Origin of the sequence: Actinoallomurus liliacearum (assembly GCF_039542035.1) — a bacterium.
Lineage (GTDB): Bacteria > Actinomycetota > Actinomycetes > Streptosporangiales > Streptosporangiaceae > Actinoallomurus > Actinoallomurus liliacearum.
Genome location: NZ_BAABHJ010000039.1, coordinates 173,015 through 230,566, shown reverse-complemented (window position 1 = coordinate 230,566; position 57,552 = coordinate 173,015). Strand labels below are relative to the sequence as shown.

The window sequence follows — 57,552 nt, the reverse complement described above, 5'->3', positions numbered from 1 at the left end:
CCCGGCTCCGGACGGGACCGATCCGGCCACCGGCGGCCACCCCGCACCCGGCGGCCAGGACACCGGTCTCGACCCGCACGCGCTCCCGGGCGGAACCGACCCGGCCACCGGCGGTTACCCCACGCCCGTCGGCCAGGACACCGATCTCGACCCGCGCCCGGCCCCGGGCGGGACCGACCCGGCCACCGGCGGTTATCCCGCACCCGGCGGTCAGGACACCGGTCTCGACCTGCGCCCGATCCCGGACGGGACCGGCCCGGCCACCGGCGGTTACCCCGCGCCCGGCGGCCAGGACAGTGGTCTCGGCTCGCACGCGATCCCGGGCGGAAGCGGCCCGGCCACCGGCGCGCATGCCGCGCCGGGCGGCGACGAGGCCGGTTCCCAGCCGACCACGGCCTGGCCCGCGACGATCATCGACGTGCACACCGCGTCCGGCGTGTACGACGCACCCGGCTCGCAGCCCGCGCCGGCCGACCAGCACGCCGCCCCGCCGGCGCCACCCGCCGCGGAGACCGCCCCCGCGCCCGTACAACCGGCCGAGCCGCAGAGCCCGGATCCGAGCTTCGCTCCGAGACCGGCCGGAGACGTGCCGACGGTTTCGTGGCCGGACGTGCATCAGCCCGTACCCGGCGGAACGCCGCCCGCGCCGGACGCGCCCGACCCTGGCATTCCCTCGGCGCCGCCGGACGGTCCCGCGCCGGCGCCCGGTCCGGACACCTCGCCGCCGTCCGGGGACGGCACGCGGCCGTACCTCTCGTACGCCACGGCGAGCGCGGTTCCGCCCGCACCCGGCACGCCGCCCCTGGCCGAGACCGCGCCGCAACCGGTCATCTCCGGTGACGAGCCGATGCCCGCCGGCCCCGACGAGACGGCCGTCGCCGCCGAACCGCCCCCGGACGCGGCCGCCCGGGTGCCGTCCTCCGACGCGCCCCTCACTCCCCACTTCACGGCCGGCGCCGAGTTCGTCCCGCTGGACGAGGAAGAGCGCCTGCTGCACGACGCCGCCGCGCGCGACGACCGGGACGGGTTCCTCCGGACGCTCCTGGGCGTTCGCCAGATCTGGGTGCCCATGGTGGAGGGCGGCGACCTCATGCTGGGCCCCGGGCGGCCGGGCTTCCAGTGGTACACCCGCGAGTCCGGCGGGCGTACCGTCGTCCCGCTGTTCACCGGACCGAGCCGGATGCGCGAGGCGATGGGCGGCCACCCGTTCGTCCTGTCCGACCTCGCCAAGGTCCTGCGCTTCTGGCCGGACCCGGCGTGGGACCTCGTCATCAACGACGGCTCCCCCATCGGCGCCACGATCCCCGGCGAGCGCATCATCGCCCTGTCACGGCAGGTCGACGACGCGGCAGCGGAGCGGCTGACGAGCGACTTCCCGGCGCAGAACGACGCCGAGCGGCGGCTGTTCGAGGCCCGGAACGACCCGGCCATGCGTCTCACCGCGCTGCTCGAGGCATCGGTGTTCCTGCCCGTGTGGAGCCGTACGCCGCCGACGGTGCAGACTCCGCCGAACGACCCGGCGTTCCCGTGGTCGGCGGTCCCGGTCCGCGGCCGAACGTCTCTGCTCGTGTTCACCTCCTTCGACTGGATGAAGGAGGCGGTCGGCACGACGGGCTTCGTCATGCCGAAGTTCACCGACCTCATCGCCGCGTGGCCGGAGCCGAGCTGGGACGTGTCGGTGAACCCCGGCACCCCGATCGAGATCGCGCTGTCCGCCGAGGAGATCGCCGCGATCGCGGGCCGGTCCGCCGCGCCGCCGCCCGAGGCGGCGCCCGGCGGTGTCCCGCAGGACACGGCGGCAGAGGCACCCCAGGCCACGGTCACGCCGCAGCCGGAGCCCGCGGCGGTCGTTGAGGCGCCCAGCGCCCCGGCCGAGGTACCGCCGGCCGAACCACAGGCGGCACCGCTCCCGGAACCGGCACCGCAGCCCCCCGTGGCCGCGCCGCCCGTCGCGGAGAGCGGGTTCACGATCATGCAGAAGGTCGTGGCCCACGACCAGGTCCCCTGGTACCTCGAGAAGGCGTACGACCGGGTCGCCGGCTTCGTGTACCGCGTGCCGGACGTCATCGACCTCAACACGCCGCGTCGGCTGTACGAATGCCTCGGCCTGATCCGCGACGGGGCGCCCTTCACCGGCGACGACCCCGAGGTGCACGTCATCCGGTGGCCCGCGTACCGCGCGGGGCTCTACCGCACGCCCTTCGGCGGCACGTCCGAAGACGCGCTCAAGGAGTGGGGCGAGGACGGCTGGGTCGTCGAGGCCCCGCCGTTCACCGGAGACGGCTTCGCCTCCGGCAGCGCGGGCAGCATCCCCGAGTACAAGGTCGAGAGTTTCCGGCTGCCGCACGGCTCGGAGATGTACGCCATCAGCAGTGACGGGTCCGAGCGCTTCGTCGCGAGGTACGACGCGGACCGGCTCGTGTGGGAGAACGAGAAGTGAACAGAGACGGCTACGTCGCTCGATGGCAGGGCGGCGACTACGACGCCGTGCCCGGTGTCGACGGTGAGGTCCGGCTGTACTCCGCCGGCCCGGCGGAAGGCTTCACCGAGATAGGGCCCGGCCGGTTCCTGCGAATCGTCCGCGAGGACGAGGTCGAGAGCCTGCGCTACCTGCGGACCCGCTGCACCTGGCGCGGAGAGCCGTTCGTCGTCATCGGCGAACACGACGGCTGGGTACGCGTCGAGTACAGCGGCGGCCGCGCCCCCGTCGCCGCCGCTCTCGAATTGGAGCGGGTGGACATCGGCGTCTACCAGGCATGGGTCGCTCGCGACGAGATCACCGGGCTTCACCAAGAGCTCATCTAGGGGTTGCTGCGATATAACCTCGTTAGCACGGTTGATTGATCGGCTTTCACGTGATCGCATGATTCATAACCACCGAGCCGGGGTAAGCCGGGGTGGGCGTCTTTGCGGTGCGATGGGGAGGTTGTGAGCGGTGCTCGCACGATCGGCACGAAACCCGCTGGTCATCGTTCTCGGCGCAGGTATCGTCCTGATCGTCGGCAACGCCCCACCCGCCCTCGCGGCCGATACGACGACGCCGACACCGACGGACTCCTCACCTTCGGCATCGTCGACGCCGACGAAGAGCGCCAGTGACACCCCCACTCCGACACCGACCCCGACTCCCTCGCTGGCGAAGCTGGACGTGAAGTTCGCCGGGTCACGCCCGAATCCTGGACGCCCTGGCTCCACGTACTCGATGGACGTCTACGTCACGGCCTCCGTGATCACGGCGAAGGCGGTCGTCCTCACGGTCGGCGGCGACAGTCGCTCGAAGGTCGTCTGCGATAGCTCCGGTAACCGGACCTACAAGGTCGGCGATCTCAGCCTCAGTCGGCGAGTTGCGGTCACCGTCACCGTTCCTTCAAACGCCAAGGACGGTACGGCCACCATCTACGCGTATGTCGACGCCGACAACGCCAAGGCCATCCAGAAGACCCTGTCCTTCTCGGTGAAGAAGCCGAAGGCGTCGGCGAAGCCGTCGAACTCCAGCGGGTCGAGCAGCGGTAGTAGCGGGTCGTCCGGGTCGAGTAGTAGTGGGTCGAGCTCGACGACGACTCCGTCGGGGAACCTGAACTCCGGGACGACGTCCAGGGGGAACACCACGCCGCAGACGGCGCCGCAGAACAACGCGGTGCTGCCGAACGTCGGGCAGCAGAACCAGGCGCAGGGCCAGCCGAATCAGGTGCCGTCGACCGCGCCGCTCCTCGAGAACGCCGGCAACTCGCAGTCGATGCAGAACGCCGCCGACGGGGCGAACGAGCTGACGTTCGACAAGCTGGCCAGCACGCAGGCCGCGTGGCTCGCCGCGCTACTGGTGGCGTTCGGGCTGTTGCTCACCCAGGTGCGGCTCGGCAAGGCGACCAACCGGAACGCGAAGGCCGTTCCCAAGCCGAAGGGCACGCACCGCAAGCCTCGCGGTGGCACGCGCCGCGCCCACTGAACCGCGGCTCTCGACGCACGACCGGCCCGGCCCCCGACGACTCCGTCGGGGCCGGGCCGTTTCGCGTTGCCCGTACGGCGGGGTCGCGGGCGAAAGGCTCGGGAAAGGTGTACGGGCCGCCCGGCGGTTTCCCTCATTCCCGGTGAATCGCCGGGTCGGCGGCGGCTTTGCCGAGTCTTTCGCCCGGCCACTGGGCCGGCGCACCGGTCGGACGCGCTCGGCCCGCCGGGGATCGGCTCCCGTCCCTGGAGAGAACGGAGCCGTCAGTCCTCGAGCCAGCGGCCGTGGAAGCCCATCGGCACGCGGCGCGGCAGCCGTACGGAGGCGACGAACTCCAGGTCGGCGGCGTCGAGCACGAGCAGCTCCGAGCCGTCGCCGGAACGGTCGGTGACGATGGACAGCAGCCGGCCGTCGTCCTCGGCGCTCGCGTCGGGGGCGGGCACGTAGACCGCCTCGCCGGGCACGCCGCCCACGTCGCGGACGTGGGAGGTGCCGGTGCGGGCGTCGTACTTGACGACGGCGTCGTCCGTCACCGTGTACAGGAAGCGGCTGGACCGGCCCAGCCGGCTCTCGTCGAAGGTCGGGAACTCCACGTTACGGTCGTCCAGCGGCTCCTCTTTGAGTGCGCCGGTCGCGGGGTCCAGCGTCCATCGGTGCAGGTACGCGCCGCCGCTCGCGGCGGCCGAGGCGGCCGGGTCGGGGGTGCCGCCGATGCCCGGCCAGAGGGCGGCGAAGCCGCCGCGGGCGTACCGGACGGCGTCCAGGACGATCCGGCCGCGCGCGTCCTCGTACGCGTTGCCGACGTGGAAGACGTAACAGGGGTCGATGTCGTACCAGCGTGTGGCGCCGCCGTCCCGGGGCATCACGCCGAGCCGCGCGCCGTACGTCTCGTCCCAGCGGTACGGCATGCCGGAGCCGAGGAGCTCCAGGTCGAACACGACGGGCAGGTCGAGCCAGAGCACGTGCCGCTCGGTAACGGCGAAGTCGTGGATCATCGTCGGTCCGGGGACGTCGACGACCCGGCTCTCCACCAGCTCGCCGGTCGCGGAGAGCCGGTGGTAGGTGAGGTACGGCGGCACGAACCCGTACCCGAAGAAGTGCAGCTCCCCGGTGACCGGCTCCTCCTTGGGGTGGGCGGTCATGGCGGTCGTCAGCCGGCCGCCGAAGTCGCAGGGCCCGATCGTGTCCAGTTCGGGCGTCATCTCGTACGGCAGGCCGACCTCGACCAGCGCCATGATGCGGCCCGCGTGCCGGATGACGCTGGTGTTGGCCGGTGTCGCGGTCAGGTCGACCCCCTCCGGCCCGACGAAGCGCGCTCCCTCGAGTTTGCGGGTGCGGACCCAGCGGTTGCGGTACCACTCGGCGCGGCCGTCGCGCAGGCGTACGCCGTGCAGCATGCCGTCGCCGCCGAACCAGTGCCCCGGGTCGCGGCCGGGCAGCGGGTTGGGACCGTTGCGGAAGTAACGGCCGGTCAGGTCGGCGGGCAGCGCGCCGGTCACCGGCAGGTCGACGGCGTCGGTCTCGTCGGCGACCGGGGCCTTGAGCCCGCTGAGGTAGTCCGGAAGGTTCATCGTCGTCTCCGTCTCGGCCGGCCGTGCGGCCGGCGCGCTCGCCGGGTGATGGGGTACGGGCCGATCCGCTCACTGGGCGACGGGCCGGTGGCGGGCTGCGACGGCCGCGGGGTAGCGGGCGGTGAACAGCGCGGGCAGGACGAAGCCGGCGACCTTGACGAGGATGACGAGGGTCGTGGCGTGCGGGGCGACCTGGACCAGCAGCGCCAGCACGGCGCCCGTCACGGTGAACGCCGCCGCCCACACGGCCGTGATCACCGCGTTGACCCGGTAGAACAGCGGGCTGTCGTGCACTTCCGGCGGCGTCATCGTCCGCGCGATGCCCAGAGTGAAGGGCCGGTGCACGGCCAGGGAGCCCCACGCGACCAGGGCGAGCCACTCGTCGGAGACGGCCGATCCGTACGCGCCGAGCGGCGCCTTGGTGACGGTGAACGCCGCGATGGCCAGCGCGCCGAAGAACGCGACCGAGGTCGCCTCGATGATGAGCGCGTCCCAGGGCTTGCCGGCCCGGCGGTCGACTGCCAGGAGGACCGCCGCCAGGACCGCGCCGACGAGCGCGCCGTACCGCGAGTCGTGCGGCGTGCTGATCACGGCGAAGGCGATCCAGGGAAGGAAGGTGCGGAGGTAGCCGAGCACCGAAGGCTCCTTAGTAACGTTCCTGTTGTGACATGTCGAAAGTAGAACCTCCACTGGCGACATGTCAACAGTGGAATGTAGGCTCGAGACATGAGTCTCCGTCACGCCGTACTCGGCCTGCTGTCCTCAGGCCCCGCCAGCGGATACGACCTGCTGAAAATCTTCGAGATCTCGCTCGCCAACGTGTGGCCGGCCACCCAGAGCCAGCTCTACGCCGAGCTCGGCCGGCTCGCCGACGCCGGTTTCGTCGCCGTCGCCGCCGAGGGCCCGCGCGGTCGCAAGGAGTACGCGATCACCGATGCCGGCCGGGCCGAGCTGCACCACTGGATGACCGAGGTCGAGCCGGCGCAGGTGAACCGGAGCGACATGCTCCTGCGCGTCTTCTTCCTCGGCGTGCTCGACCCCGACGAGGCCCGGTCCTACCTCCACAGCCGGGCCGAGGTCGCGGACCAGCGGCACCGGGCCCTCGCCGAGCTGCGGGAGTTCGTGACGCAGGGCGATGATCCGCTGTCGGTCTACGGCCTGCTCGCCCTCGAATGGGGGCTGCGCTTCACCGCCACCCAGCGGGACTGGGCCGAGTGGGCCGAGCAGGAGATCGACCGAATCGGCGCACGGGAGGACCGCCGCGAGGTCTCGGACTGACGACTCCGCGTCCACCCCTCCCGGGTGAAACGCTCGGTGATGGGCGGGCGAACCGCCGGACGATCCCGGACGTCACGCGCCGAACCACCTGACCGTTGGGCACCTTCACCGAGCGTTTCGCCCGCCCCGAGGCTCAACGCCCGCGGTGTGGCGCCCGCGATGTCATGATCCCTGGCGTTCGCTGCCCTCTAGAAGCAGCGAACGCCAGGGATCATGACCGGGACTACCGGCCGCGCATGAGCTCGTGGCAGGCGATCGCCGTGGCGGCCACGACGTTCAGGGAATCGACGCCCAGATCCATCGCGCCGGCGCTCATCGGGATGCAGACCGGATGGTCGGCCTCCCGCAGCCAGCGGGAGGACAGCCCGTCGCCCTCCGTGCCGAGCAGCAGGGCGGCCCGCTCCCCCATCGGCGCCTTCTGCAGCGGGACGGCCGACTGGTCCGGGGTGAGCGCGAGCAACGTGAAGCCGGCGTCGCGCAACTCGGCGAGGCCGTCGTGCCAGTCCGTCATCCGGGCGTACGGGATGGCGAACACCGCGCCCATCGACACCTTCACCGACCGCCGGTACAGCGGGTCGGCGCACCGCGGGGACAGGATGATGGCATCGACGCCGAGAGCCGCCGCGCAGCGGAAGATGGCCCCGACGTTGCCGTGGTCGACCAGGTCCTCCAGCACGAGGATCCGCTGCGGCCGCCCGCCCCGACCGGGACGACCCCCCTCGCCGCCGCCCTCCGGCACGCCGTCGGAGGTACGCCCGCCCGGCCGGACACGCCCACCCTCCCGACCACCACCATCGGCAAGCCCGGCGCTCCCGAGACCCCCGACCTCCAGCACCTCGCCGCGCGCAACTCCGCCCGGCCGGCTACGCCCGCCGCCCTGACCGCCGTCACCTTGGCCGCCGCCCTGGCCGCCGCTGTCCTGCTCGCCACCGCCGCCGTCGTCGCCCTGACCGTCGTCGCGCTGACCACCGCCGTCCTGACCACCGCCGTCCTGACCACCGCCGTCCTGACCACCGCCGCCCTGGTCGGCGTAGCCGTGACCGGCGTAGCCGTGACCGGCGTCGTCGTTGTGTCGGCTGGCGGGCCGGGCGCCGGCCAGCACGGCGGCGACCGAGGGCAGGGGCAGGCGTTCCATCGAGGCCAGGGCGCCGCGGTGCACCGCGAACCCGGTGACCGCCTCGATCACTTCGTCGTCGGCGACATAGACGGGGGCGTCGCCGACCACGTCGGACAGCGGCTCCACCCAGCGCCGGGCCATCAGCAGGGACCGCACCGGGTAGCCGGTGGCGACGGCGCGCCGGATGACCTTCTCCCCCTCGGCCATGAACAGGCCGTGCTCGGCCTCCAGGCTCTTGCGCAGGTTCACGTCGCGCAGCCGCGTGTAGTCGGCGAGCCGCAGGTCGGCGGGGTCGGTGACGGGGATCAGGCGGGCCATGGCCTCAGTATCGCGGGCGCCCTCCGCCGGAACGGCGCGGGGCGGGTCGCCCGGCCCCGGCCGGTCAGGGCAGCCGCAGGACGGCGAACAGTGCCCGGTGGTCGCTGCGCGACCGCCCATAGATCTTGACCCGCAGCACCGCGCAGCGCCGGTCGGCCAGCACGTGGTCGATGGTGATGGGCGGCCACGGCCGGAACGTCGGCACCAGGCCCTGTCCTCTGGCGTCCGCGGCGTCGACGTACCCGCTGTGAATGATCTGCCGCAGCCGCGCGTGGTCGAGCGTGGCGTTGAAGTCGCCCGCGAGAATCCCGACCTGGCCGCCGGGGGTCGCGTCGGGCACCCGCGCGAGGTCGTGCGTCCAGGTCTTGATGTCCGACCCGAGCGGGGCCGGCGGGTGCACGGCCGTCATGCGCACGGGTGCGGTGCCGGGCACGGCGAGGGTCGCGCTGGGCATCGCGGACATCGTCCCCCGGACGGGCGAGGGGGTGAGCGGGTACCGGGCGTACAGCCCGATGCCCGCAGCGCCGGGCTTCGGGTCGAGGATCCGGTACGGGAAGAGGCGCCCGATCCCCGCCGCGTCGAGACGAGCGGCCGCCTCCGGCGTGAACTCCTCAACGCTGAGGATGTCGGCGCGCGTGCGCCGGGCCAAGTCGACGAGGCCGGCGTCGCCCGCCTCACCGAACCGCAGGTTCGAGGCGAGGATCCGCAGCTCGGGCCCGCTCGCGCGCGGAGTGTCCCCGGCGACCGCGCGTGGCAGCACGATTCCGGCGAACAGCGCGGTGACGGCCACCGCCGCGACGAACGCCACCCGGTCCCGGACGACGGCGGCCACGATGAGCGGGAGCACCATCGCGGCGAAGGCGTACGGCACGGCGGCCATCGCCGGGATGAGCAGCGCTGTGAGGGGACCGATCCGGTCGGCGCCGAAGAGACGTGCGAGGGCCCACAGCGCGAAGCACCCGACGAGGATCCGCGCGACGATCGCCCATCGCCGGCGGCGCATCTGTGGGGGGTCGGTCACCGATGCCGTGAGCGAGTCAGTCATCCGTGCGCCTCCCCCGTACCCGTACCGTTCTCCTCCACTTTGCCCGATCGCGCTGAACGCGGAACGACGACGCGCGGCAACGAACATCGAGGTGGCCGTTCTGCCGAGGATTTCGGTGGTCAGCGCGACGAAAATCCGGGGCACAGAGTGGCCGCCCGAACGCAGCCGCGCCTGGGCGAGCGCGGTGCGCTGTTCGCCGGCCGGCGAACAGCGCACCGACCGGATCGGCACCGGCCGCGGCATCCTGATCGGCCTCGTGGCGCGCCGGGGCCGTCGGTGCGGCGCGGCGGCGGAATCGGCGCGCGATGGATCGGGCGGTAAGGGGCCTCGACGGAGCGGATGGGGACGGGCCGACGAGTTGACGAGCGCATTGACAGGACCGGTCAGCGGCGGGCGAGTGCGGCGGCCGACGGAACGCGCGCCGCCCGCCGGGAATCGGCGCAACGGACGGATGGAGGCGTTCACCGACGGCCGTGTTCACCTGGGTGAGGCGACGGCGAGCACCTGCCCGTCGGCCGAACCCGGCCACCGGAGGGCGATACTGGCGAGTATCTAAATGATCTTTACTGGCGATGACCTGCGACATCGCACGAAATGATCATCTTTGTTACCAATTGCGAAGACCGCTACAGTTCCGCTCTAACACTCATCCCTTCCGGCCGCGAGATGGGACAGCTGTGAGCCGACGTCGTCGCAATGACCTGCCCCCGGGTGACACGCCCGGCGACGGCCAGCCCTATCGACCGTCGGGAGGCGGCCGTCCCTTCGGGAACCAGACTCCCGATGCCGGCCAGAGTCCCTTCGCGCCGCGCTCATCCGCGCCGGCTGATTCGCAGTACGACACGGCCGGCGGGTACGGCACCGGCGGCACCGGCTCCTACCCCGGTAGCGGCGCCCCCGGCGGCACCGGTTCCTACTCCGGTAGCGAAGGCTCGGGCGGCACCGGCTCCTACCCCGGTAGCGGCGAGCGCGGCCGCTACGGCACCGCTCCCGGTTCCAACCCCGGATCAGGCGAGCGTGACCGCTACGGCACAGGCTCGTACGACTCCTCCTCCTACGTCCCGGGCGGCGGGTTCTTCGGCAGGCAGGGCGGCGGCCTGGCCGGCTCCGGAGGCGGTTCGGGCTACGGCGACGGCTCCGCGTACGGCGGCGGCTCCGGCTACGGCGGCGCCGGGTCCGGCTACGGGGCCGGCCAAGGCGCGGGCGGGCAGGACCGCGGTCCGGGCGGGAGCGGGCCCGGCGGGGCCGGCTCCGGTGGTGCGGGATCCGGCGGAGCGGGCTACGGAGGTTCGGGGTCCGGAGGATCCGGCTACGGAGGTTCGGGGTGGGGCGACGCGGGGGCGGGCGGGTCCGACGACGGCCGGCCGCAGCCTTCCACTCCCGGCACGGGACGCCGCCGCGCCCAGCGCCGCCGTACGATCGGCGCGCTGATCGGCCCTCTCGCCGGCGCGATCGGCCTGGCGATCCTGCTCGGCGCGGGCGTCTACGCGCTCGCCGACGGCAGCAAGTGCGGCGGCACCTCGATCAGCCTGAAGGTCGTCGCGGCGCCCGACATCGCCCCGGCCGTCAGCGACATCACCAACTCGTTCAACCGGGAACGGCACTCCGTCGACGGCAAGTGCGTGAAGGCGACGGTGAAGGCCGCCGACCCTGCCGGCACGACCACGATCCTGTCCGGCCAAGGTACGGTGCCGGGGGACGTGACGCCGGATGTGTGGATCCCGGACTCATCGCTGTGGGTCACGCTCGTGCGCAGCTCGCCCAAGGGCGCGTCCAGCGTGAACAGCACGCCGACGAGCGTGGCCGAGACACCGCTCGTCGTGGCGACCACCCGGGGCTTCGCCAACAAGCTCAGCGGTCAGGGCGTCCGCCCCACCTGGGACATGCTGCTCAAGGCCACCGACGCCCTCGCCGCCGGCGCGGTCAGCAAGAACGACATGCTCCCGGCGAACTCGGTCCACCTGCAGATCCTCGACCCGACGCGCAACGCCGGCGGGCTCGGCGCGGTCGTCATGACCCGGATGCTGCTGCAGGGCGACCCGAACGCCAACGCGATCTTCACCCAGATGGCGCGGAAGGTGCAGAACAGCCTCTCCCCCAACACGCAGGCGCTGTTCGCCACCTTCCACCGCAACCTGCACGGCCGGGCGCCCGTCGTCATCGCCCCGGAGCAGGCGGTCTGGAAGTACAACCGGGGCAGGCCCGGCACGCCGGCCAGCGCCATCTATCCGAACGAGGGCATGCTCAGCCTCGACCATCCCTACACCCTGACCACGGACGACGACACGAAGGTCCGCGCGGCGCAGGTGCTGGAGAAGGCGATGAGCACCGAGCAGGCGCACGCCGCGGTGCGCGCCCTCGGGTTCCGCACCCCGGACGGGAGGGCCGGCACCGGGTTCGCGTCCGCGAGCGGGCTGAGCCCCCGGATTCCCCGGGCGCTTCCGACGCCGGGTTCCAGCGACGTCACGGGCGTCGTACAGGCCTGGGCGAAGTTGTCGCTGCGCACGCGGATGCTGACGCTGCTCGACGTGTCCGGGTCCATGGCGCAGCCTGTCGGCAAGGGCGTCACCCGGATGGAGGCGACCGCGCAGGTCGCGCAGGGCGGCCTGGCGCTGCTGCCCGACGACAGCGACCTGGGGCTGTGGACGTTCTCCACGAACCTCAAGGGGAACCAGGACTACCGGACCGAGGTGCCGATCGGCCCGTTGTCCACCCGGCTCGGATCGGGGACGCGCCGGCAGGCCATCCTGAGCGCGCTGGGCCGCCTCCGGCCCAAGCCGGACGGCAACACGGGGCTGTACGACTCGGTACTGGCGGCGTACCGGTCGATGAAGAAGACGTACAAGCCCGGCTACTACAACTCCGTCCTCGTGTTCACCGACGGCAAGAACGACAAGGACAACGGCATCTCGCTGAGCACTCTCCTGCGGACGCTGAAGAAGGAGAACGACCCGAACGCGCCGGTCATGCTCATCTTCATCGGCTTCGGCCCGGACGTCGACATGGCCTCCATGCAGAAGATCGCCGCCGAGACCGACGGCGCGGCGTACCAGGCGATGAAGCCACAGGAGATCCAGCGCATCTTCCTGGAGACGGTGGCGCGCCGGATCTGCGCGCCGGAGTGTCACTGACCTGCGCAAACCCGGCTCGGCGCGCTGGAACGCCGAGCCGGGCGAAAAAAATCCAGATTCTCCAGAGAATCCGGTGAACCAACGTCGCCCACGCGGCGTCTCTTTTACGGAGGCCCGACGGGAGCGGGGCGTCGGGCCTCCTTCAAATCTCCGGGGGCGCGTCCGACACCACACCTCCGGGAGGTCGCTGTGGCCGGTTGGCCCAGTCTCGGTCGCGTCGATGACCGCCGGTTGGCGCAGGAGCTGCGCACCGGCGATGCCAGCGCGCTCGCCCAGATATACACCATCTACGCACCACGCCTGTTCGACTACTGTCACGCGCTGCTGCGCGACGAGGATCTCGCGGCGGAGGCGCTCCGCGACTCGCTGATCGCCGCGCTCGCGCACATCGACAGGCTGCGGGAGCCGGAGCGGTTCCGCAGCTGGCTCTACGCGCTCGTACGGAACGAGTGCCTGCGGCGACTGCGGGACCCACAGACGCCCGAGGAGCGGCACCCGGCCGCCGAGGAGGCCGACGACGCGTTCCTCGACACCGAGGAACGCAACCGCCGCCTCGAGACCCGGCGGCTCGTGCACAGCGCGCTGGCCGGACTGCCGGGCCGTCACCGCGAGGCCGTGGACCTCACCGTCCGCCACGAGCTGGCCGCCGAGGAGCTGGCCGGCGTCCTGGGGATCTCCTCCCAGGAGGCCCTCGAGCTGACGGCCGAGTCCCGCGACGAGCTCGACAACGCCCTCGCCGCCGCGATCATCGCGCGTACGGGGCGGGGCGACTGCCCGAGCGTCGCGGCGCTGGTGGACGAGCACGAGTGGCCGCTGCCGCCCGAGGTGTCCCGCAAGCTCATCCGCCACATCGCCTCCTGCCCGACCTGCCGGGACCGCCGTAAGCGCAAGGTCTCGACGAACCGGCTCCTGCAGGTGATGCCGGTGGCCGCGCTCCCCCCGGGGCTGCGCGACGCGGTCCTGACGCTGGCGACCGCCCCCGACCTGCCCGAGGCCCGGTCGCGCATCGCGCGGCGCGCGGAGCCGTTCGACGCCTGGGGCTGGCCGACCAGCCTGGACCACGTCCGGCCGGCCCACGACGAGGACCGGCGGGGCGTTCCCCGCCTGTGGCCGGCCGTGGGCGCGGCCGCGTGCGTCCTCCTCGTCGCCGGAGCCATCTTCCTCGTCACGGGCGGCTCGTCCGCCCAGCACCCGTCGGGGGACTCCCGCCGCCCGGTCGCCGCCGACACGGGCGCCTCCCCGTCCGACAGCCCGTCGGCCGACGACTCCGGCTCACCCGACCCGACGCCGAGCAGTACGACGCCCACCCCGACACCGACCCGTACGAGCAGGACGCCCACCCCGACGCCGACGGCGACCACGCGGAGGCCGGCGCCCAGGCCGACGCACACCCGGAGAACGAGGTCGCCGAGGCCGGTCCCCGGCACGCTCGTGGTGGCCGCCCGAGGCTCGGGCGAGGCGAAGACCATCACCCTGACCGCCCGGGGCGGCACCGTGCACTGGACGGCGGGCCACGGCCCGTACGTCACGCTCGGAGGTCCCACCGGCGGCACCCTCACGATGGGGCGGATGGCGACGCTCACCGCCACGGCCGACACGGCCACCGCCTGCGCGGCCGACACTCCGGTCGAGCAGTCGGGCGTCACCTTCACCCCGAACGGCGCGGTCACGCTGTCCTGGACCTGCTGACGCGCGCGTCGGAGGGAAAATCCGATCTGGGAGTGATCGGGTCCTTACACAACGGGCGACTGGAGTGCCAGGATGCGCCACATGACTCCTGACGTGGCCGCATTCCGAGCCGCCCGCGACTTTCTGCTGGCGAACGCCGAAGACTACGAGACCGCCTACCGTGAGTTCCAGTGGCCCGAGGTCGCCGGGTTCAACTGGGCGCTGGACTGGTTCGACGGCGTACTCGCCGCGGAGACCCCCGACCGTCCCGCCCTGTGGATCGTCGAAGAGGACGGCTCGGAGCTGAAGCTGACGTTCGCCGAGCTCGCGGACCGGTCAGGCCGGGTGGCGGGCTGGCTGCGGGCCAATGGAGTACGGCGGGGCGACCGGATCCTGCTCATGCTCGGGAACCAGGTCGAACTGTGGGAGACGATGCTGGCGGCGATGAAGCTCGGCGCCGTGGTCGTCCCCGCGACCACTCTGCTGACCCCCGACGACCTGCGCGACCGGGTCGCCCGGGGCGGCGTCTCGCACGTCGTGACCGGGGCGGCCGACACGGCCAAGTTCGCCGGTCTGACGGGCGAGTTGACGAGGATCTGCGTGGGCACGGCGGACGGCTGGCTGTCGTACGGCGACGCCTACGGACACGAGCCGTACGACGGGACCGGGACGACGACGCACGCCGGCGACACGCTCCTGCTGTACTTCACCTCCGGGACGACCGCCCGCCCGAAGCTCGTCGAGCACACGTACGCGTCGTACCCCGTCGGGCACCTGTCGACGATGTACTGGATCGGCCTGCGCCCCGGTGACGTGCACCTGAACGTCTCCTCGCCCGGCTGGGCCAAGCACGCGTGGAGCAACGTCTTCGCGCCGTGGAACGCCGGCGCGTGCGTGCTGGTGCTGAACTACGCGCGGTTCAGCGCGCCCACGCTGCTGGAGGTCATGCGGCGGTGCGAGGTGACGACGTTCTGCGCGCCGCCGACGGTGTGGCGGATGCTGATCCAGGAGGACCTGCGGTCCTGGCGGCTGAACCTGCGCATCACCGTCGCGGCGGGCGAGCCGCTCAACCCGGAGATCATCGACCAGGTCCGCGAACAGTGGGGTCTCACCGTGCGCGACGGCTACGGCCAGACCGAGACCACGGCGCAGATCGGCAACTCCCCGGGGCAGCCGCTGAAGCCCGGGTCGATGGGCCGCCCGCTGCCGGGGTACCGGATCGCGCTCATCGACCCCGTGAGCGGACGGCCCGCCGACGAGGGCGAGGTGTGCATCGACCTGTCCGAGCGCCCGGTCGCGCTGATGGCCGGGTACCGCGACGACACCGGGCGGACCGACGAGGCGATGGACGGGGGTTACTACCACACCGGTGACGTGGCCTCCGTGGACGCCGACGGCTACGTCACATTCGTGGGGCGCACCGACGACGTCTTCAAGGCGTCGGACTACAAGATCTCGCCGTTCGAGCTGGAGAGCGTGCTGCTGGAGCACGACGCGGTCGCCGAGGCCGCCGTGGTGCCCGCCGCCGACCCGGTGCGGCTCGCCGTGCCGAAGGCGTACGTCTCGCTGGCGGCCGGTCACGAGGCGACGGCCGACACGGCGCGCTCGATCCTCGCCCACTGCCGGCAGCGGCTCGCCCCGTACAAGCGGGTGCGCCGACTGGAGTTCGGCGAGCTGCCGAAGACGATCTCCGGGAAGATCCGCCGAGTCGAACTGCGGGGGCTGGAGGGCGCGGACCGACGCGCCGGCGAGTTCCGGGAGGAGGACTTCCCGGAGCTGAGGTCCTGACGAGACCGATCACTCAGCGTCAAGATCTCTCGCACATCGCAGAAATCGATTACTCACCGTTGCCTGCTTTGCCGCTTTTGCCACCAAACCGGCCTATCCCCGGATGATCGATGGCAGGATGCGTGAACCGAAGACGCCAGTGGGGCGTCTGTGTCTTCTTTGGCAGGCGAGCAGCGGGAGGATCTGTGGCCGGGTGGCCGACCAACGACAGGGCTGATGACCAGCGGCTGGCACAAGCTCTCCAGGCGGGCGACCCGACCGCGATGGCGGGGATCTACGACGCGTACGCGCAACGGCTGTACGACTACTGCCATGTGCTGCTCCGCGATCAGGAGCTGGCCGCCCAGGGTCTGCACGACTCCCTGATCATCGTGCAGGAGCGGATCTCGGCGCTGTCGGACCCCGGGCTGTTCCGGGGCTGGCTGTACGCCGTGACGCGCGCCGAGTGCCTGCGCCGCCGCGCCGAGACCGGGATCCCCGAGGACCGGCGGAAGGCGCGGGAGGCCGAAGGCCGGGTGGAGACCGACGAGTCGACCCGCCGGCTGGTGCACGCGGCGCTGATGGTGCTGAGCAGCGCCCAGCGCGAGCTGCTCGACCTGGCGCTACGGCACGAGCTCGACACCGACGAGCTCGCCGGGGTGCTGAGCGCGACGCCGCAGGAGGTGGTGACGCTCGTCGAACAGGCCCGGAACGACCTGGACGACGCCTTCGCCGCCGTGGTCGTCGCGGCGACCGGGCGGGACGACTGCCCGAGCGTGCCCGGCCTGGCGGGCCCGGCCGGCCGGCCGCTGGACGCCGAGACCTGCGGCCGGCTCGCCCGCCACATCGGGAGCTGCCCGATCTGCGGCCTGCGCGCGAACCGCAAGGTGGCGACCGCCCGGCTGCTGCACACGATGCCGATCGCGGCCGTGCCGGCCGACCTGCGGGCGCGCGTGCTCGGCACCGTGACGCCCGAGTACGCGGACCTGCGGATGACGATCGCGACGCGCTTCGACCAGCCCCGGCCGGCGCCGCGTCACGAGCTCGAAGAGGACCGGCCGGGCAGGAGGGCCGGGATGTGGGTGGCGCTGGGAGCGGCCGCCTGCAGCGTCCTGATCTTCGGCGGGATCCTCCTCGTGCTGATCGGCTCGGGCGGCAACGCGAACTCCGGCGACCAGGCCGCCGCCGCGCCGCCCAGCGGCTCACCGAGCGACGATCCGTCCGCGTCGTCCCCGGCCGGTCCGTCACCGAGCAGGTCCGACGAGTCGCCGACTCCGACGCCGACGCCCACCCCGAAGAAGAGCAGGACGCCGAAACCACTGCGGACCGCCGGCCACCCCGAACGCACCACTCCGGTCCCGACGACCGCCTCCGCGCAGCCTCCCGCCTCCGGGACACTGGCCGTGGCCGGCTGCGACATGCGGTACACCGGCCACTGCAAGGTGAAGGTGACCGCCGAGGGCGGACCGGTGCACTGGGCCGTCACCGGCACCCAGGGCGGGATCAGCGCCGGCGGCGCCGGCGACCTCGACGCGGGACAGTCGGCCTACGTGCCGGTCGCCCGCGACTACAAGGACTTCTGCGTCTTCGAGGACAAGGGCGCGGTGAAGTTCGCCTCGGGCTCGTCGGCCGACGTGCACTGGAACTGCTGACACCCGCCGGTCCCGGGCACCCCGCACCTCCCCGAACGGCCCCGAACGGCCCCGTACATCCCCGAACGGCCCCGCATCGCCCCGGACGGTCCCGCGCCTTCCCGAACCGGGTTTCGGTCACGCTCCACAGGAACTCCCGCACCGGAACCGGCGGCGAAGCGTAGTCAGTATGAGCACTTTCGTGGCAGAAGGCGGTCATAAGGCCCGCGTTAGTGGCAGTATTCGGGAACTGACGTTACGCCTGGGACTTCTGGGCACTGGGGGACGAACCGACCAGCGGGGAGGGGCACGTGGCCGGGTGGCCGAGGATCGACAGGGCCGAGGACCAGCGGCTGGCACGGGCACTCGACGCCGGGGACACCAACGCCATCGCGCAGCTCTACTCCGCGTACGCTGACCGGCTCTTCGACTACTGCCACGTCCTGCTGCGCGACGAGGACGCGGCCGCCGAGGCCGTGCACGACTCGCTCATCGCGGTCCGGGAGCGCATCGGCGCGCTTCCCGACCCCCGGCTGTTCCGGGGCTGGCTGTACGCGACGACGCGCGCCGACTGCCTGCGCCGCCTGGCGCACGGCGAGCTCCCGGCCGAGCGCCGGCCGGCGCCGGAGGCCGGCGTCGCGAACGGCCTGGACGCGGCAACCCTCGAGTTCCTGCGCGGCGCGCTCCACGTGCTGGGCCCTCAGCAACGCGAGGCCCTCGACCTGGCCGTACGGCACGAGCTGGACCCGCACGAGCTGTCCGAGGTGCTGGGAACGACGCCGCAAGAGGCGTCCGCGCTGGTCGAGCAGGCGCGGGCCGACGTCGACGAGGCGCTCGCCGCGGTCGTCGTCGCGGCGACCGGCCGGGAGGACTGCCCGAGCGTTCCGGCCCTGGCGGGGCCGCCGGGTGAGCCGCTCGACGCGGAGCGGTGCACCGCGCTGGCCCGGCACATCGACGGCTGCCCGATCTGCGCCCTGCGCGTGAACCGCGAGGTCGCGGTGGACGTGCTGCTGCGGGCCATGCCCGTCGCCGTCCTCCCCACGAACCTGCGCGGGCGTGTCCTGGCCACGGCGTTCTCTCCGGAGCACGCCCAGACCCGGGCGACCATCGCGATGCGCTTCGCCCCGCCGCCGCCGGTCGCCGCCGAGCCGCCGCCCGCTAAACGACGCAAGGCCTCGCCCGTGTGGGTCGTCGCCGCCGCGGCGGCCTGCGCGGTCCTGGTCCTCTGCGGTTTCCTGCTCGTGTCCCCCGGGTCGGGCGACTCGAACGGCGAGCAGCCCACCGACAGCCACGCCGCCGCGGCTGCTCCGGGCGGCTCCCCGACGGACGACGGCCCGATGACCTCGCACTCCGCGGGCTCCTCGCCGACCGCCAAGACGAGCACACCGACGCCCACGCCCACGCCGACCCCGACGCCGACGAAGTCCACGCACGGCACGACCGCCGCGCGGACCCGCCATTCCAGGCCCCCCGCCCACCCGTCGCACCACCCGACGTCCCCCTCCCAGCCGCAGCCGGGCAGGCTCGTCGTCTCCGGGTGCGACATGAACTACGGGGAGGACCAGTGCCAGATCGGCCTGTACGCGCAGAACGGCTCGGTCACCTGGTCCGTCGCGGGCACCAGCGGCAACGTCAGCACGGGCGGCAGCGGCACCCTCGCCGCGGGCACGCGCACCTACCTCACGGTCAGCCACTACGGCGGGTGCCGGTCCGGTCGGCAGGGCTCGGTGTACTTCTCCTCCGGCGACGTCGCGTACGTCACCTGGCACTGCTACTACTGAGCCGCCGGGTGGTCCCCGGCAATCGCCGCCGAGTGGCCATACCGGCGGCGCGGCCGGGCCCGTACGGTCGACCTCATGGACCTGCCTGCCAAGAAGGCGCTGCTACGCGCCCTGCATGAGGAGCGCCCGGACGACCGGGGCCTTCCCCTGATCCTGCCGAACGCCTGGGACACCGCCAGCGCCCGCGTGCTCGTGGACGCCGGGTTCCCCGCGATCGCGACCGCGAGCCACGCGGTGTCCGCGAGCCTCGGGTACGGCGACGGGGAGGAGGCGCCGCATGAGGAGATGTTCGCCGCTGCCGGTCGCGTGACCCGCGGTGTCGACGTTCCGGTGTCGGTCGACGCCGAGGCCGGGTACGGACTGCCGCCGGCCGAGCTGGCCGCCCGGTTGTGCGACGCCGGCGCCGCGGGCTGCAACCTCGAGGACACCGTGCACGGAGCACCGGACGCGGGCCGCACCCTCGCCGACGTGACCGCGCAGGCCGAGCGGATCGCCGCGCTGCGGGACGCCGACCGCGACCTCTTCATCAACGCCCGGGTCGACGCGTACGCCGACGGGGTGCTGCCCGGCGCGTCGGACGCCGAACGCCTGGAAGAGGCCGTCGGCCGCGCCCTCGCCTACCTCGGCGCGGGAGCCGACGGCGTCTTCGTCATCATGGTCTCCGACGAGGAGACGATCGCGAAGCTCGCCGACCGGATCCCCGCGCCGCTCAACGTGCTGTACCGGCCCGGCATGCCCTCCCTCGCCCGGCTCGGCGAGCTGGGGGTGCGCCGGGTGACGTTCGGTCCGGGACTGCATCGGGCGACGCTCACGCTGCTGGCCGGGCTCGCCGAGCGGCTGCACGCCGGCGAGACCCCCGAGCCCTGACCCCGGCCCTCGAGTCGGCCCGCGAGGCCCGGAGCGGTGGCTCAGCCCTCGTCGAGGGTGCGGTGGGCGCGGTCGAGGAGGATCGGCACGGACTCGCCGATCCGGTCGAAGCCCTCGCCCACCGTCGCCTTCTGCAGGTACCTGACGTGGATGCCCTCCAGCACCACGGCCAGCTTGAAGCAGCCGAACGCCACGTAGAAGTCCAGGTCGGCCAGGTCGTAGCCGGTGGCCGAGGCGTAGCGGTCGGCGAACTCCCGGCTCGACAGGAAACCGGGCGCGGTCGTGACCGTCGAGCCGACCGGGATCGCCTCGCGCTCGTCGTCGCCGGGATCGGTCCAGTACACCAGCGTCAGCCCGAGGTCGGACAGCGGGTCGCCGAGCGTGGACATCTCCCAGTCGACGACCGCGGCGATCTCGGGCTCGGGCGCCAGCCGTACGAGCGCGTTGTCGAGGCGGAAGTCACCGTGGACGAGGCCGGTGATCCCGTCGCCCGGCAGGCGCGCGGCGAGCCGCTCGACGAGCCGTTCGTACGACGCGCGGACGTCGTCCCCGGCGGTGGGGTCCGCGGAGAAGGAGGCGTCCCACTGCTTGCGCCAGCGGGCGAGCTGACGGGTCATGTAGCCCTGGGGACGGCCGAACCCGGCGAGCCCGGCCTTGTCGACGTCGAGCAGGTGGATGGCGGCGAACGCGTCCGCCAGGCGCTCGCTCAGGGCGCGGGCCTGCTCGGGCGTGACGTCCGCGGCGTCCTCGACGGTGCGCAGCACCCTGCCCTCGACGTGCTCCATCACGTAGAAGGGCGCGCCGATGACGTCCTCGTCCAGGCACAACGCCAGCGGGGTGGGCACCGGGACGTCGCTGCCGGCCAGCGCGGACAGCACGGTGTGCTCCCGGCGCATGTCGTGGGCGGTGGGCAGCACGTGGCCGAGGGGCGGGCGGCGCAGCACGACGCGCCGGTCGCCGAGCCGCAGGAGGTAGGTCAGGTTGGAGCGGCCGCCGGCGAGCATGTCGATGCCCGTGATCGGGACGTCGCCGCCGGTCAGGTTGTCCGTCAGCCAGGACGACAGCCGGGGGACGTCGATCCCGGGAACACCGGCCACCTGCTCGGTCATGGGCCCCTCCACTTCGGTCCATGGCGCTCGTCCCGGCCGGTCGCGCGCCACACAGCGCCTATTAGAACGCGACTCGGTAGATGGACGCCAATCGCCCCCGCCCCGGCCGGATCCGGCCGGGGCGAGTAGCGAAGAGTCACCAGGGGTAGGCAATCGACCCGTTGGGGTATCAGGAACTAGAAAGGTGACCGTTCCCCCGAAACGCTCCCTGAATGGGACGAAGCTCCCAGCCCACTGCAACACCATCCGGGCAACAATCCGACCCGATGGAAGGAACAGACCGTGGCCGACGCATGGCTGCCTGGCGCCGGACGCCTGCATACCGCGCATGACGGTGGATCGCCCAAGGGCGGCGCGCCTCGTGCGGTCTGGCACACCAGCGAAACCGACCCACGCCGGATCTCCGCACGCTCGGTCGCCCAGCGTCTGGAGCAGGAAGGACGCAGCGCCCACCTCGTATGGAACCCCTGGACCGGCGAGATCGTGCAGATGGTGCCCGCCACGCGGGCCGCGAAACTCCTTCCCGACGAGGTGGGCCGCGAGGGCCGGGCCTGCTTTCAGATCGTCGTCGTCGGGTTCGCTCGCGAACCGTTCACGACCGGTCCCCTGAAGGGCCTGGAGCGGATCGTCGGCTGGCTCGACGGCTGGCATGTGCCCCGCCGGTGGCCCGCCGGCCCGCCGCTGCCCCGGCCGGAGGCGTACGACGCCGTCCGCGGGCGCCGGCCCTGGGCGCGCGGCGGGTACTACGGCGCGTCCCAGGTACCCGGGTCGATCTCCTCGGATCCCGGCCGGATCGACACTCAGAAGATCACCGGCCCGGACGCGCCCGTGGGAATTCCCCGGCCTCGGGTGGCACCCGGTGAGGAGACCGCCCCGGCCGACCCCGACGCGCTGCTCAGCCGGCGGCTGCACGCGCCGGACCGGATAGAGCCTCCCGGACCAGCGCACGCACCAGCGAACAGCCGCTCTTGACCTGGGCCTCCGTGGCGGAGCCGTAACCGATCTCGAGGCCGTGCACGGACGGCGGTCCGCCGAACCGCCGGTCCAGCGTGGCGAGCAGGACGCCGTGTTCCGCCGCGCGCTCGACGACCCATGCCGCCGCGTCCGGCGGCAACTCGACGACGATGTGCAACCCGGCGGTGTCCCCCAGCAGCGGGAACTCGCCGAGGGCCGCCACGACGGCGGCCCGCCGCCGCGCGTACTCCGTCCGCATCCGCCGTACGTGCCGGTCGAGGTCGCCGCGCTCGAGGAGGATGCGCACGGCCTCCTGGGGGACCACCGCCGTCCGGTCGTTGACGCTCTCCCGCAGGTCCGTGATGGCCGCGACGAGGTCCGGGCGCGCCACCAGCCAGCCGACGCCGACGTCGGGCGCCAGTGTCTTCGAGGTGGTGCCGAGGTAGACCGTCACCTCCGGGTCCAGCCCGTACAGCGCGGGCAACGGCGCCACGTCGTACCGGAACTCGCTGTCGTAGTCGTCCTCGGCGATCAGCGTGCCGTTGCGCCGCGCCCACGCCAGCAGCGCCTGACGGCGCGGCACCGGCAGCCGGCCGCCGAGCGGGTACTGGTGCGAGGGGGTCGTGTACACGATGCGGAGCCCGTCGGGCAGCGCGTCGACGATCAGCCCCGACGCGTCCACCGGGCACGGCACCACCTCCGCCCCGCGCGCCGCCAGTGTCGCGCGGGCCTTGGTGTAGCCCGGCTCCTCGACGCCGACCCGGTCGCCGGGCCGCAGGACCACCGCGCCGAGCAGGTCCAGGCCATGCGTCGCGCCCCTCGTGACCAGGACCCGGCCCACCGGGCACGTGACGCCGCGGCTGCGCCGCAGGTAGTCGACGAGCGCGGCGCGCAGGCCGGGCAGGCCGCGCGGGTCGGGCCGGCCCGCCGGGGTCACGGTCGCCGCGAGCCGCCAGGCGCGCCGCCACGCGGGCGTGTCCAGTCCGTGCACCCAGGGAACGCCCGGCCGCAGGTCGATCGCGGCCTCGCCGGCCGGCGCCGGGTCGGCCGCCACCGGCCGGGCCGCGCGCAGGAGCCCGCCGCTCGGCGGGGCGATGTCGGCGACGTACGTGCCCGATCCGTGCCTGCCCTCGATCCAGCCCTCGGCGTACAGTTGCTCGAACGCCTCGCTGACGACGGTACGGCTGACGCCGAGCGCGGACGCCAGCGCCCGGCTCGAGGGAAGGCGTTCGCCGGCCTTCAGCCGTCCCTCGCTCAGCGCCGCGCGCAACTGCCCGCCGAGCTGGACGCTGAGGGGCGTCCCGGCGTCGCGATCGACGACGAGGGGCAGGTCGAAGTGGTCCCGCGACAAAGTGGTTCCCGTTTCCCGCTGAGAAGTGGCCATACCCGTCAGGCCACTTCGACCCTACCGTCGTGGCCATGACGACTCCGCCGCCGCTCGAGGCATCTCCCCGCGTACCGGCGCTCTCCGCCACCGAGCGCACGCGCGTCCGCCGCCACTCCGACCGCGCCGCCACCGACCGGCAGGAGCTGTACGACGTCCTGGACGACGGCCGCATCTGCCATCTCGGCGTGATCATCGACGGATCCCCCCGGGTCCTGCCGACCGGGTACGGCCGCGACGGGGACACCCTCTACCTCCACGGCTCGACGGGCGCCGTCAGCCTCCGCGCGGACCATGAGATCTGCGTCACGGTCACCCACATGGACGGACTCGTCCTGGCCCGCTCGCTGTTCAACCACTCCATCAACTACCGCAGCGCCGTGATCTACGGCCGCCCCCGGCACGTCACCGACCCGGAGGAGAAGCTCACCGGGCTGCGGGCCGTGGTCGAGAACATGACGCCCGGCCGCTGGGACGTCGCCCGGCATCCCACGCGCAAGGAACTCGCCGCCACCGCGATCCTCGCCCTGCCGCTCGACGAGGCGTCGGTGAAGATCCGCCAGGCGCCGCCCATCGACGACGAGGAGGACTACGCGCTGGACGTCTGGGCGGGTGTGCTCCCGGTCCGGGAGACCCTCGGCGAACCGGTCCCCGACCCTCGGCTACGGCCGGGAATCAGGTATTCCGAATAGTGACATGAGCCACATACCCTGACCGCATGACTCCTGCGGGCTGGTACCGCGATCCGTTCGGCGATCCGGGACTTCTGCGCTGGTGGGACGGCTACCAGTGGACCCAGAACACCCATCCTCTCGGCGGCGACCCCCAGGCGTCCTGGGACGGCGCGTCGCCGGCCGGGCCCCCGCCCGGTACGGGCGGACCCGCTCCTCAGGAGGGCGCCGAACCCGGTGCCGGCGGACCGGCGACGCGGGCGTGGGGCGATCCCGGCGCCGGCGGACCGGCGACGCAGGCGTGGGGCGACACGCCCCCGACCTGGGGAGAGACGAACCCGGGAGCCCCGGGGGCATGGCCGGAGGCGGGTCCGGGAGCGGCTCCGGCATGGTCGGAGACCGGCCCGGGAGCCGCTCCGGCCTGGCCGGGAACGGGCCCCGGGCAGGCGGTCCCCTCGGCGTGGTCCCCGCCCGGCCCACCGGCCCCGGGGAGTCGCAACCGGCTCCCCCTCCTGATCGGCGGCGGCGCCGCCGCTGTGATCATCATCACGGTCGTGGCGGTCCTCCTCGCCACGAACGTCTTCGGCGGCGGGAACGACAAGAGCGGCCGATCCCCGGTCGTCGCGACCCTCACCGATTCCCAAGCGGGGATCTCCTATCCCCGGCTCGGCGGAGGATGGCGCGCCGACACCGTCACCGCGACCGGCGGCCTCGGCAGGCTCGGCTTCGACCAAGGCGAGACGGCAATCGTCATGGCGAACTTCCAGAACGGCCAGCCGTACGTCGCCAGCGCCTACAGCGGCGTGAACACCGACACCACCTCCACCTCAATGGAGGCGAAGGCCAAGGCCCTGTTCGTGGCGCTGGAGCCGTCGGCCTACCCCGCGCACACCTACCAGATCCTGTCCTCCGCGGCCCAGTCCGTCGGCGGGCACCAAGGCTGGCTCCTGAAGATGCGGCTCACCTTCCCCCAGGCCAAGTCGCAGGGCTGGAACTTCCGCGCGGAGACGACCGCGATCATGATGGTCGACCGCGGGAACGGCCAGGCGCCGGCGGAGTTCTACGTCTCGATTCCCGACAGCCACAAGCACCAGGGAGACCTGGATCTGCTGCTGACCTCACTCAAAGTATCCTGACAGGACTTATGGTGAAGGTCATGAACGACCGGCTGGTCTGGATCGACTGTGAAATGACCGGGCTCGACCTGCGGCGCGATGCGCTGATCGAGATCGCCGCCCTGGTGACCGACAGTGAGCTCAACATCCTCGACGCGGGCATCGACCTGGTGATCAAACCACCCCAGGAGGCCGTCGCGCAGATGTCGAAGGTCGTGCGCGACATGCACACGACCTCCGGACTGCTCGACGTGCTGCCCGGCGGGATCACCCTGGCCGAGGCGGAGAACCGCGTCCTCGAGTACGTCCGCACCCACGTTCCCGGGGTGAAGAAGGCCCCCTTGTGCGGCAACTCGATCGCGACCGACCGGTCCTTCCTCGCGCGCGACATGCCCGCCCTGGACGCCCACCTGCACTACCGCATGATCGACGTGTCGTCGATCAAGGAGCTGGCCCGCCGCTGGTACCCCCGGGCGTACTTCGCCAGCCCCGAGAAGAAGGGCGGTCACCGCGCCCTCGCCGACATCACCGAGAGCATCACCGAACTCCGCTACTACCGCGAGGCGATCTTCGTCCCCCAACCGGGACCCGACTCGGAGACGGCCCGCGCCATCGCGACGAATATCGGTGACCGATGAGGTCCCGAGAACCGCTACACTTCATCAAGCCGCCTCGTGCGGACATGGTGGGTGTAGCTCAGTTGGCAGAGCACCAGGTTGTGGTCCTGGGTGTCGGGGGTTCAAGTCCCCTCACTCACCCCATGATGACGGCCCCGGCGCACACGCGCCGGGGCCGTCGCCCTTTTCCGGTGCCCCACGACCTTCGTCTCCCTTCCGACACCGCCCGGCTCACGCCCCCGCGTGACCGCGTCCCCCGGAGGCAGGATGAGTTCCGACGGTCCGCTGCCGCTACGTGTCCTGGTCGTCGACGGCGACCCCGCCCTGATCTCGCTGCTGCAGGACAGCGACGAGCTCGATGTGGTGAACGAGCCCGGTGAGCCCACCGCGCCAGGAGAGGCCCTGGAGGCCGCCGAACGCCTCAGACCCGACCTGGTGATCCTCGGCCCGGAGTACGCGGCCCACGCGGCCCCTCTGAGCCGCAGAGCGCGCGTCTTCGTCGTCTGCAACGAGCCCACCGCCGCGTCGGCGGCCCTCCGCGAGGGCGCCACCGGCCACCTCACCCCCGACCGGTTCACCGCCCGCGAACTCCTCCAGGTCTTCCGCGACGCCGGCCGCGCGGACCTCGACCTGTCCGCCCGCGAGGCCGAGGTCATGGACCTGATCGCCGGCGGCCGCTCCAACGGCGAGATCGCCCGGGAGCTGTTCCTCAGCGAGAAGACGGTGAAGAACCACGTGAACCGCATCTACGGCAAGCTGAAGGTCGGCTCGCGCGCGGCCGCCATCACCCTCTGGCGGGCCGGCCGCCGGCCTCGCTGACCTGGCCTTACGGGCGGCGGATCATTCGATTCGCAACTAGGGCAAGGGGGCTGCTAGAGTTACGGACGTCGCAAGCGCCGCTAGCTCAATTGGCAGAGCAGCGGACTCTTAATCCGCGGGTTCGGGGTTCAAGTCCCTGGCGGCGCACCCGTCCTGACCTGGGCGTTCTCGGTTCCACCGGGAACGCCCAGTGTCTGTTTTGAGCCGGTTTGGCGACCGCGGTTGCTCCATGGTTGCTCGGATGCTTGATCTTGGCCCATCCATCCGCCCGGGTACCGCCGGAACGGCGCGCGCCACCACGACCGACAACCCCACCCGCGAACCCGCAGAGGATCGCCGATACGCCGTCCGCGGCGGCAAGCGACCGGCTGACGCATCACCACCTCATGCGTGACGAACCGAACACCCCCACCGCCAAGCCGCTCCCCCGGAGTGCCCGGAAAGCTCTCCTGCCTAGGACCGACAGTCGCTCCAACAGCACTGAAGGGTTCGACGGTCACAGCCTCAGCCCGACCGGCCCGGTAGCCCCGCTACCGCCGTCTGACGGAGCTTCAGCCCGGGGGTTCACGTTAACGTCTACAGGTGTGGTTATAGGTCTGTGTGATCTATCCCGCGCTTTGCACACAGGTCGGCGACGGACCCCGCGGCGTACCAACAGAACACACCACCGAGCTCAGAGCCCAGCACGGGACTACCCACAGCTGATACATCTGCATGGGTCCTCAAACACGCCTGAAGATTGTTGCTGATCTGACCGTGGGTCAACTGAGAGAATCAGGAAGACGTTGCGGCGTCGTCGATTTCAACGCGCAGCGCAACGCGCTGGCTACAGGCCCGAGTCGTCCACCGGGAGCGAACGTGTCCGCAGGTGAGGAACAAGAACGACCCGGCCATGCGGGCGGGAACGCACGCCTATGAGCGCATGATGGCTAACCCGCTTGAGGGAAGGTAACCCGCTCCGCCGCCGAAACCGCCCCCGCTCGCGCCGAAAGCTCCAGGCTCAGACGGTGGCCCGCTGATCGGCCAGGCTTGCGCTCAGTTGATCGCCAGACTGCCGGCTGCCGTCCGCGATCATGCTGTGAGCAGCACGCCTTCCTGGCCTGCTGGAAAAGGTTCAGCGCCTGGGCCGTTCTGATCCGCAGCAAGATCAGGGTCCTCATCTGTGGTGGGTCGAGACGAGGATTGCCGCCATGGTGCTCATCGAGTGGTGACCTGGGCCGTCAGCCCCGGTCGTCACCCTCCGCAGAGGAGGGCGGCTCATCGGGGCTATCTTCGTCACCGGCCGTCGGGTCGTAAGTCTCCCGGAAGACCATCTCGGTCAGCCACCGCTTAAACGCGGGGTTGCTCGCGAACTGGCTGTACAGCTCGGTGTCGGACTTGAGGAACGCCATGATCGCCCGTTGGACGGCAGCGTCGCTCTCGACCCGAGCGTTCTGTTCGTCGTTGTAACGCTGGGCGTTCATATACTGCTTGTCCTCGCGGACCTTCGCCGGGATCTCCACGGCGATCAGGTGCCGTATCCGGTCGTTGTCGGTCCAGGGGATGTTGCCAAAATGGTGGTTGAACTCCTGGAGGATGACCGAGGCGGGCTTCAACTCGGGCTCGGACCGATGTCCAATGCCCATTGGGGCGGTGGCTGTCAGCTCCGCGTCCTCGTCGCCCAGGGTCATGCTGATCGCCGTCTGTTGCTCGGCCCGGTAGCTGTCCAGGTCGACTGTCTCCAGGATGCCCCGGGACAGGTCCTCCTCGATCGGTGCGGGCAGTTTGGGGATAAGGAACGTCAGCAAGATCGACAGCTTCAGCCACTCGGGGTTGCGATAGGGAAGAATGCCCGCCAGGTAGTCATACGTGCGGACGAACGCCTTAGCCGCGCCCTTGAACTCGACCTGCTGGTCCTCGCTGTTGAGTTCCTGGTACGCGACGACGAGCTGGTCTAGGAGCACTTCTAGGCGCGAGCGGGGCTCCTTGGCCAAGAACATCTCAACGAACTGGTCGATGTCCTCACGGCCGTAGACCCCGGCTCCGTCGAGAACCGCCCGCAGATCGTGGAGTGTGTTGGGATCGACCGAATCCGCGAGCACGGTGGTCCGATACCACTGCTTGAACGACTTTTGGATGCCCTCGGCCTTGTTGTAGAAATCCAGGACCGCGACGTCATGCTTGTCCGGGTGGGCGCGGTTTAGCCGGGACAGAGTCTGCACAGCACGCACACCGGACAGCGACTTGTCGACGTACATGGTGTGCAGGAGCGGCTCATCGTAACCCGTCTGAAACTTATCCGCGCAGATCAGGATGCGGTAGGGATCCTCGCGGAAGGTCTTCTCGATGGCGCTACTCGGGAAGCCGTTGAGGCTCGCCTCCGTGACGTTCTTGCCGCCATGCTCGTACTCACCGGAGAAAGCGACGATGGCCCGGTAGGGGCTGTCCAGCTTCTTCAGGTACGCGTCGATGGCGAAGTAATAGTCCACCGCCCGCGAGATGCCGTCGGCCACTACCATGGCTCGGGCTTTGCCGCCGATCTTCCGCGGCCGGATCACATTATCCAGCAGGTGGTCGACCATGATCGACGCTTTGGTCTGGATCGCGTGGCTGTTGCCCTCGACATAACGCCGCAGCTTCTTCGCAGCCTTCTTTGCGTCGAACTCGGGATCGTCCTCGACCGACTTGACCAGCTTGTAATAGCTCTCGACCGTCGTGTAGTTCTTCAGGACGTCCAGGATGAAGCCCTCTTCGATCGCCTGCTTCATCGTGTATACGTGGAAGGGGTGGTCCAGCCCGTCCGGACCGCGGCGGCCGAAGTAGCCCAGCGTCCGGGGCTTGGGCGTGGCTGTGAACGCGTAGTAGCTGGCGTTGCCGAGCAGCTTCTGACTGTCGATGATCTTGTTGATCTTGTCCTCGGTCGTCTCCTCTTCCTCGACATCCTCGGGAGCCGTACCGAGCGCGCTGCTCATGGCGTGGGTTGTCTTGCCGCCCTGTCCGGAGTGCGCTTCGTCGATGATGATGGCGAACCGCCGGTCCCGGTGCGCGTTGCCGATGTCCTGGAGGATCACCGGGAACTTCTGGACTGTGGAGATGACGATCTTCGTGCCGTTGGCGAGGGCCTCGCGCAGGTCCTTGGACTTGTCGGCGTGCTTGACGAGCGACCGAAGCTGCGTGAACTGCTTGACTGTACGCTCAATCTGCGTATCTAGGTTGCGGCGGTCGGTCACCACGATAACGGCGTCGAAAACGGCCGAGTCATCGCCGCCGAGGTCGACCAGTTGGTGCGCCAGCCAGGCGATGGAGTTGGACTTGCCGCTACCGGCCGAGTGCTGGATCAGGTAGCGCTGACCGGTCCCGTTCTCCTCGCTGTCCTTTAGGAGTTTGCGGACGACGTCGAGTTGGTGGTAGCGGGGGAAGACCTGCCACCGCTTCGTCCTCTTGGTCTTGGGGTCCTTCTCCATCAGCCGGGCGGCGTAGTGCTCGATGATGTCTGCGAGGCTGATGGGCGACAGGATGTCCTGCCAAAGGTAAGCGGTCTTGTAGCCGTGCGGGTTGGGTGGGTTGCCGGCGCCGCCTTCCCAGCCCTTATCGAAGGGGAGGAACCAAGACTTCTTACCGGCCAGGCGCGTGCAGAACCGCACCGAGTGCTCGTCCACCGCAAAGTGCGCCAGGCAGCGGCCGTCGGCGAAGAGCAGTTCGCGTGCATCGCGCGTGTTCTTGTACTGCTCGACCGCGTCCTCCACGGTCTGCTTAGTTTGGTTGTTCTTCAGCTCGAACGTCGCCAGCGGCAGGCCATTGACGAAGATGGCCAGGTCCAGGGCCAGCTGTGTGCCGTCCTGGCAGTAGCGCAGCTGCCGGGTCACGCTCCAGCGGTTGGCGCGGTGACGCCGCTCGGCGACGGCGTTGCCCGGGGAAGGCGTCGCCCCGTAGAAGACGACCTCGTAGGCACCTGTGCTGGTGGAGTGGTTCATCCCGTTTCGCAGGAGGCCCACGACGCCGTGCTGGGTGATGTAGCCCTGGACGCGGTTGAGGAACTGCGCGCGTGTCTCGGACTGGGAATTACCGAGCTCGAACGCTGCGGCGGCCTCCGGCTGGGTCTCTTCCAGGAACGCCTGGAGTTGTTCGGTGTCGATGGCATGTCCACGGTCGTACGACCCGGGGGATCCCTCGATCCATCCGCCCGACGGCGAGGTCATGTCCGCGACGATGTCGCGTTCAAGAGCTCCCTCGCTCATGTCCGTACCGCCGTACAGCTTCGCCGTGCCGCTCACATCGACTCCTCGGCCGGGTCGTCACCATCCAGGTCAACGTTCAGCCCGTCTTGGTCGGCCTCGTGCACCGCAATCAGGCCGGGGTCGTGCGGGTGCACGTCGGGCAGTGCGGCTGCAGCGGCTCGGACGTCGAGCTTCCCGGTGACCACATCAGCGATCAGCCGGGTTTGGTATTCGCGCAGAAGGGAGATTTCACGTTCGGCGCGAGTGATTGTCGCGTTGAGTGGCTTCCACTCGCGGTCGATGTGATCGGCAATCGCACGTTGCTCATCGACGGGGCACCAAATCACGGGCACGGAACCAACCTGGCCGAGGCGCAGGTGGCCGACAGTGCTGCCGTTGGTGGCCAGGTCAATGTACGTGCGCGCGGCTGGTCCGTAGATGCTGTGGACGAGGAATCGGCTGTCGAGGACTGCGGGATCCGGACGGAGATACATCATGCGCTGCCCCATGCACAAGCCCTGCAATTCTGGGACCAAGCAAGCTTCACCGGCTGGTGCCTCACGGGTAAAAAACACGTCACCCTGCCTTGGCGCTCCTCGCTGAGTCCAAATGTCATAGTTCTTCTTATCCGTCTCAAAGGACCCCTCAAGGCGAAATTCTCCGGAGCGGATATTCGTCGTCCTCACGACCGTGTATCCACCGTCTGACACCAAGTCGGGAGTGCGATTCTTACAGTCCACAATCCGCTGGCAGAGTTGCTTGGCGCGCATGACCTCCCAATGCGCCGGAATCAGGCCGACGCCGGGAAGTCCGGATTCCTTCAGGTTCTGCGTTGTGTTCAGCCCTCGCGTCAAGGCTGCGTGGCGAATAGCCTGCTTCTGCTCGCCGAGTAGTGAGATCAGTCGCTGCTTGGCGCGGATCGCTGCTCCGACCTCTTGCTCGATATGTCGGACATACTTGACGATAGCTCGCTGTTCATCGAGGGGAGGGATTGCCAGGTAGGAGCGCGACAGGGTTGAGTAGTTGACATTCTGGCCGTCACGAATTCCAGTGATGAACAGCGTTAGCCCGGCAATAAATGGACGCGACTTGAAGAAGATGGAGAAGAAATCCCGGAAACTCGGGTCGACTGACTCCAATACGGTATAAGCCGGACTGATAATCCCTTGGTCGTGACAGAGTTCAATACCCCCCTGGAAAGAGCGAAGGCTGATGACAAAATCTCCTGGCTTTGCCAGCTTCAGCAAGTGAAGCCCTTTTTCTGCTGTGACCGTGCGTGTCGCGTATCGGTCTTTCCTGACGACGCCCATAGATTGCGTGGCTGCCAGCAGCGGTTCTTGGGGGAACCCGGTACGAGACTGTTCCTTGAAGAGTGACTTGATACGCCGAACCCGCCAATGGGCAGGCTTGGCTGTCTGCCAGGGTAGGTCTACATATTCCAGCACGTCGTATGAGATCGGCTCGACATTCACTTCGCATCACCGTCGAACAGGTCCCCGAGAAGCCCCTCGGTCTCCTTCTCCAGTGCCACGATGTCCGCCCTGATCTCCTCAAGGCTTCGTAGCACCGGCGGCTTGTAGAAGTGTCGGGTGAAACTGATCTCGTACCCCTTCTTCGTCGCACTCGCCTTGATCCACGCATCTTGTGCGTACGGAAGGACCTCGCGGCGGAAGAACGCCTCGATGCCGCCGGGCTCAAGGAGCGGTACCTGTTCTATGTCGCGCAGTTCGCTATCGGGCTCGAACTCGACGACAGCCGTCTGCGGCTTCCCCGACTTCGTCTCCTCGATCTCGTAGAGCCCGTACAGCGGCCGCTCGGCCGTACCGACCTTGTGGCGCTTGAGGATCACCGGCTCCGCGGTCTCGTCGCGCCAGCTCATGCCGCGCAGCAGGACCTTGCGGTCGGCCGGGCTGAGCATGAGGCCAAGACGACCCATCGCCACACCGGCCTGCCGTTCGAACTGGTTGTAGTCGTCGAAGATCTGCTCGCCCATGTCGTTAAGCAGCGCCATGCCGGCCTTGACCAGCTGCCCGTCCCGCTGCCATGTCTTCGCGTTCAGCAGCTTCTTGCGCGTGGACTCTTTGAGGACCGGCACGTCGGCGTCCGTCTCGTCCTCGTCGGGGCCGGTCTCGCGGGCCCACTGCTCCAGCTGCTCGCGTACCTGCTTGGAGACGCCTGCGAAGTCCGTGAACAGGTCGTCTCCGAACTTCTCATACAGCAGCTCCCGCGCCTCCGCATCGCCCGAGGCAAAGCGCAGCGCCTCCACGCGCGCCTTCGTGAACTGGCTACTCAACCGCAGCGGACGCTCCACGGTGACCTTCCAGTAGCCGAACTCCTCGTTCGGGAAGATCTTGGAGTGTTCCGTCTCAGCGAAGTCCATGAACGCCTGGGTGATGCGCTCGGTGTCGGCCGGGGACAGCTCGCAGTTCTTGCTCCCCAGGTTCTTGCGCAGTGGGGTGGACCAGCCGGTAGCGTCGATCAGCTGCACCTTGCCCTTACGAGCCTGAGACTTCCGGTTGGTGATCACCCAGATATAGGTGGCGATGCCGGTGTTGTAGAACATGTTGAGCGGCAGCGCAACGATCGCCTCGAGCCAGTCATTCTCGATGATCCAGCGCCGGATGTTGCTCTCGCCAGACCCGGCGTCTCCGGTGAAGAGAGACGAGCCGTTGTGGATCTCGGCGATTCGGCTGCCTAGCGGAGAGTTGGTCTTCATCTTCGAGACCATGTTTGCCAGGAACATCATCTGGCCGTCGCTGGAGCTGGTGACTAGGGAGGACGGCTCCGTCTCACCGTCGAAGGTGACGATGAACCGGGGGTCAGAGATGTTCGCCTTGCCGCCGAGCCGCTCCTGGTCGGCCTTCCAGCTCTTGCCGTACGGAGGGTTGGCGAGCATGAAGTCGAAGTGCTGACGGGGGAAAGCGTCGTTGGAGAGCGTGGAACACTCGGGGCCGCCCTTAATGTTGTCGGCGGCCTCGCCATCGCCCTTCAGCAACATGTCGGCCTTGCAGATGGCGTACGTCTCAGAGTTGATCTCCTGGCCATACAGCCGGGTGACGATATCCGTCGCGCCATGCTTGCTCGAGAGGTCGCGCAGAGTCTCCTCAGCAACAGTTAGCATGCCGCCGGTACCGCATGCGCCGTCGTAGAGCAGATACGTGCCGCCCTTGATCTTGTCCGCGATCGGCAGGAACATCAGCCGGGTCATGAGCTTGACCACGTCACGCGGGGTCCAGTGTTCGCCGGCCTCCTCGTTGTTCTCCTCGTTGAACCGGCGTACCAGGTTCTCGAAGATCGTTCCCATGGCGTGGTTGTCCAAGCCCGGTAGGCGGACCCGCCCATACGCATCGAGCACCGGCTCCGGGGAAAGGTTGATCTCCGGCGAGAGCAACTTGTTGATCAGCATGCCCAAGGTGTCGTTGCGAGACAACTTGGGGATCTGGTTGCGGAACTCGAAATTATCGAGGATCTCCTTGATGTTCGGTGAGAAGCCATCCAGGTACGCCTCGAAGTCACTGCGGAGCTGCTGAGCCGTAGTCCGCTTGGAAAGTTTCTGAAGAGTGAAGGGCGAGGTGTTGTAGAACGCCTCACCGGCCGCCTCCCGCAGAGGGAAATCCAGCTGCTCGGGGCGCACCAGGCCCAGGCCCCTAAGCTCCTCATGGGTACGGAGGACGGCGTCCTTGGTCTTCTCCAGAACGGCGTCGAAGCGCCTGAGCACGACCATAGGGAGGATGACGTCACGGTACTTGCCACGCACGTACACATCGCGAAGGACATCGTCCGCGATTCCCCAGATGAAGCTCTCGATGCGGCTCTGCTGCGCGCTGTACACCTGCAACCGTCTTTCCCGGGCCGTACCGGTCGCACTCAGACCGGTATGCCACGCACGTCCTCAATGATCTCGAAAAGCGTAACCGAGGGTACTGACAAGCGAGGGGTTCTGCCGCGAGCATCCGTCACGATTGAGACGCATCCTGCTCGGCCAGTCGGCCGGTCTGGGACTGGACGGGACAGATCGCGGCCCAAACCGGCCAACCGCCGCGCACGCGGGACGTGTGCCTTCGATATGTACGATCTTCGCCCAGGTACAGACCGTCGCTGATGGCCATGGCCCACGCTCTGCCTCATCAGCTCCATGACCTGACCTTGCACTGCTTGATCGGATCCGTGGGCGTGGCCAACGCAGGCGCGGCATCGTCTCAGCCACCCGACCCGTCGGAACTCGTAAGCGCGAAAGTCACCGCGGTCGCGAAGACGACCACCCCGCCGGTCAGACCGCCAGCAAGCTTTCCCTCGAGTCGAGGGATTCGTTCATGGCTGGTCAACGAAGCGGCAGCCGACCAGTACCCAGTCGGCTGCCGCGCTCGGTCAGGCTACAGCGAGTTGGCGACCATGAAGGCGCCAGCGCGGGCGGCGGCCTCCTCGGAGCTTGCGCAATCCCCCTCTGTCTGGTACTCGCCGTTCGCCGCGTTGGCGCTCCAGCACCAACCGTCGCCCTCCGGATCCCAGTAAATGTTCGCAGTGCCGCCGGCCACCTCCACCGAGACCGGGGGCCGTTGGTCGCCGGCCTTGACGACTCCGGGCCACCGGCTGCGGGCGGCCTGTCGCGTGATCCCCCATGCCTGACCCAGTTGCGGGTACGTGGTGCCATACTTCCCGGCATTCTTCGCCGCCAGGCTGGCGATCCGCTCGGCGGCCGGGCCGACCTCCCGTAGTAGCCGCAGTCTCGCCAGGTTGGTCGGCCGCTCTACCATCGCGACTTGCTCGGCGGTACGGACACGTCCGGGCTCCGGCAGCCCCTCGATCGGGGTAACCAGGTCGTTAGCGAACCCCCACACCAGGTTTCCGATGGCGTCGGTGAGTTCGTCGATCAGTTCCTCGCTCGGTTCGGTGTACGCGGGACCGGCAGGCCTAACGCTCTCAGCAGTCATAGCGACAATGCTAGTTGTCATTGACAACCAGGGTTGTCGGTTCAGTTGGATTGTCGAATGCTGATCGCTCGTCATCAGCCGGTGGGTTGACGGGCAGCTCGGTGAGGCTCGTCTCGACGGTGACCAGCGGGCTTCCGAACCAGGCGGCCCGCAGGACCTCCACCAGCTGGCAGCCGAGCTTGACGGCCGAGTGCTCGTCGTCGTGCGCGCGTTATCGTGACTCAGCAGGCGATCGCCGCCGACCAGATCACATCCGAGGCCACCGGAGCTGACGCCCGCTCAGTCTGCCAGCGTGATGGGAGCCCAGGGGTACCGACCGTCGGCCGTATGAGTCGGTTCCGTCGAATGCGAGTGCGAACTCTTACGCCTCTTTGACGCACGGAGCTGTAAAGGGCGGCAGTAACAATCCCGCTGGCGGACTCGCCAAGTCTACATGGGGGAATGCGGGCGGCACTTCCCACGAGGCTACATAGCGGAGATCTATGTCACCGTTCCCGAAGCTGGCGTCCGCGAAGGACACCGTGCCACCGACGAACCTCGCGTCCACGAAGGTGACCGCGCCATCCACGAACGCCGCATCGGCGAAGGTGACCATGCCATCTACGAATGTGGCGCGGGCAAAGCAGACCTCACCGGGGGCGAACCACACGTCGACGAAGAAGACCTCGCTGCCGGCGAACGTAGCGTCTATGAAGGAGACCACCGCGCCGCCGGCGAACCTCGCACTATCGAAGAAGACCTTGGCACCGGCGAACGTCGTGTCGAAGAAGGTGACCCTGCTTCCGCGGACGAACTCTGCTTCGCTGAAAAGCACCTTGCCGCCGGTGAACTGCGCGTGACTGAAGTCGCCGCCGTCGAAGCGGGCGCCGGTGAAGTCGAAGTCGTGCCCCTGCCAGGAGACACGGGCGTCGACGCGCAGGTGCGCAGTGATGATTGCGATGATGGCATGACGGATCTTCTGCTTGCGTCGAAACACCAGCCGCTCGGCGTCCGGAGCATCCGGACCTGGGTCAGACTCGTACGGCATGCGCACGTAGGCACACAGCACGTCGATGCACGTCTGTCTGCCATCAGTCCAGTCGTCGGCCAGGCCGGCCATCGCGTACGCCCCGGCCAGTCGCACTTCGGGCTCGCTGTGGCCAAGTTGCCCGGTCGCGGTGGCGAATCGCTCGTTGAACACCCGCACCCGGTCATCGTCCGCGCGCTGCCGCTCGTGCAGCATGCGCTGCTGCTCACGGACCTCGGCGACCTCGGCCAGGCGCTGCTTGCGGTAGTTCATCACGAGCGCGGCCAGCGCCCCTACGCCCGCCACCGTGCCCAGCACCAGCTTCAGCATCTCTAGCAGGTCACCCACAGACAGCGCCCTGTGCGCGCCCAGGTGGGGGAATCCCAACATCGCTAGCGCCACCACGGTGACCGCCGCGAGCCCAACCACAGCGCCGGTGCCAGCGATCGTTAACGCCCGACCGATCGGCCACAGACCCGCTGTTGCCTCATGCCTACGTCGAGACTCCAGCTCCCCGTCACCCTCATCGCTCATGGAGGCGACCGTACGAGTCGCCACGTCCAGCGATGGTGGCATATGAGCCCGACGTCCACATCCGGACCGAGGCCAGAATGAGCCACTGGCGGTCCCCAGCCTTGATAACTGCGCGTGAACGCGTTGGCGAAGACCTTGCGGGAATGTGTGCTCCCGCGACTATCGCCGCGGCGTTGCGACGCATCGCCCCGACACCGGCGCCCATGACGATCCAGTCCCGCGTCCGCCGCTGGTGGAAGCGTCGCATCGGCACCTCGTGACGGCCCGGGACGTCTTTCCCCCTGCCCTCGTCGACGAGCAGGTACCAGCCTGCGCCGTCGTTGGACTGTTGACTGCGCCAAGCATCGCGACAGCAGAGCGGAGGCCACCCCATGCCTGGGAGGCTTGGTGGGGGTCGGACATCGGGCCCGGCTGCGCGAGTGAGTGCGGGACACGACTCTGCCAAGCTGAAGCCACAACAGCCTCAGCGTCCATCTCACACGCACCCGGCCGCTTTAGGGCGGAAGAGGCCTTCCTTGCATCTGATCCTCAAAGGGAGAGGTGTGAGGTGTGATGCCGATCTTGCCGGTATCGCCGGGCCGGCACGCGGCTCGGGTCGTCGAGGTGCTGGTGCGAGGCCTGGCGGTCGTGCTCGGCATGCTCGTGCTAGTGACCTTCTTCACTCCGCTGGTTCCCGCCCTGCTGCTGTGGCCTGTACTGCGCTGGAATCGGGTCCGCTGGGTATTGAGCGCGTTCCTGCACGCGGCGGGAAGTATCGCGGAACTGGGGCGTCCAGGCGCCAGCAAAGCCGAGGACGCCGCACCCTCCCGTGGCTGGCCGGAGCGCTGAAATCCGAAGATCACGGCGGAGGCCACCGAGCCGCTCGGGACCAAGGACCTCGACCGGCTGCGGCACCGAATACTCCACCCAGTTCTTCGTCGGGTACCTGACCGAGTACAGCCTCAGCGCCGACAACCTGTTCGTCCTCTACCTGATCACGGCGCGGTCCGCCCCCCAACCATCACAAGATTCTCCTGATCGGCATCGTGATCGCCAGTGATGCGGCGGATCTTCATCGCGATCGGGGCCGCCGCGCCGGCCCGGTTCGCGTGGCTGTTCTACGTCGTCGGCGCCTTCCTCATCCGGGCGGCCTACGGGCTGATTGGTAGCGGAAGCGGCCAGCCGTGAAATACGAACAGCCAGCAGCCGAGAATGGGAGGCTGGGGCGCGTCAGCGACGTCCTGTCACCGCCCCCTGAACCGAGAGGGAGCCCGATGCCCCCACCCGCACCCTGCTGCTGCCCGTCGTGCAGGACGCCCTGGCCGGCCTTTACGAGCTGGATGTGCTGCTGTGCCTGATGCCCCGGCCGAACGCCCCGGGCCAAGAAACCGAGAGGATGCCGATCCCCGGAGCGCCCATCGACGACGTCCAGGAGGCGTACTGGCGGGTGCTCGACGCGCTACCCGAGGGGACGCGGGAGCTGGTGGACGGAACCGAGGACGACCTGCCCAACGTGCCGCTGTTGCGGGGCCCCGACGGTGAGGGAGTGGTGCACCTGGCCGCCATTGAGGTGGCCGAAGCGGACCTCGCGCTGCTCGCCGCGTTCGCCGACGCACTCGACCGCGCGGCCGGCCCGCCCCCCGGCCCGGAGTTCAAGGCGCTGATGGAGGCGCTGGGCGAACTCAGGCGGGAGCACCCCTACTCGTGGATACCCGAGGGGGACGAGGCCACCGTCGCTTGCTGGGTACGGCAGGCGCTGTCGCCGGTCCTGCACTCACCCTTCGAGGGCCCGCGCGGTGCCTCCGACCACGAGATGCTGTCCGAGGTACTGCGACGCGCCGAGGGCTGGGACCACGTCGACGTGGACCACGACGAGGAGGAGGCGGTCGGGCGCGTGATGCTGAGCATGGTACGCGCGGCGATTGGCGACCCGCACGAGGCGGCGCTGACAACCTGATAGGTCGTCAGGACCGGGGCGGCCGTGAAGTCTCCCCGCGGATAAGGCCCTGCGTTCGGGTCCGTGTCACCGGCCGCAAAGCAGGGAGATCGACACAGGAACGTCTCGGCCATCTCCCGGAGCCGCTCGATAGTGATCTGGCAGACTCTCGGTAACAGAACGCCGGGTCAGCCTGGTGGTGCTGCGGCCCGGCGAGTACCGGGCCCCGGGCTGGTCTTGACCCGCTCGGCCCCTGGGTGCGAGCGGGCGCGGTGCTGCGCGTAGAGCGCAACGTACAGGACGGCGCCGAGAGCCACGATTAAGGCCACGAGCAGGTACACGTCCAGGTAGTGGTGGTCGAAGATGGATCGGCGCGGGTCGACCTGGCTGGCGTTGATGCCGAAGAACGCGAAGATAAGGCCGGACGGGATGGCGATCGTGGAGACGAAGCCGGCCGCGACTGTCCATCGGATCCGGCGGTCGTCGTCGGCTCGGCGCTCGATGCTTTCGATTGCGGTGAGCTCAGCGTCGGCTGCGTGCGCCAGGCGCTGCAGCATGCGGGCTACGGTCTGTGCCCTGTCCGCCAGGCACATCGATTCGTATAGCGCGGTGTGGAAGCTTTCGGCGCGCAGTGATGGGACGAGTAGTCCGAGGTCGATTGAGGCCTCGACGCTGTAGGACAGTTCGAGCTGGAAGTCGCTGAGCTCGTCGGAGATTCGCTCCAGCAGGTGGCGGCGCTGGGCGATGGTGGCGGTGTCGGCGTGCTGCCCGCGGCGGAATAGCCGTACGGCGCGGTGGGCGGCGTGGCGGATCTGGCGTAGTTCGGCGGCGGCGCCGACGGCTTGGACGGCGGAGATGAACACGGTGTTTTCGATGAAATCGGCGTGCCCGCAGACGACGCTGACGTAGGGACTGACGGCGGCGAGCCAGCCGGGGCGGCGGTTGAGCTCGCCGGGGTGGCGGATCTCGCTGTGCTGGCTTTGGTACGGGAGATCGGCGCGGTAGATCAATCGCTGGGTCAGTTCGTCCGCGTGGTCGGCGGCGGGCGCGGTCGGTCCGAACACGATCTGGTGGCGTTCGGGCAGGAAGGCTGGCTCGCTGCCGGTGTCGGCTCCGAGGCCTTCGGCGGTCGTGTGCGCGAACTCTTCGAGCGTCGCCTGGTCGATGTGGACGTCGTCGCCGAAGTAGCAGTCTTCCAGCAGCCGGATCGTGTCGCCCAGCTTGCAGTCGACGTCGATGCTGAATACGGCGATGATCTGAGCCGTCGGGAGCCGGAACAGGCACACCCGGGCCTCACGGACCTGGCCGGCGGCCTTGAAGCGCTTGAAGGACAGCGCGTCCGGCGTCACGGTCTGCCGACAGACCACGGCCGGGAACTGGTCGGCGGAGATCCGATAGTGGCGTTCCAAGCGCCACAGTCGCAGGTGCTCGCCGAGATGACCGGCGGGCTCTTCGTCGAGCCGCCATGGGGTGGCGTAGACGTTGGTGATGCGCACGCTGGTGCGTCGTGTTGGCGGATCGGCGCCCTGGGCCGAGGAGGGGTGGGCAGGGGGCGACGTCGGCTTAGAAAGTCGTCCACGCACGCGCAAAGTCACCCTCCCGCAGTGAGGTCACTCGATTCTGGAACTCTTCTTCGATGGCGGTGTTCTCGAGAATCATCTGCATCAGCCATGTCGTCATCCCGAGTTCGCGGACCTCCCGCAGCACGAGGTAACCCGACCATTTGGTGACGTCGAACCCCCCGTAGGCGTCGACGAACTGCTGGTAGCGATCGGCGGGAAGCCCGTAGCGCGATTGGGCGATGGCGATCGGCATCAGATCCCACTCCCTGGGTCCGATCGCGGCCGCCTCGAAGTCTCCTAGAACGACCTGGTCGCGGTCGGCCATCAGGTTTCCCGTCCAGGCATCCCCGTGGATCGGCCCAGGCGGTAGCGCGAACTCGAGATCGCGCCAGCGCTCGTCCAGCTCTCGGCAGCGGGCAGCCAGAAAATCCCAGTCTGCGTCGCTGACACCGATCGCAGCCTCCAGCCGGGGCATGACCTTGGCCAGCGGATCGAACGCCGGCAGATCACATGGACAGTCGTCCAAGGCGTGGAAGCCGGCCAGCAGGCGCGCCAAATCGGCGGTGTCTGGTGTGGGGCCTCCGCTGACAGCGTGCCAGAAAGAGACGGGATGCTCGCTTGCGACGATCGGCTGCTGGCCGAGGTCGTACGGGCGCACCGTGGGCACGCCTCCGGCGTCGAGCCACCGGGCGACGCACAGCTCCCGACGCATCCGCGGCAACTGGTCGGCCGACCGGGCGATTCTCACCACAACCTGCTCGTCCGGGAGCAGGTAGATCGCGTTCTCCCCCACCCGGAGCAGCTCGGCGCGCTCGGCGGACAGATTGGCCTTCTTACAGGCTTTGTCCAGGACCGGAGACAGGCCCGATTCCGTGAACGTCGGGGTTTCAGACACCGCGTCAGACTACAAGAGCGTTCTCTTCCTCGACTTGCACAATGGTCGTAATCGCGTGGCTGTGGGCCCGCGCGCGGCGACACTGTATTCGCGCGCGCCGACAGGAAACGGGAATCTGATGTGGTCCGCCACCATCGCGTGTATCTGGTGAAAACAGCTCTTACCGACACCCGGGCCGGGCGGCGCTGGTGGCCGCCCGGCCCGCGCGGTGATCTCAGTAGCCGAAGCGGCGTCGCCGGTACCATCGGTCGGCCGCTGAGAACTTCTCGGCGATCTCGCGCCGCTGCCGCTCGGCCTCGACTTGGTCCCTCGGCGTCGCCCGGGAGAGGGGCCGCCAGGGCCGTCACGAAGACGACCATGATGATCTGGTCCTCGTGGGTGTTGTGCTCGTCCATGGCGGATGCACTTCCTCTCTTGTCGTTTCACCCCTTGGGGGCGAGAGAGGCGGTCGGACAGCATCACATGCCCGACCCCGGACTTCCCGGAGCTCCCCGGCGAGGAGGGAGGTTGGTCATCGCGGTCAGGCGGACGTTCCATCGCGAGCTTCCGCGCGAGCAGTGCCAGGCGTACGGCGAGAGTCGTGGCGGTCATGCCGTCCACCGTGGTGGACGACAGGCACGGAGGTCAGGGCCGAAACCGGTTCTGTGGATAACTCCGTGCAGACGGGACCGCATCGGGGTACGTCATCGGCATGGGGAAGAACACGGGCAAGGGCGACCGGACACCTCAGCAGAAGTCCGCGAGCCGCGCGCAGTCCTCCGCGGACAAGAACCCGACCGGCAAGCTCGCCAGGGACGGCGGACACAGCCGAATCCAGGCCTCCGCGGACCGGAAGGCGGCCGGCGGCAAGGGCGGCGGGAAGAAAGCCAGCTGACCGTGTGTGAGGCCCCGCCGGGGGTCACTGTGGTCGCCAGGGGATCAGAATTCGAGCGTCGTTGACACTGCCGGTCTGACGGACAGTGAGTGTGCTGTTCCGACAGCTCGTCCGGTCCTCGATGTCGATGGCGAGGACCTCCGATGCGTGGCAAGGGCCGGTCCGGCTCACCTCATGCGCGGCGGCACGCGAAAGATGGCGTGGGTGCACCGCGCGGTCGGCTAAACGGTCCGCCTCACTCCGGCCACATGCCTTTTCCACACGGCTCGGGTGTTGGGTCGTTCGGGGTGCCGCAGCATGTCCAGTACGTAGGTGGCGTGGAGCCTGGCCCATGGGTTGGGCTGCTCGGCCACAGAGGCCAGCCGATTGCGGAGTTCGGGGCTGTCGATGACGCGTGCGATGCCGACGTAGCGTCGGTCCTTGCAGCGGTAGGCCCTGGCCACGATGAGCTCAAGCATGGCGGCGAGGCGCTCGCGGGTGATGTCCTCGTGCCCGGGGACGGCGAGAGCTCGCAGCCAGCTTTCCTTGGTCCCCCAATGCCTGGCGTGTTTGGTCCACAGGTCCGGGTAGCGGGCCTCCCATTCCAGGAAGTTGAGGACGTAGGGCAGCCCGGGCCAGTGCGGCACGTCCTTCGCGGAGACCTGCTGCCAGATGCCGGACGGGAAGCCGTAACGCTGCGCGGCGATGTGCTCGGCGATGGACTGGCGGAACGCCGGATCGCTGTAGTCGGCGCGGGTGCGGTGCCAATGCCCGTTCATCCGCTGAAGCGCCGCCAACACGGCGGCTCCGGTGGCCATATGGTGCCGCAGGGCGATTTCCCGCTCGGCCGGGACTGCGGAAATCAGCCCGTGGGTCCACCCGAGGCGGGCCTCCCAACCTTCGTCCGACATGTGAGTCAGCGTATGGGTGATCGCGAGCTTGTGGATCAATCCCCGAGTCGTCCCGGCCGAGTAAGGCGGCCACGACCCGCCCCAGTGCGTCCGCCGAGATGGTCAGCTCGCCGCTAGCTGGCCGGCCGCTGGGGATGGCACTGTGCACCGGGATCGTCCGGATGGACGAGGCGATCTGGTGGTCCAGTCACGTGCCAGCGACCTAGCGGGCGGTGCGCGGGGGCGGCGTGGCTGAGCAGATCTTGGCCAATCTACAACGGGCAGACCTTGGCCAGCAGCGCAGCGGCGACCGGGCGCCGCGACCTGATCGTCATCCGCTGGCCTTCCAGATCTTCTGTGGTCCCTCGGGAGCGGGCCAGATTTGAATCATGTGGCGTTCGGCGTGACGATGCTCGTCGGGAGCGCGGCCTGCCAGTTCATAGCGGCGATGGCGGCCGGTGACCGAGACCCGGACCCGGTAGGTGCGGGATTGGCCCGGCTCGGCGGGGAGGTACTCATACCCCGGTGGGGCGGACTCGTCGAGGAAGTTGAAGCCGAGGTCGGGGCCGGTGAAGACCATGCCAACCTCGGCAATCTCTTCCCAGTCATCGAGTTCGAGCTCCGGTTCGCCCGGGAGGATGTCGCGCACGACCTCGACGATGCTGTCGGCCTGCCCGGTGAAGATCGCTGCCATGTGGCCGCCTGGCTCGGGAACGATGATGCCGTTTCCCCGGCCGGTGACGTTGGCGGCGTGCCGGCCGGTGGTGTAGTCACTGAGCCAATATTGGCCGGTGGCGGTCTCCACGCAGAAGTCAGTTCTGGGGACTGAGGTGTCGGGTTCCCAGGCCGGCCAGAGGTGTTCCTTCAGCCATAGCACCGGTTCTGGTGGCGCAGCCCAGATCTGGATCATGTGTTCTTCGGCCAGTTCATCGCCTCGCTCCAGAGAGATGTGCTCCATCTCTTCCGCGCGCTGGCGGCCCGTGGCGTGCAGGCGTACCCGGAAGCTGCCGGATGCTGCCTCACTCGACGTGGCCGGGGCGGGCAGGACGAAGTCGAGACCACCGTCCTCGGACAGGATGGATTCCACCCGGGCGCCGTCGTCGAGGAGCAGGCTGAACTCGATCGCCTCTTCCCAGTGGTCCAGGTCGGATTCGGGGCGGTGCGTCCAGGCTTCGATGGTCAGGGGGAGGTCGAAGCCGTACATGCCGGTGTGGACACACGCCATGTGGCGGCTGTCGTCGATCGCCACGAGCGGATGGGCGCCGGGGTCGTCGTTGTCGAACAGCGTGTCGAGGTTCGGCTCGGTCTGGTCCCGTAGCCAGTACTGGTGGTGATCGGCGCGCACGAGCCCGCGGTAGACGGTCTTGTCGCCGTCGCCGTCGCCGTCGTTGCGGCCGGTGGGCGTGCTGGTTCCCACGTCGCTCATCTTCCCTGCCCTGCATGGGCCACACGAGGAGGCGAACGGGGCGGGGCGCTAGGCGGCCTCCGCCCCGTTCACGGTTCGGTGTCAGACGGCGACGTTGAAGCCGTCTCCGACGTCCCGGGCCGATTTGGCGTTCAGGACACGGTTGGCGTAGTAGAAGTTCTTCAGCAGGGCGCCCTGGCTGTTGTTCTCACCGTGGGGCACCCAGTCGTAGCCGTTGCCGGCACGCGTGCCGCCCTCGTTGCTACTTGCGAAGGCGTACTCGTCGCAGGTCGGCTTGTTGTCCGGGTCGGAAATCGGCAGTGGCCAGCCCGCCGGCGGCTTCCAGCCCGGGGGCAGCTTGGCCTTCCCGCAGACCTCGTACCGGTTCTTGTCGGTCAGGTAGCTGTTGCGGTGCAGCAGCTTCGGCGCTCCCCGGCCCTGCCACCGGCGGATGTTGGCGCTGATGAACCGCAGGCCGCTCAGGGTGGTGATGGTCGGTGTGTAGTCGGGCCAGACACAGCCCGCGCCTTGGCCTTTCAGCAGATCATCGCACCGGAACTTCAAGGCGAACGGCGCCCGAAGCGTGGTGGAGGTCGCGCCGGGATAGGTCACCGACATCTGATGGGTGATCGCGCCGGTGTGCTTGGTCTTGGTGCTGTCAGTGTAGGCGACGAGGCCCTTGATCGTGGTGCCCGGCTTCATCAACCCCGACGGGACCTGGCTGTCGGCCTTGCACGGCGAGGAGCACATGCCCTTGAAGTGGGCGGTGATCCCGGCCCCGACTCCGGTCGCCGACGTGATGTGGATCGCGACCTTCTCGGCGAAGACCCGCTGCTTGATGTCGAGGATGATCTTGTAGTTCGTCGTGAAGGTCGCCCTCCCGATCGTCTGTCCGCCTCGGTAGACCTCTGCGTAGCCGCCGCCGTTCTGGCAGGCCGTGGTCCGGTCGTAACCGGGTGTGCAGTCCTCGGCCGCCAGCGAGCCGGGCGCGCCGGCCGCTATCGGCTCCATCGTGAGTGCGCCGCCTACGTGATCGCCGTCGCGGGCGGCGGCCGGTCCGATGGGCCGTGTCGTGTCCTGGCCGGCGTCAGGGTGGGGCGCCGATATCGCCGATGCCGGCGATGACCCGGTGATCAGTATCGAGGTGAAGCTGACGATTAATGCCGATATCCAGCTATTGCGCATCGGGGGGTTCCTTTCTCGGCGACCTGCGGGGGGTTACGTGGCTATGATCTCGCGGCTGGAGGGGCTCACGCTATCGTGTTAAACCCTGACACTGACCATCATCGGTTTTCGCTTTATCGCGACAGGCGCCCGATAAGTTAAATGAGAAGGAATGCCAGTTAGGGCTATTTATTTCAGATTTTTCCGTCTTGTCCGGTGACGGCGTGCCAGGAGGTCGGGACGGGCACCTTGGCCGGCCGTCGTATCCCAGCGAGCCGGCGGTGCGAGGCGCATCGGTCCGGGACTCTGGAAACTGCGGCGAGCCATGAGGTAGGGGCTGGTGCTATCAGCCAGGAGGCGGCTCAGCGGGGGTGGCCGAGGCGTCGCCTAGAGGTGAGGGCAGGGTTCGTGGGTCAGGTCTAGGCTGCGAGCACGGTGACACCATCACCGGCAACGTGCGGGAGCTCGTGTCCCAACACCCGGACGCCCAGAGCCCACATGCCATGGACCCGATGTGTGGCATGGCAGCCGCCCAGAGCGAGATCCTCAGGGAACGACTCTGTTAGCGTCAGCGGCGTGCCCGATTACGAAGCAGGGCCGTCCTCATACGACCGATGCGATTCAACGGCCTCACCGACACTGATCGTCCTGCGTGGTAACTCAGGAGCAGGAAAGACAAGCATCGCCCATGCGGTGCGGGCGGCTTATGGCCGCGGCCTGGCGATCGTCAGCCAGGACGTCATACGGCGCCAGATACTGCGCGAGCATGATGTGCCCGGCGGGGTGAACATCGGGCTGATCGATACGATCACCCGCCATGCGCTCGGAGCCGGCTATCACGTAATCCTCGAAGGGATCCTGGCCGCCGATCGTTACGGGCCCATGTTGCAGGCTCTGCGCCGCGACCACCCGCGCAGCGCCTGGTTCTACCTGGACGTCTCTTGGGAAGAGACGCTCCGTCGGCACGCAGGACGGCCGCAGCGAGCAGAGTTCGGGGCCGAGCAGATGCGGGACTGGTACCAGCCGCTGGGCCTGCTGCCCGATCGGTGCGAGACCGTGATCGCCGAGACCAGCACGCTCGAGGCCACGGTTCAACTGATCATGCGCGACGCGAGCCTGGCTCCGTCCTGCACCAGACCGTCCCACGACGCCTCCCCAAAATCCTGAGAAGGGCGCTCGCGGAAACGCCCCCCTGTGGCGCCTAAGGACTGCGAGGCTGCGCCTCATGCCTCGATGAACACGAGTTCCTCAGGCGGGTGGGTGAGCCGCACGGTCTGGCCGGTCACCTCGACGACCGTGTCGAATCCCGTGACGTGGGTGTCCGGGATGACGATGAGCCGGTCACCGCGGCTGGCGAGGAAGTTCGTGAACCCGTCAAGAGCTGTGCTTCCCGCGCCAAGGGCGATGTAGTCGACGAGACGGCGGAACAGCTTGGGGACAATCACGATCTGGTCGTCCAGATCGGTGAGGCTGGAGATGGTCGCGCCGCTCGTCGTCGCATCCTTCTGCCAGATCCCGGTGCCGGCGGTGCGGGCGTTCTGGGCGGCACTTGTCAGCTCGGTGCGCAGGTCCGGGTACAGCTGGCTGTAGAACGTCGGGTACACCAGCCCTTCGGCGAGGAGCTGATGATTCACGCTGCCCTGGAGAATCTCCGTGGTGACATACACCGGGCTAAGGTCGGCCTGGTCGCTGTTCCCGGCGTAGAGGAAACAGACCGGCCGGCCGTACTTGTCGGCGAACCGCGTGAGGATGTAGCCCGGCGTCTGGTCCGGAGTCGCGCTAGTGATCGTCTCGCCGTCGCGCTGGATGTCGGTGAAGCCGAGCAGAGCGAGCAGCCGGTCGGCGGCGGCGTGCGCGAGGTCGAGGGGCTGGTGCTGCGTCGTCCCGCTCCGCGGGGTGTAGTGGGTTTCGAGCGCGTCGATGGCGTCCAGGCGCAGCTGCACACTGCCGACTGCGGACAGATGGGCGCTCACGTTGAGCTTGGTGAAGGCCTCCTTATCGTCGGGATAGAAGTGGATCGAGTCCCCATCGGGCTGGCTGCGCACGATCTTGAACTGGCCCTTGACCAGACTCAGCGACATTCGGTGCCCCCCTTCTCGTCTCGTCACTCACCTGTGGTGACGAGAGGCACGTCCCAAGCTGGGACTTCTCCTGAGTCAAGCAGGGCACCGTGGTAAACGCCGGTATCTCAGCTGGCGCGCCGTGGCCAGAAGCGGTCCAGGACGTAGCGACGAACGTCCGGCGGTCGTGATCGCATCGACTCTGCGCCAACGCCAGCCTCGTCGGCCACCACAGCGGCCAAGCAATCGCCTGCGCCTTGAGGTCGGCCACCAGGACGCGGCCGCGATCCAGCACCGCGCAGCGGACGCGTTAGACGTCCCGCGCGGGAAGATCGCCGTGATGAGCCAAGACGCGCTCCTCTCCACTCGGTAAAGGACTTGAGGGTCCGCGGCACGGACCGTGACTACCGCGCTCAGGTGGAGGGCCACCTTCGCCGGTATCTGGGGGGCCGTGCGTCAATCGACATAGCCGGTCGGTTCCGGCGAGCCGACCGGCACGCCCCACGCCTCCTCGGCGATCCGAGCCGCCAGCTTGACCTGAGCGACCGCAGGCTCACCCCAGCCCAGCACCTTGGGTGCCTCCGCCAGCGACGTCATCAGCCGGCGGTACGTCCGGCCGTTGTCCGGATCGGGTTGGCGCTGTTCGAACGCGCCGATCAGCCCGACCATCCGGACCTGGGCGTAAGGCTCGCGGCGCGGCCGGTGGACCTCCTGATACCCCAGGTAGACCGCGTCGCTGACGACGACCTGGTTCTCCTCGAACGCCTCCCGAACTAGCGTGTCCACCAGGTCGGCATCGAACGATTCGGGCGTACCGCCTGGCAGGTTGAACTTTCCCTCATCGTCCTGGATCAAGACGCGGCCGGTCCTGGGGCAGATCAGATATCCGTAGACCTGAGTGATCTCCAGTCCTTCTGCGACGGGGGCCTCGTGCCAGAAGTACTTCGCGGCGGCGTCGGGAGTCATTCCCCGCACGTTAGTCAGCAGCAGGCTGAGCCGTCCTGGATAACGCGCCGGGTGGCAGTGAGCGGCCAGGGTGCGACGCGACCCGGCGCTCACGGCGTGAGGCCGCACGGCTATCGGCTGGCGCGGTCTTTGCTCGTGATGACCAGGGGTGACGACTGGGGTGCTCGGTTTTGGTCAGCAGTGCTCTCGGATCGCGTGCGGCAGGTGCTTGTCGTGGAGGCGTTGGGTGAGGGCGATGGCGATGTCGGCTGGGTCGGCGAGGCAGAGTTTGGCCAGGGTGCGGCAGATGCGGGTTTCGGCTTCGCGGGGGCTGATGCCGAGTTCGTTGGCGAGGCGTTCGCGGGTCCAGCCGGTGGCAATCAGCCAGGCGGTGTCGATGTCCCCATCTGTCAGGGTGGGCGTGGTGGCTGGCTGCCTGGTCAGCATGGTGGCGCCCTGTCGGGAGCCGGTGGTGGATGGTGACAGGCAGATCCAGGCGGGGGCTTGGGTTTCTTTGAGGGTGATGGTGATGGGGCGGTAGGTGGTGGGGTCGATCAGGCCGGGTCCGTGACGGACCACGTCCTCATACAACCGGTGGGATACCGCGATAGCGAAGGACGATCGTGTGGTGTCGAACGCGTTCTTGAACGCGGGGGCTTCCAGGAGCCGGAACAGGTGGATCAGGGCTTGGCCGGAGGCGCCGTTCGGGTCGAACCGTACGGGGCCGGCGTGCACGGCCATCCGGAGCCGGAGCCTGCCGGTGGCGTTGGCGACTTTGTTGTGCCGCGCTATCCCGGCCTTGATGTGACTGGCGAGTGAGTCGATGAGGGTCTCTGGTGAGATGCAGGGCGGCGTGATCAGCAGGATCCCGTCGCCGCGGTCCTCACGGTGGCAGATCGCCGGCGGAAGGCCTGCGTTCTGGCAGGCGTGCTCGATGATGCGGTAGAGCGCGTGGCGCAGGTGCTGCTGGACGTCGTCGTCCTGGCGGGTTCCGAAGGCGGCGATGTCGACGGCGAGCATCGCGCAGTGCTGGGACGGTGTCTGCGCGGGCCTGGTGCAGGATCGGCCGGAGGGCGGCGTGGTGGTCGTCATTGTTCGCTGTCCTGTTCGGGGGCCAGGTCATCGGCCCAAAAGTCGATGAGCACGTCGGCGGGAAGCTGGTGGGGCAGGGGTGTGATCGGCGGGATACGTCCGGCGGTCAGGATTCGCCGCAGGATCATCAGGCTGGCGGTGATCTCTTCTTCGAGTGATTGCGGGCCGGACGTCGCGTCGGTCATGCGTGGCACCGGTTGACGGGCTGTGGCCGGGTCGGTTGCTGTGGCGCACGGCATGGAGTTCCTCGCTCCGTGGTGGCTTCTCGGGGTGAGCGGTTCGACCTTGGCCTCTGAGCTGCGGGAGGCGGTAGGGATTCGCGCCTTCCCGGACGCATCCGGACGATCACGCTGCGGCGCCCGCAGGCAGGATCTGTGTGCCGGATGAGGCGTAACGCCTGAGCTTGGTGAGAAAGGATTGCTGCCAGCGGTGTCTACCGGTCACCCTCGAGGTCAAGGGCGGCCCCGCCCGGTGCCCTCACCAGCCGTCCGGTGTCCGGGACTGGGTTCTCCGGTTTGTCACATCCGGATCGGTCCGTACTTGAGGTTTATCTATACAGACGCCTGCCTGGATCCGCTTTCGTTGTAAGCGGCGCCGAGCTGCGACCGTATGTCGACCACCGTCGAGGCCATCTGGCCGTGGTGCCGTACAGCGGTCAGCCGAGTGCGGCGTTCGTGCCGCGAGCGCCCGGAGCGGTCCACACCCGGCACGGCAGCCGGCGCGCGGAGTAGGCAACGATCACATCTGGCTACGCTAGGTGAGTAAGCAAGTACTGAATGGGATGGTAGATGAGCAAAGACGCAACCCGGGCCGGTAACGATGCGGTGCACGTGCTGTGTGCCCAGCTGAACCAGCTCTACCTGCAGGTCGGCGCGCCGGCCTTCAGCGAGCTTCAGCAGTTGTCCGCCGAGTTGCGGACCACTCATCCGGGTGTGCACTACCTGTCTAAGAGCAGCATCAACGACACCGTCAGGGGCAAACGCGTCCGACTCCCCGACTGGAGGTGGGTGTACAGCTTCATCACCGTCTGCGGCGTCCACGCCGCACGCCACGGCAACTCCGGTGCCGACGACATCGCCGACCCGACGCGTTGGAAGGAGCGCTGGTACCGGGCCAAGCAGGGCACCCTTGACACCGCACCGTGGTCCTTCCCGACCGTCGACCTAGGCGACCCGTCCGCCGCGCAGTCGAACGACGCAACGGCGAGCGGCCACTCCGCAGACGAGGCTTCCCCAGCGCCCACAGGCGCGTCGCCCTCCCCCGCCGATCTCACCCGGGCGCGAAGATTCGGTGGGCTGGTCCAATCACTGACCGCGAGCCGCTACCGCAACCTGTTCGGTCAGCACGGCGTGGACCTGCTCGAGGCGGCCGAACGGCAGCACGATCTCGACGCATGCTGCCGCCTTGGCCTGCTTTTAATATGCGTCGGCTGCGCTCTAGAAGGTGAGGCATGGCTGTCGATCGCCGCCCGAGACGGTGATGATCCGATCGCGGTGGCACTCCTGCATACCTCCAGGACCCAGCGCGATGAGAAGGCGCCCAACCGCCTGGAATTCGCTGCAGAGTGCCTTTATGAGATGGCCGTCAGCGAGATGTACCGGCGCATGAAGACCGGCGATAGAAGTCCAGCCGACTGGATCGACCTGTACCTCGACATCGGCTCTCGCTACTGCCGACACGGAGACGCCGCCTACCGCCTGGCCATCCGCGACCGCGCGCATGGCCGAGACTGCGCCGCTGCACACTGGTTCGCCATGGCCGCCCGCAAAGGCCACCCTGTCGCCCCAAGCCGGTTCGAAGCGATTCATCGAGAGATATGGAGCAGAGCACTCGATGAAGACTGGCTAAACGGTCGTGCTGGCGACCCAGATGGCGGGGAACCTCCAGACGCGGCAGATGACGCCTCTGATCCTACGGAGGGTTGAGCGTCCACTGCCGGCACCCTGATATTTCGTCCATCCAACGCAGGGATCCTGCCTGTACATCAGGCCGGCAGTGAAACCGCGTCGCCGGAGGTCCCGACCGGCTGACGGCCGACCGGCGGAGGGCTGCCCGGTCGCCGCTCAGGGAACACGCTCCGTGGAAGCGCGCGGGCGCGAGGAGCGTACGTGTCAGTGCGCTCGCTCGTACTGTTCGATGACCGTCGCCGGAATACGACCGCGGTCGCTGACCTCGATCCCACGCGCCTTCGCCCACGCACGGATGTCCACGCTGCGTTGGCGGCTGGAGACCGCACGGCTTCGAGGCCGCCGGAGATCGCCCGCCCGCCGCCCGTGCTCCACGAACGGCGACAGACGATCGCGCAGTATTTCCGCGTTCTCGGCACTGAGGTCGATTTCATAGGCGACCCCGTCGATAGCGAACGAGATCGTCTCCTCCGCTTCACTACCATCCAGATCATCGATAAGTCGTTTAATGATCTGCTCGGCCATATTCATTCCTTCCTCGATGGATTCCCGATAACGATCGTAGCCAATGTAGCAGCACAGGCCGCTCCCGGGTCGCGGATAACGACTATCAATGATGCCCCTAAGGCGTGGCCCTACGCGCACACAGCGCACGATCAGAGTAACGCGTCAGACAGAACAAGGGCGGCGCTCCCGTTTTAGGGCAACCAGCCTCGCAAGCGAGGTAACTGATACCTGGGAACAGGAGTCAGCTCGACTGGCGCTTCCCGACCTATAGAGCGATGGTCTATCCGTGCGCCATTACAGATCACCCATGGCGCTCCAAGTGACTCTCGCCAGCGAAGGAATCGATCAACAATGGCCGACGCTAATTCCGCAAGTCCTGAGCCAGATCCGGAGCAAAGTTCGTCTCCGCGCGTCCGAAAGAACGGCCCCGGCGACCGCTCCGACCGCAGGACCTCGACACAGGCCGCCGCAGCGATTTGGCGGAGTAAGTGGATTCGCTTGAGCGGTCGGGTTACGCCTCGACGGCTCGGCGTGCTGTGCTGGCGGCGCACGTTCGCCGGAACGCCGCAGCAGGTGGGCGCCGCCCGCCGGTTCACGCACTACCTGCTCGCCGATGCCTCCGCGGCCGACGATGCGGCCTGGGTGACCGGGGAACTGGCCACCAACGCGATCAAGTACTCACGCTCGGGCCGTGAAGGCGGGGTGTTCACGGTGGAGGTACTGCGGTGGCGTCATTCCGTTCAGATCCAGGTCATCGACGGCGGAGGCGATGGCGAACCCCTCCTGCCCCCCACCGCCCCGGCTGCGCGCCTATCCAAACGCCGGCTTCGGCTCGAGGGCAGGCTCGGCCTGTACGGGGTCGGTGTCCTGGCCCGCCAGTTCGGCACCTACCAGCACCTGGACGGTAGCCGAGTCGTATGGGTCCGGCTCACGACCACCCCGGCCCTCGTCATCGGAGCCAACCAATGAGCGCCGCTCCCTTCGGCCCTCATCCCGTCAGCGATTCCCCCGAGGACACCCCGGCAGGAACCTGCCCTATCTGCCTTCGGCCTGCCGGACCAGGATGGGAATCCGAACTGGCTCGGCTCCGGCGAGAGATGCCAATGTTCGGATTCCTGTTCGACGGCCGCTACTGGTGGGGCGTCTACGGATCCCTGGTCATCGTGTCCGCCAGCGACCCAGAGTCGCTCCGCGAACGCTTCCCCGAAGCCGTACGGACCGCCCTTCAGAACGCCTGCCGCAACCGACACGGCAACCAGTAATGGCTTAGCAGAGGAAAGTCGCAGGCCATAGGTCAAACCTAGTGCCATTGGCGCCGGAAAGGTACACTGATGTCCTTTCGGTCGCACAGCGTTGCCGTGCTGCGGATTCAGGAACGCCGGTGCACAGGTCGGTGCCGCCGGACGCGCTCTCTGCGCGTCCGGCGACTAATTTCGACCGCTATAGATGATCGTGCGGCACAGGAGCGAATCCGGCAGGATGAGGTGAGCGTTTTTATGCTGAAGGCCAGGTCCGCGGACTCGAGACTTTGGCATGCTAGTGGTTTTGCGCAGGTGCTCTCTCAGCTGCGCTGTAACTTCAGCGCGCGAAGTAGGTCATGAACAGGTTAGACAACCGAAGTTCGGTGCACGCACAGCCGAATGCAGGGCGTGACATACTGGCGCCGAACTCGCAATATGCTCGAGAAGAGGTCGGGTAGCAGGGATAATCGCAACTATGTCCGATCCCACGCTGCTGCACCTCGATGGCCCGGCGACGATGAACCGATTCGACGAAATCCAGGAGGTCTACGCCGCTGCGTTCCCGGGCTACAGCCTCGACGATCAACGCTGGCGCGTCTCCCGTCAGGCCGCATCCCCGGGCTTCGACACCGTCGCAGCCGAAGCTTCCGGCCACCTCATCGGGTTCGTCTATGGCCTGCCCCTCGGCCCGAAAACCACCTGGTGGGACGGCCTGACGCCACCCCACGAAGCCGAGTTCACTGCCGAGCCCGGCACCCGAACGTTCGCGGTCATCGACCTCGCGGTGCTCCCGGCAAGCCGCGGCCAGGGCCTCGGCCGAACCCTCATAGACGAGCTCTTGGGCTCACGCTCCGAGGACCGCGCCACCCTGGCTACAGACCCGGCTAAACGGGCCACACAGGAGATGTACGAGCGGTGGGGCTGGCGCAAGGTCGGACAAACGCCCGGCGGTTCGCGCGCCACTCAGGCCGCGTACGACATTTACATAATCGCCTTGCGGCCAGGGGTGGACAGCAGTTCCCGGTAGGGCGCGATGGCAGGGTCCTTACGCCGTTCTACCGGAACGGCTTCCCACACCCCGCCAGCGAGCCGGCCCATGATCACCGTCCGATGCTCTGCAGGACAGCGCTCGTAAATCTCCATGGCGTGGTTGACGCCAGCCATGACGTCCCCCGCTTGCACATGCCCAGCAGCCTGCAAGAGCTTGACTTGCGTCGTGCTGCGAGGGTCGGCGTTCCCAAGGACCGCCAGAGCCCGGTCGGTTGCGTCGTCGAGCGGGCCGCGCTGCCCGAGATGCGCATGCACCCATGCGGCGGTGAACCGAATTCGGTCCTCGCCATAGGACATGGTTGACCCGATGTCCTGCGTTACCGACGACGGGAGCTGCGCGAACACCTCCTCAGCGTTCCGCAGCTCGGAAATCGCTTCGTTCCCGCGCCCCTCCATCGCCAGCAGTTGCGCACGCACGTTGTGGACGCTCGCCAGGCCGGCGCATGGCCGACCGCCCGACCTTTCGAAGACGGTGGCGGCCTGGCGAAGCAGGATGGCTGCCGGCCGGCGCTCATACAGCCCGCGAATCAGACGCTCCCCTGCGATCCACAGGCCCAGGTCAACGTCGCCCGACGCATCCGCAGCGTGCTGCGCGGTCATCCACCACGCACGCGCGTCCCTTGTCTGTCCGGTGTTGCCAAGCGACTTGGCCATCAGCCAGGAGAGCCCGGCGTTCACCCGATACCAGCGTGAGCGCTGAGGATCAGCCGAAGGCAGCCGCAACTTCAGCGATTGCAGGTCAACCAGGTCGGCGGCAAGGTCACCGATCAGCACGTCCAACGAGGTCGACAGGTAGGCGTACCCGTACTCGGCCACCTTCTCGTCCCATTCGTCCATTTGGAGCGAGATATCCCGGTGGAGGCTGTTTTCGACACTTCCCCGGATCGTTTGCAGCGCATCGGCGACCGGCGAAACCGTCGCAACACCGAGAGTAGCCAGAGCCGCCAACAACCGTCGCCGCTCCACGTCATCCTCGTCCTTCTCCCACGCAGCCTGGGTTCCGGCCGTCTGGGTGGTCGCTTTCCGGGCCTTCAAATAAGGGCCAAAGAGGTCTTCCTCGGTCTTTCCGGTGGCGCGGCAGTACAGCAGTTGATAGCGCTCACTAACGCCCCATTTGCCCGCTTCCCAGTCACGGATCTTCCGGGCGATATCTTGAAGTTTCGGCAGGGTACGACGCTCGCGCTCAGGAGCAGCATCGCGTAGCGCCTCGGCCATCCCCATGACGCTTAATCCCAGGTCTTTGCGTTCTGCGCGCAGCCTTACACCCAGTGTCGTCGTATCGGCAGTCATGTTGCGTGCACCTCGGCCGGATGATTCCGGATGACGAACCGCCATCCGCTTCCATCCCCCAGTATCACCTGTGATTTCCCCCGACCGCAGCGGTTCCATGACTGCCATAACGTCAACACCGCGACGAAGAGGGGACCGGCGAGTGCACGCACACATGCACGATCCAGAGTCCGCAGATATCGACAACGCCGAGGGGCGTAGGCAGGATCGCCTCCACCGACACGACGACCCGTCCCGACCGGAGCGCGCGGGGTTGCTAGCCGAAGATCCCGCACGTGTTCCGGAGCGCCGGAGCATGAACCGCACGGTGGACGGCCCCCAGGCAGGGGAGACAACTCCACAGATCAGGTTCCCGCAGCCCGAGTACGATCCCGATCGGCCCAATCCCGCTCGCATGTACGACTACTACCTGGGCGGCAAGGACAACACCTCAGCCGACCGGAAGGCCGCCGAGGAAGCCATCAAGCGGGTTCCCGACCTGCGGCTGATCGCCAGGGAAAACCGCAAGTTCCTTCAGCGGACAGTCAGATACCTCCGAGCTGTAGGAATCCGGCAGATCATCGACATCGGCGCTGGACTGCCCACGCTGACCAACACCCACCAGGTCGCCCAGAAACGCGCGCCCAAGACCCGCGTGGTGTACGTGGACAACGACCCGCTCGTCCTAGCCAACGGCCACGCCTTGCTGGCGACCAACGATAGGACGACGATCATTCAGGCTGACCTTCGCGACCCGGACGGCATCATCGGTCACCCCGAACTCAAGAAGCTGATCGACTGGGAGGAGCCTGTCGGTGTCCTAGCGGTCGCGGTTCTGCACTTCGTTCGTGATGACGAGGGCCCCTACGAATCGGTCGCGAAACTCCGCGCGGCGATGGCTCCCGGCAGCTACCTCGTGCTCAGCCACGCCGAACTCAATCAGCAGACGCAGCACGCGGCCAAGGTTTACGACGAAGCAAGCGCCCCCGGCGTGCCTCGCGCTCAGGAAGAGATCGAGCGCTTCTTCTCCGGCTTCCAACTCGTCCGCCCCGGCCTGGTTCCCGTATCAACGTGGAGACGCCCTGGCTATCGGGCCCTAGAAATCCCGTTCCTGGGTGGCGTTGGCCGAAAGCCCGAGGAAGTCTGCCATGGCTGACCAGCGCGCCCGAACGCTGATCGATCGCCTCTCTGCGGCTCTGAAGGGAAGAGGCCTGCGGATCGAGGTTGACGGGACCTGCGTGACCGCGATCAACGAGATCACCAAGGACGCGCAACTCATCCAGAGCGTCCAGATCCAGGAAGTCGACGGTGCGCTGATGTGGTGCTGGCTCTGGCTCGGCC

48 protein-coding genes, 2 tRNA genes and 1 pseudogene (2 of these 51 only partly in view) are annotated in these 57,552 nt (G+C 68.6%); 29 read left to right on the top strand and 22 right to left on the bottom strand.

Going from position 1 to position 57,552, the window contains the following annotated elements; genetic code table 11:
• The 3 genes from ABD978_RS38530 to ABD978_RS38520 all read left to right on the top strand — a co-directional run.
• On the top strand, positions 1-2,440 hold the 3' portion of the coding sequence (locus ABD978_RS38530; protein ID WP_345365673.1) for an SseB family protein. Its footprint begins 578 nt before the window's first position; the window shows 2,440 of its 3,018 coding nt (coding positions 579-3,018); the start codon falls outside the window, past its left edge; the stop codon is at positions 2,438-2,440.
• Complete coding sequence (locus tag ABD978_RS38525) at positions 2,437-2,805, top strand: hypothetical protein (protein WP_345365671.1); 369 nt, start codon at positions 2,437-2,439, stop codon at positions 2,803-2,805. Before ABD978_RS38530 ends, ABD978_RS38525 begins: the two co-directional genes overlap by 4 nt.
• Before the next feature lie 397 nt (positions 2,806-3,202).
• Positions 3,203-3,946: a hypothetical protein gene (locus ABD978_RS38520; RefSeq protein ID WP_345365669.1), complete on the top strand. Its 744-nt coding sequence runs from the start codon at positions 3,203-3,205 to the stop codon at positions 3,944-3,946.
• A gap of 263 nt (positions 3,947-4,209) precedes the next feature.
• Here the strand turns inward: ABD978_RS38520 and ABD978_RS38515 are convergent, their stop codons facing one another.
• Complete coding sequence (locus tag ABD978_RS38515) at positions 4,210-5,517, bottom strand: carotenoid oxygenase family protein (RefSeq protein ID WP_345365667.1); 1,308 nt, start codon at positions 5,515-5,517, stop codon at positions 4,210-4,212.
• Positions 5,518-5,586: 69 nt separating this feature from the next.
• The gene (locus ABD978_RS38510; RefSeq protein WP_345365665.1) at positions 5,587-6,153 is read right to left on the bottom strand and encodes a hypothetical protein; all 567 of its coding nucleotides are present in this window, start codon (positions 6,151-6,153) and stop codon (positions 5,587-5,589) included.
• 90 nt (positions 6,154-6,243) lie between these two features.
• On the opposite strand from ABD978_RS38510, the gene ABD978_RS38505 reads away from it, so the two are divergent.
• A complete protein-coding gene (locus ABD978_RS38505; RefSeq protein WP_345365663.1) occupies positions 6,244-6,795 on the top strand; it encodes a PadR family transcriptional regulator in 552 nt (183 codons plus the stop codon).
• Positions 6,796-7,018: 223 nt separating this feature from the next.
• Here the strand turns inward: ABD978_RS38505 and ABD978_RS38500 are convergent.
• Both ABD978_RS38500 and ABD978_RS38490 read right to left on the bottom strand, forming a co-directional pair.
• Positions 7,019-7,483: pseudogene (locus tag ABD978_RS38500) on the bottom strand (TrmH family RNA methyltransferase); the annotation flags it as partial.
• A gap of 811 nt (positions 7,484-8,294) precedes the next feature.
• Positions 8,295-9,275 (bottom strand): endonuclease/exonuclease/phosphatase family protein, encoded by a 981-nt coding sequence (locus ABD978_RS38490; protein ID WP_345365661.1) that lies wholly within the window; start codon positions 9,273-9,275, stop codon positions 8,295-8,297.
• 91 nt (positions 9,276-9,366) lie between these two features.
• Here ABD978_RS38490 and ABD978_RS38485 point away from each other — a divergent pair, with 91 nt between their 5' ends.
• The 7 genes from ABD978_RS38485 (at position 9,367) to ABD978_RS38455 (ending at position 20,120) form a co-directional block, all read left to right on the top strand.
• Complete coding sequence (locus ABD978_RS38485) at positions 9,367-9,831, top strand: hypothetical protein (RefSeq protein WP_345365659.1); 465 nt, start codon at positions 9,367-9,369, stop codon at positions 9,829-9,831.
• Positions 9,832-9,952: 121 nt separating this feature from the next.
• The gene (locus tag ABD978_RS38480; RefSeq protein WP_345365657.1) at positions 9,953-12,406 is read left to right on the top strand and encodes a substrate-binding domain-containing protein; all 2,454 of its coding nucleotides are present in this window, start codon (positions 9,953-9,955) and stop codon (positions 12,404-12,406) included.
• 231 nt (positions 12,407-12,637) lie between these two features.
• Positions 12,638-14,095: a sigma-70 family RNA polymerase sigma factor gene (locus ABD978_RS38475; RefSeq protein WP_345365655.1), complete on the top strand. Its 1,458-nt coding sequence runs from the start codon at positions 12,638-12,640 to the stop codon at positions 14,093-14,095.
• 81 nt (positions 14,096-14,176) lie between these two features.
• On the top strand, positions 14,177-15,862 hold the full coding sequence (locus ABD978_RS38470; RefSeq protein WP_425550813.1) for an AMP-binding protein: 1,686 nt from the start codon (positions 14,177-14,179) through the stop codon (positions 15,860-15,862).
• Between the two features lie 185 nt (positions 15,863-16,047).
• Complete coding sequence (locus ABD978_RS38465; RefSeq protein WP_345365651.1) at positions 16,048-17,493, top strand: RNA polymerase sigma factor; 1,446 nt, start codon at positions 16,048-16,050, stop codon at positions 17,491-17,493.
• Between the two features lie 290 nt (positions 17,494-17,783).
• Complete coding sequence (locus ABD978_RS38460) at positions 17,784-19,253, top strand: sigma-70 family RNA polymerase sigma factor (RefSeq protein WP_345365649.1); 1,470 nt, start codon at positions 17,784-17,786, stop codon at positions 19,251-19,253.
• Positions 19,254-19,328: 75 nt separating this feature from the next.
• Entirely contained in the window at positions 19,329-20,120 is a 792-nt protein-coding gene (locus ABD978_RS38455; protein WP_345365647.1) for an isocitrate lyase/PEP mutase family protein, read from the top strand.
• A 41-nt stretch (positions 20,121-20,161) separates the two neighbouring features.
• Here the strand turns inward: ABD978_RS38455 and ABD978_RS38450 are convergent, their stop codons facing one another.
• Complete coding sequence (locus ABD978_RS38450; protein ID WP_345365645.1) at positions 20,162-21,229, bottom strand: phosphotransferase family protein; 1,068 nt, start codon at positions 21,227-21,229, stop codon at positions 20,162-20,164.
• A 282-nt stretch (positions 21,230-21,511) separates the two neighbouring features.
• Between ABD978_RS38450 and ABD978_RS38445 the strand changes: the two genes are divergently transcribed.
• Entirely contained in the window at positions 21,512-22,201 is a 690-nt protein-coding gene (locus ABD978_RS38445; RefSeq protein WP_345365643.1) for a hypothetical protein, read from the top strand.
• Here ABD978_RS38445 and pdxR read toward each other — a convergent pair.
• The gene (gene pdxR / locus ABD978_RS38440; RefSeq protein ID WP_345365641.1) at positions 22,125-23,567 is read right to left on the bottom strand and encodes a MocR-like pyridoxine biosynthesis transcription factor PdxR; all 1,443 of its coding nucleotides are present in this window, start codon (positions 23,565-23,567) and stop codon (positions 22,125-22,127) included. The genes ABD978_RS38445 and pdxR overlap by 77 nt on opposite strands.
• A 35-nt stretch (positions 23,568-23,602) precedes the next feature.
• Between pdxR and ABD978_RS38435 the strand changes: the two genes are divergently transcribed.
• The 6 genes from ABD978_RS38435 to ABD978_RS38410 all read left to right on the top strand — a co-directional run bounded on the left by ABD978_RS38435 (position 23,603) and on the right by ABD978_RS38410 (position 26,936).
• Positions 23,603-24,259 (top strand): pyridoxamine 5'-phosphate oxidase family protein, encoded by a 657-nt coding sequence (locus tag ABD978_RS38435; protein ID WP_345365639.1) that lies wholly within the window; start codon positions 23,603-23,605, stop codon positions 24,257-24,259.
• A gap of 26 nt (positions 24,260-24,285) precedes the next feature.
• On the top strand, positions 24,286-25,374 hold the full coding sequence (locus ABD978_RS38430; RefSeq protein ID WP_345365637.1) for a DUF2510 domain-containing protein: 1,089 nt from the start codon (positions 24,286-24,288) through the stop codon (positions 25,372-25,374).
• A gap of 20 nt (positions 25,375-25,394) precedes the next feature.
• Positions 25,395-25,991 carry an oligoribonuclease gene (orn, locus tag ABD978_RS38425; protein ID WP_345365635.1) on the top strand — a complete coding sequence of 199 codons (597 nt, stop codon included), beginning with the start codon at positions 25,395-25,397 and terminating at the stop codon, positions 25,989-25,991.
• Between the two features lie 47 nt (positions 25,992-26,038).
• Positions 26,039-26,114, top strand: a tRNA-His gene (locus tag ABD978_RS38420).
• A 123-nt stretch (positions 26,115-26,237) separates the two neighbouring features.
• On the top strand, positions 26,238-26,789 hold the full coding sequence (locus tag ABD978_RS38415; RefSeq protein ID WP_345365633.1) for a response regulator transcription factor: 552 nt from the start codon (positions 26,238-26,240) through the stop codon (positions 26,787-26,789).
• 74 nt (positions 26,790-26,863) lie between these two features.
• Positions 26,864-26,936, top strand: a tRNA-Lys gene (locus tag ABD978_RS38410).
• Between the two features lie 1,073 nt (positions 26,937-28,009).
• Here ABD978_RS38410 and ABD978_RS38405 read toward each other — a convergent pair.
• The 5 genes from ABD978_RS38405 to ABD978_RS38385 all read right to left on the bottom strand — a co-directional run bounded on the left by ABD978_RS38405 (position 28,010) and on the right by ABD978_RS38385 (position 37,456).
• A complete protein-coding gene (locus ABD978_RS38405; protein ID WP_345365631.1) occupies positions 28,010-31,042 on the bottom strand; it encodes a type I restriction endonuclease subunit R in 3,033 nt (1,010 codons plus the stop codon).
• Positions 31,039-32,457 carry a restriction endonuclease subunit S domain-containing protein gene (locus tag ABD978_RS38400; protein ID WP_345365629.1) on the bottom strand — a complete coding sequence of 473 codons (1,419 nt, stop codon included), beginning with the start codon at positions 32,455-32,457 and terminating at the stop codon, positions 31,039-31,041. The genes ABD978_RS38405 and ABD978_RS38400 overlap by 4 nt, the downstream gene beginning before the upstream one ends.
• Entirely contained in the window at positions 32,454-34,817 is a 2,364-nt protein-coding gene (locus tag ABD978_RS38395; RefSeq protein WP_345365627.1) for a type I restriction-modification system subunit M, read from the bottom strand. The genes ABD978_RS38400 and ABD978_RS38395 overlap by 4 nt, the downstream gene beginning before the upstream one ends.
• Positions 34,818-35,358: 541 nt before the next feature.
• Positions 35,359-35,916 carry a hypothetical protein gene (locus ABD978_RS38390; RefSeq protein WP_345365626.1) on the bottom strand — a complete coding sequence of 186 codons (558 nt, stop codon included), beginning with the start codon at positions 35,914-35,916 and terminating at the stop codon, positions 35,359-35,361.
• 361 nt (positions 35,917-36,277) lie between these two features.
• Positions 36,278-37,456 carry a hypothetical protein gene (locus ABD978_RS38385; protein ID WP_345365624.1) on the bottom strand — a complete coding sequence of 393 codons (1,179 nt, stop codon included), beginning with the start codon at positions 37,454-37,456 and terminating at the stop codon, positions 36,278-36,280.
• A gap of 552 nt (positions 37,457-38,008) precedes the next feature.
• Here ABD978_RS38385 and ABD978_RS38380 point away from each other — a divergent pair.
• The 3 genes from ABD978_RS38380 (at position 38,009) to ABD978_RS38370 (ending at position 39,392) form a co-directional block, all read left to right on the top strand.
• Positions 38,009-38,284 (top strand): hypothetical protein, encoded by a 276-nt coding sequence (locus ABD978_RS38380; protein ID WP_345365622.1) that lies wholly within the window; start codon positions 38,009-38,011, stop codon positions 38,282-38,284.
• Between the two features lie 207 nt (positions 38,285-38,491).
• Positions 38,492-38,623, top strand: a complete 132-nt coding sequence (locus ABD978_RS38375) for a hypothetical protein (protein ID WP_345365620.1) — start codon at positions 38,492-38,494, stop codon at positions 38,621-38,623.
• 118 nt (positions 38,624-38,741) lie between these two features.
• Positions 38,742-39,392, top strand: a complete 651-nt coding sequence (locus tag ABD978_RS38370; RefSeq protein ID WP_345365618.1) for a hypothetical protein — start codon at positions 38,742-38,744, stop codon at positions 39,390-39,392.
• Positions 39,393-39,559: 167 nt separating this feature from the next.
• Here ABD978_RS38370 and ABD978_RS38365 read toward each other — a convergent pair whose 3' ends face one another.
• Both ABD978_RS38365 and ABD978_RS38360 read right to left on the bottom strand, forming a co-directional pair.
• A complete protein-coding gene (locus ABD978_RS38365; protein WP_345365616.1) occupies positions 39,560-40,966 on the bottom strand; it encodes a hypothetical protein in 1,407 nt (468 codons plus the stop codon).
• Positions 40,935-41,828, bottom strand: coding sequence for a phosphotransferase enzyme family protein (locus tag ABD978_RS38360; protein ID WP_345365614.1), 894 nt, complete (start codon positions 41,826-41,828; stop codon positions 40,935-40,937). The genes ABD978_RS38365 and ABD978_RS38360 overlap by 32 nt, the downstream gene beginning before the upstream one ends.
• Before the next feature lie 691 nt (positions 41,829-42,519).
• Between ABD978_RS38360 and ABD978_RS38355 the strand changes: the two genes are divergently transcribed.
• Entirely contained in the window at positions 42,520-42,702 is a 183-nt protein-coding gene (locus tag ABD978_RS38355; RefSeq protein ID WP_345365612.1) for a hypothetical protein, read from the top strand.
• A gap of 221 nt (positions 42,703-42,923) precedes the next feature.
• On the opposite strand, the gene ABD978_RS38350 is transcribed toward ABD978_RS38355, so the two are convergent.
• The 3 genes from ABD978_RS38350 to ABD978_RS38340 all read right to left on the bottom strand — a co-directional run bounded on the left by ABD978_RS38350 (position 42,924) and on the right by ABD978_RS38340 (position 45,987).
• A complete protein-coding gene (locus ABD978_RS38350) occupies positions 42,924-43,592 on the bottom strand; it encodes a hypothetical protein (RefSeq protein ID WP_345365610.1) in 669 nt (222 codons plus the stop codon).
• Between the two features lie 310 nt (positions 43,593-43,902).
• Entirely contained in the window at positions 43,903-44,997 is a 1,095-nt protein-coding gene (locus ABD978_RS38345) for a hypothetical protein (RefSeq protein WP_345365608.1), read from the bottom strand.
• An 81-nt stretch (positions 44,998-45,078) separates the two neighbouring features.
• Complete coding sequence (locus ABD978_RS38340; protein ID WP_345365606.1) at positions 45,079-45,987, bottom strand: NucA/NucB deoxyribonuclease domain-containing protein; 909 nt, start codon at positions 45,985-45,987, stop codon at positions 45,079-45,081.
• Positions 45,988-46,716: 729 nt separating this feature from the next.
• Here ABD978_RS38340 and ABD978_RS38335 point away from each other — a divergent pair.
• On the top strand, positions 46,717-47,307 hold the full coding sequence (locus ABD978_RS38335; protein WP_345365604.1) for a kinase: 591 nt from the start codon (positions 46,717-46,719) through the stop codon (positions 47,305-47,307).
• Positions 47,308-47,363: 56 nt separating this feature from the next.
• On the opposite strand, the gene ABD978_RS38330 is transcribed toward ABD978_RS38335, so the two are convergent.
• The 4 genes from ABD978_RS38330 to ABD978_RS38315 all read right to left on the bottom strand — a co-directional run bounded on the left by ABD978_RS38330 (position 47,364) and on the right by ABD978_RS38315 (position 50,422).
• Positions 47,364-48,221: a hypothetical protein gene (locus ABD978_RS38330; RefSeq protein WP_345365602.1), complete on the bottom strand. Its 858-nt coding sequence runs from the start codon at positions 48,219-48,221 to the stop codon at positions 47,364-47,366.
• 435 nt (positions 48,222-48,656) lie between these two features.
• Positions 48,657-49,259 (bottom strand): NUDIX domain-containing protein, encoded by a 603-nt coding sequence (locus ABD978_RS38325; protein WP_345365600.1) that lies wholly within the window; start codon positions 49,257-49,259, stop codon positions 48,657-48,659.
• Between the two features lie 81 nt (positions 49,260-49,340).
• Positions 49,341-50,237, bottom strand: coding sequence for a helix-turn-helix transcriptional regulator (locus tag ABD978_RS38320; protein ID WP_345365598.1), 897 nt, complete (start codon positions 50,235-50,237; stop codon positions 49,341-49,343).
• A complete protein-coding gene (locus ABD978_RS38315) occupies positions 50,234-50,422 on the bottom strand; it encodes a hypothetical protein (RefSeq protein WP_345365596.1) in 189 nt (62 codons plus the stop codon). Before ABD978_RS38315 ends, ABD978_RS38320 begins: the two co-directional genes overlap by 4 nt.
• A 603-nt stretch (positions 50,423-51,025) precedes the next feature.
• Here ABD978_RS38315 and ABD978_RS38310 point away from each other — a divergent pair.
• The gene (locus tag ABD978_RS38310) at positions 51,026-52,162 is read left to right on the top strand and encodes a hypothetical protein (protein ID WP_345365594.1); all 1,137 of its coding nucleotides are present in this window, start codon (positions 51,026-51,028) and stop codon (positions 52,160-52,162) included.
• 186 nt (positions 52,163-52,348) lie between these two features.
• On the opposite strand, the gene ABD978_RS38305 is transcribed toward ABD978_RS38310, so the two are convergent.
• Positions 52,349-52,669, bottom strand: a complete 321-nt coding sequence (locus tag ABD978_RS38305; protein ID WP_345365592.1) for a histone-like nucleoid-structuring protein Lsr2 — start codon at positions 52,667-52,669, stop codon at positions 52,349-52,351.
• Between the two features lie 480 nt (positions 52,670-53,149).
• On the opposite strand from ABD978_RS38305, the gene ABD978_RS38300 reads away from it, so the two are divergent.
• From ABD978_RS38300 to ABD978_RS38290, 3 genes are all read left to right on the top strand, one after another.
• Positions 53,150-53,620 carry an ATP-binding protein gene (locus ABD978_RS38300; protein WP_345365590.1) on the top strand — a complete coding sequence of 157 codons (471 nt, stop codon included), beginning with the start codon at positions 53,150-53,152 and terminating at the stop codon, positions 53,618-53,620.
• A gap of 134 nt (positions 53,621-53,754) precedes the next feature.
• A complete protein-coding gene (locus ABD978_RS38295; protein WP_345365588.1) occupies positions 53,755-53,913 on the top strand; it encodes a hypothetical protein in 159 nt (52 codons plus the stop codon).
• Positions 53,914-54,367: 454 nt separating this feature from the next.
• Positions 54,368-54,919, top strand: coding sequence for a GNAT family N-acetyltransferase (locus tag ABD978_RS38290; protein ID WP_345365586.1), 552 nt, complete (start codon positions 54,368-54,370; stop codon positions 54,917-54,919).
• Here the strand turns inward: ABD978_RS38290 and ABD978_RS38285 are convergent.
• On the bottom strand, positions 54,874-56,232 hold the full coding sequence (locus ABD978_RS38285) for a hypothetical protein (protein ID WP_345365584.1): 1,359 nt from the start codon (positions 56,230-56,232) through the stop codon (positions 54,874-54,876). The genes ABD978_RS38290 and ABD978_RS38285 overlap by 46 nt on opposite strands.
• Before the next feature lie 295 nt (positions 56,233-56,527).
• Between ABD978_RS38285 and ABD978_RS38280 the strand changes: the two genes are divergently transcribed.
• The gene (locus ABD978_RS38280; protein ID WP_345365582.1) at positions 56,528-57,367 is read left to right on the top strand and encodes an SAM-dependent methyltransferase; all 840 of its coding nucleotides are present in this window, start codon (positions 56,528-56,530) and stop codon (positions 57,365-57,367) included.
• Positions 57,360-57,552 carry the 5' portion of a hypothetical protein gene (locus ABD978_RS38275; protein ID WP_345365580.1) on the top strand. The gene runs 137 nt beyond the window's last position, so the window shows 193 of its 330 coding nt (coding positions 1-193); the start codon lies at positions 57,360-57,362; its stop codon lies off the right edge, out of view. Before ABD978_RS38280 ends, ABD978_RS38275 begins: the two co-directional genes overlap by 8 nt.

Excerpts from the sequence above, each read along its gene's own strand:
- ABD978_RS38520 (WP_345365669.1), top strand. The coding sequence starts at position 3,203 with ATGGACGTCTACGTCACGGCCTCCGTGATCACGGCGAAGGCGGTCGTC.
- ABD978_RS38515 (WP_345365667.1), bottom strand. The coding sequence starts at position 5,517 with ATGAACCTTCCGGACTACCTCAGCGGGCTCAAGGCCCCGGTCGCCGAC.
- ABD978_RS38505 (WP_345365663.1), top strand. The coding sequence starts at position 6,244 with ATGAGTCTCCGTCACGCCGTACTCGGCCTGCTGTCCTCAGGCCCCGCC.
- ABD978_RS38490 (WP_345365661.1), bottom strand. The coding sequence starts at position 9,275 with ATGACTGACTCGCTCACGGCATCGGTGACCGACCCCCCACAGATGCGC.
- ABD978_RS38470 (WP_425550813.1), top strand. The coding sequence starts at position 14,177 with ATGACTCCTGACGTGGCCGCATTCCGAGCCGCCCGCGACTTTCTGCTG.
- ABD978_RS38455 (WP_345365647.1), top strand. The coding sequence starts at position 19,329 with ATGGACCTGCCTGCCAAGAAGGCGCTGCTACGCGCCCTGCATGAGGAG.
- ABD978_RS38450 (WP_345365645.1), bottom strand. The coding sequence starts at position 21,229 with ATGACCGAGCAGGTGGCCGGTGTTCCCGGGATCGACGTCCCCCGGCTG.
- pdxR (WP_345365641.1), bottom strand. The coding sequence starts at position 23,567 with ATGGCCACTTCTCAGCGGGAAACGGGAACCACTTTGTCGCGGGACCAC.
- ABD978_RS38435 (WP_345365639.1), top strand. The coding sequence starts at position 23,603 with ATGACGACTCCGCCGCCGCTCGAGGCATCTCCCCGCGTACCGGCGCTC.
- ABD978_RS38430 (WP_345365637.1), top strand. The coding sequence starts at position 24,286 with ATGACTCCTGCGGGCTGGTACCGCGATCCGTTCGGCGATCCGGGACTT.
- orn (WP_345365635.1), top strand. The coding sequence starts at position 25,395 with ATGAACGACCGGCTGGTCTGGATCGACTGTGAAATGACCGGGCTCGAC.
- ABD978_RS38415 (WP_345365633.1), top strand. The coding sequence starts at position 26,238 with ATGAGTTCCGACGGTCCGCTGCCGCTACGTGTCCTGGTCGTCGACGGC.
- ABD978_RS38390 (WP_345365626.1), bottom strand. The coding sequence starts at position 35,916 with ATGACTGCTGAGAGCGTTAGGCCTGCCGGTCCCGCGTACACCGAACCG.
- ABD978_RS38385 (WP_345365624.1), bottom strand. The coding sequence starts at position 37,456 with ATGAGCGATGAGGGTGACGGGGAGCTGGAGTCTCGACGTAGGCATGAG.
- ABD978_RS38380 (WP_345365622.1), top strand. The coding sequence starts at position 38,009 with ATGCCGATCTTGCCGGTATCGCCGGGCCGGCACGCGGCTCGGGTCGTC.
- ABD978_RS38355 (WP_345365612.1), top strand. The coding sequence starts at position 42,520 with ATGGGGAAGAACACGGGCAAGGGCGACCGGACACCTCAGCAGAAGTCC.
- ABD978_RS38350 (WP_345365610.1), bottom strand. The coding sequence starts at position 43,592 with ATGTCGGACGAAGGTTGGGAGGCCCGCCTCGGGTGGACCCACGGGCTG.
- ABD978_RS38345 (WP_345365608.1), bottom strand. The coding sequence starts at position 44,997 with ATGAGCGACGTGGGAACCAGCACGCCCACCGGCCGCAACGACGGCGAC.
- ABD978_RS38340 (WP_345365606.1), bottom strand. The coding sequence starts at position 45,987 with ATGGAGCCGATAGCGGCCGGCGCGCCCGGCTCGCTGGCGGCCGAGGAC.
- ABD978_RS38330 (WP_345365602.1), bottom strand. The coding sequence starts at position 48,221 with ATGTCGCTGAGTCTGGTCAAGGGCCAGTTCAAGATCGTGCGCAGCCAG.
- ABD978_RS38320 (WP_345365598.1), bottom strand. The coding sequence starts at position 50,237 with ATGACGACCACCACGCCGCCCTCCGGCCGATCCTGCACCAGGCCCGCG.
- ABD978_RS38315 (WP_345365596.1), bottom strand. The coding sequence starts at position 50,422 with ATGACCGACGCGACGTCCGGCCCGCAATCACTCGAAGAAGAGATCACC.
- ABD978_RS38310 (WP_345365594.1), top strand. The coding sequence starts at position 51,026 with ATGAGCAAAGACGCAACCCGGGCCGGTAACGATGCGGTGCACGTGCTG.
- ABD978_RS38305 (WP_345365592.1), bottom strand. The coding sequence starts at position 52,669 with ATGGCCGAGCAGATCATTAAACGACTTATCGATGATCTGGATGGTAGT.
- ABD978_RS38295 (WP_345365588.1), top strand. The coding sequence starts at position 53,755 with ATGTTCGGATTCCTGTTCGACGGCCGCTACTGGTGGGGCGTCTACGGA.
- ABD978_RS38290 (WP_345365586.1), top strand. The coding sequence starts at position 54,368 with ATGTCCGATCCCACGCTGCTGCACCTCGATGGCCCGGCGACGATGAAC.
- ABD978_RS38285 (WP_345365584.1), bottom strand. The coding sequence starts at position 56,232 with ATGACTGCCGATACGACGACACTGGGTGTAAGGCTGCGCGCAGAACGC.
- ABD978_RS38280 (WP_345365582.1), top strand. The coding sequence starts at position 56,528 with ATGAACCGCACGGTGGACGGCCCCCAGGCAGGGGAGACAACTCCACAG.